We start from the raw sequence: 54,891 nt of genomic DNA on the forward strand, positions 1-54,891 counted from the left end.
CCGCCGGCATTTTCGGCGGCCTGGTGGCGCTGCTTGGCGCCGGCGCCATCCAATATGCGGGTTACCTCCCGGGCTCCTCCGCGCCGCAGACGACCTCGCCGGAAACGGCCGATCTTGCCGGCGAGATCGACGGCCTGAAACAGGCCGTCGCCAACCTTGCCGCCAATCCGGCGAGTGCGGATAATGGTGAGCTTGAGAAGCGCGTCGCTGCGCTGGAAACGGCTGCGAAGGCCCCCGCGGTCGCCGCACCGGCCGATTCTGTTAACGTCGAGGCACTCAACCAGAAGATTGCGGAGCTGACCGGTCAGGTCGACCAGCTGCGCTCGACGCTTGCCCAGTCATCCGAGCAGCAGACGACGAACGGCGCCGATATCGCCAAGCGCCTCGAAGTGGCCGAAAAGAAGCTGAACGAACCGCGCGAGGACGTTGCCGTTGCCCGGGCGATCGCCGCTGCCGCCCTGAAGGCGGCGATCGATCGTGGTGGCCCCTTCCTGGCCGAACTCGACACCTTCGCCGGCGTCGCACCCGACGATCCGGCCGTCGCCGATCTCCGAGCCTTTGCCGAGACCGGCATTCCCTCACGCGCCGAGCTGGTGGGCGAGGTTCCCGATGTCGCCACCGCGATCGTCGAAGCCGTCAACCAGCCGGATCCGAACCAGAGCTGGTCGGACCGGTTGATGTCGAGCGCCAAATCGCTGGTGAGCGTCCGTCCCGTCGGCAATATCGAGGGCGAAAGCGTCGAAGCCATCGCCGCCCGCATGGAGGACAAGGTGAAAAGCGGCGACCTGCCCGGCGCATCCGCCGAATGGAACAATCTGCCGGCCCTCGGCAAGCAGGCGTCCACCGCCTTCAAGCAATCGCTCGAAGCGCGCATCCGCGTCGAGGAACTGGTCGGCGGGGCGCTGTCGAAAGCGGTTTCCGGCACCGGCAAGGAAGGATGAGACCATGCTGATCCGCCTTGTCGTCTTCGCCCTCTTCGTGCTGCTTCTCGCCTATGGCTTCTCCTGGCTTGCCGATCGTCCCGGTGACCTCTCGCTGATCTGGGAGGGCCAGATCTACCAGACGAGGCTGATCGTCGCCGCCAGCGCGATCATCGCCCTCATCGCCGCCGTGATGATCGCCTGGTGGTTCGTCCGTCTCATCTGGACCTCACCGTATTCGGTGACGCGTTATTTCCGCGCCCGCAAGCGGGACCGCGGTTATCAGGCACTGTCGACCGGCCTCATCGCCGCCGGCGCCGGCAATGCGTTGCTTGCCCGCAAGATGGCCGCCCGCTCGCGTGGCCTCATCCGCGCCGATCAGGAACCACTGATCAACCTGCTCGAGGCCCAGGCCGCCCTGATCGAAGGCCGCCATGATGAGGCGCGCGCCAAGTTCGAGGCGATGGCCAACGATCCAGAGACGCGCGAACTCGGCCTGCGCGGCCTCTATCTGGAAGCCCGCCGTCTCGGGGCCAACGAGGCGGCCCGCCAATATGCCGAAAAGGCTGCCGACAACGCGCCATATCTGCCCTGGGCCGCACAGGCGACCCTCGAATATCGCAGCCAGGCCGGCCGCTGGGATGATGCGATCCGCCTGCTCGAACAGCAAAAGGCCGCCCGCGTCGTCGAAAAGGCCGAAGCCAACCGTTTGCACGCCGTCCTCCTGACCGCGCGCGCCGCCGAGAAGCTGGAAAGCAACCCGACAGGTGCCCGCGACGACGCCCTGCAGGCGCTGAAGCTTGCCGCCGATTTCATTCCGGCCGCTCTCATTGCCGCAAAGGCGCTGTTCCGCGAAGGCGGCGTGCGCAAGGCCGCCTCGATCCTCGAACAGGCATGGAAATCGGCGCCGCATCCTGAGATCGGCCAAGCCTATGTCCGGGCCCGCAGCGGCGATTCCACGCTCGACCGGCTGAAGCGTGCCGAACGGCTGGAAGGGCAGCGCCCGAACAACGTCGAATCCCTTCTCGTCGTCGCCCAGGCAGCCCTCGACGCGCAGGAATTCGCCAAGGCTCGCGCCAAGGCGGAAGCAGCGGCGCGCATGCAGCCGCGTGAAGCCGCCTACCTGCTCTTGGCCGACATCGAAGAAGCCGAGACCGGAGACCAGGGTCGCGTACGCCATTGGCTGGCCCAGGCGCTCAAGGCGCCGCGCGATCCGGCCTGGGTGGCAGACGGCTTCGTGTCCGACAAATGGCTGCCGGTATCGCCCGTGACCGGCCGTCTCGACGCCTTCGAATGGAAGGCGCCCTTCGGCCAGATCGAGGGTCCGCTCGAAGACGGTTCGGCACCGGCCTCGATCGAAACGGCTTTGAAGACATTGCCGCCGCTGCGTGACGTCAGGCCGGAAAGCCCGGTTAACGACCATCGCATCATTGAGCTGGAACGCGCCGCGACGATTGCCGAGGCTGTGCGCCCCACGCCGGCACCGGCACCGACATTGGCAAAACCGAAACCCGCCGACCCGGCCGCGGGCGATAAAGCGCCCGCGCCGAGCGAGGCAAAACCTTTCTTTGGCGGACTGCCGGATGATCCCGGCGTTCGCGATCCCAGGGTGGAACCGGAACCCAAGACACGGCTCCGCCTTTTCTGAAATGGAACGAAAACCGCATGTTCGAACGCTTTCAGGCATTCTTCCAGAATCTCACCGCCGACCACCCGAAGAAAGGTTTTGCCCCTGATGATCCCCGCATCGCAGTGGCAGCGCTCTGCATGCAGGTCATGGAGGCAGACGGTCAGATCAAAGCCAGCGAGAAGAAGCGGCTGCGCAAGCTCCTGAAGGAGCAGTATGCACTGGACGGCAAGCAGCTCGATGCTCTGATAGCCGCCGGCCTTGAGGCCGAAAGCTCCGCCGTCGACTATTATCGCTTCACCGCCGACCTGAAACGTCATCTCAATACCGAGCAACGCCTCGAGCTGATCGGCGTCCTCTGGGACATCGTCTATGCCGATGGCGAACGCAGCGAGATGGAAGACCATGTGATCTGGCGTATCGCCGATCTGCTCGGCGTCTCCTCGCGCGAGCGCATCCAGAAGCGGCAGGAGGCCGCCGCCAGGGTGACGGATGTCCAGGTTGCGCAAGATGATACCGACTGAGCAAAACCAGAACCGCGACGGGCGCCCGATCCTCATCGTCCTGCATCAGGAGCGGTCGAGCCCCGGCCGCGTCGGCCAATTGCTGGTCGAAAAGGGCTATCGCCTCGATATCCGTCGCCCGGTTCTGGGCCAGCCGCTTCCGACAACACTTAAAGACCATGCCGGCGCCGTCGTCTTCGGCGGGCCGATGAGCGCCAATGATCCCGATGACTTCATCAAGAAGGAAATCGACTGGATCGACGTTCCCCTGCGGGAAAGACGCCCCTACCTCGGCATCTGCCTCGGCGCGCAGATGCTCGTGCATCATCTTGGCGGCAAGGTACAGTCGAATGCTGACGGCTCGACGGAGATCGGCTGGTATCCGCTGCACCCAACCGAGAAGGGCCGACTGCTGATGCACTGGCCGAGAATGGTCTATCATTTCCACCGCGAGGGCTTCGAGCTGCCGCGCGGCGCCGACCTCCTGGCCGAAGGCGATGCCTATCCGAACCAGGCCTTCCGCTACGACGGCAATGCCTGGGGCCTGCAGTTCCACGCCGAACTGACCCGGGTGATGATGCATCGCTGGGTCGTGCATGGCGCCCATCGCTTCATCCTGCCGAATGCCCAGCAGGGCCGCGAACATCTCGAAGGCCGCATGCTGTTCGACGCGCCGCTGAAAACCTGGTTGACCGAATTTCTCGACATCGTGTTCGAGGGAAAGACGGCGAAGGCGACGTCCTCTATCGCCATCCGCGCATAGTCGATTCCGACTATGGAGTGGGCGCGTCCAGCGTATCGATCCTGCGCAGCTTGGGGAAACTCGAAGCCCAAATCGCCGCCACGACAAGCGTTCCGATCCCGCCGATGACGACCGCCGGCACCGCGCCGAAAATCGCCGCCATCGTACCCGCCCTGAATTCACCAAGCTCGTTCGAAGCGCCGACGAAAACCATGTTGACCGCATTGACGCGGCCGCGCAGCTGATCCGGCGTCCAGAGCGCAATCAGGCTCTCGCGGACATAGACCGACACCATGTCGGCCGCCCCCATCAGCGCCAGCGCCGCGATCGAGACTTCGGTGTTGGTCGAGACGCCGAAGATGATCGTTCCGACGCCGAACAGGGCGACGCCGATGAACATGTAGATGCCGGCGCGATGTTTGAGCGGATAGGCGGCAAGCAAGACCGCCATGACGATGGCGCCAAGGCCGGGTGCGGCGCGCAGCAGTCCGAGACCCCAGGGACCGAGAGTGAGGATATCGCGTGCAAAAATCGGCATCAGTGCCGTCGCGCCGCCGAGCAGCACAGCGAAGAGATCGAGCGAGATCGCGCCGAGCACCACCTTTTCGGCGCGGATGAAACTGAAGCCGCCAAGGATCATCGCCCAGCTCTTGGTCTCGCCGGTCGTCTTCTGCACCGGTTTCGGGATCATGTAGAGAAGGGCGGCGCCAAGCACGGAAAAGATCACCGCCACCGTATAGGCGGTCGTTGCGCTGACGCCGTAGAGCAGACCGCCGAGCACCGGGCCGGTGATTGCCGCGAGCTGCCAGGACGACGAATTCCAGGCGATGGCATTGGAGAGCGCCTCCTCCGGCACGAGATTGGGTGCCAGCGACTGCACCGCCGGGGACATGAAGGCGCGCTCGATGCCGAAGATCAAAAGCACCGCGAAAACAGGCAAGGGCGTGAATGTCCCCATGACAGTCATAACCAGCAGCGCCAGCGTGCAGAGCGCGCTCACCAACGAGCAGAGTGCGGCAATCGCCCGGCGATTGTACCGGTCGGCCACCGAACCGGTGACGAGGATGAGCAGCAGCGACGGCAGGAACTGCACGAGACCGATCAAGCCGAGATAGATCGCGCTGCCCGTCTGATCGTACATCTGCCAGCCGACGGCGACGCTGACGATCTGCTGCGAGAAGGAAAGCAGGAAGCGCGCGAAGAAGAACCGCGTGTAGGACGAATGCCGGAACGCGGCAAAACGGTCTCCGGTGGGCGAAAACGACATGGAGGTTTTCCGAGGAGACGGGCGCCGGAATAGCGGCAAAGCCGCCCGTTAAACATGATTCACCGTGCGTTTCCACACGGCACTTGCTCGTTTAGTCGCCAATGTCTACATGTCTGTCAACAACGAATTGGAGACGACGATGTTTGCGCTGTTTCAAACCATTGATTTGGCTTTGAATATTTACACCTGGATCCTGATTGCCAGTGCGATTTTTTCCTGGCTCTATGCCTTCAATGTTATCAATTCCAGCAATCAGTTCGTCAATTCGGTCGGCACATTCCTCTATAATGTCACCGAACCGGTGCTGAAGCCGATCCGTCGCCTGCTGCCGAACCTTGGCGGCATCGACATTTCGCCGATCATCCTGCTGCTGATCATCTTCTTCCTGCGCACCTTGCTTTGGACCACGCTGTACCCGCTGGTCGCTTGAGCCGTCCCTGGAGCCTTTTCGATGGCCATCTGCGCCTCGCCGTCCGGCTGACGCCGAATGGCGGGCGGGACGCGATCGATGGCATCGAGGCCAACGGCGAGGGTGAAGCGTTCCTGAAGGCACGCGTCACTGCCGTGCCCGAGAAAGGCAAGGCCAACAAGGCACTCATCCTTTTGATCGCAAAATCCCTGCGCATTCCCAAATCCAGCGTCAGCCTCGTCTCGGGTGAGACCGCGCGCAAAAAAATCCTCCGGATCGAGGGCGACCCGGAGGATTTGGTAAAAAAGCTCGAGATATTTTTAGGCTGAACAATCAGCCTTTCTTCTTGGCGCGCTCGACGGCTTCAAGGATGAGTTCTCCGGCTTCCTTGGAGTCACCCCAGCCGAAGATCTTCACCCACTTGCCGGGCTCCAGATCCTTGTAGTGCTCGAAGAAGTGCTCGATCTGCTTCAGCGTGATCTCGGGAAGATCGGTGTAGTCCTTTACCTTCTCATAGCGCAGCGTCAGCTTCGGCGACGGCACGGCAATGATCTTCTCGTCCTTGCCGGAATTGTCTTCCATCTTCAGGACGCCGATCGGGCGCACATTGATGACGCAGCCTGGAACCAGCGGGCGGGTGCTGGCGATCAGTACGTCGATCGGGTCGCCATCTTCCGACAGCGTGTGCGGCACGAAACCATAATTGCCCGGATAGGTCATCGGCGTATAGAGGAAACGATCGACCACCAGCGTGCCGGCTTCCTTGTCCATCTCATACTTGATGGGATGACCGCCGACCGGAACCTCGACGATAACGTTGACGTCCTCAGGTGGATTGTTGCCGATTGAAATGGCGTCGATGCGCATAAGAAACTCCCGCGAGGTTGAATTTGCTGGCAGCCAGATAATCAGTTTCATGTGGCAACGCAACATGGCACAGCGTCAATGCTTAACTGCACCGGCGCACATTCACATCAAAAGTTTCTAATAGGAGATAGTCGTAGGCTGACTCCAGCGCCGCGCACTTTTCAGAAGCGCAAAGGCCGCTGCAGCGTTTGAAGTGCTGCCTAATATAGGGAATGACGCAGCCGCTCAGCTCCAGATGAAGCCGATCTTCTTCAATTGCCTGTGGTCGAAACTTTCCATGCCTTCGCAGAAATCGACGCCGCCATGATTGCGGTAGAAGTCGCTGGCGTTCTCGTTTTCCTCGAGGCACCAGACAACCAGCCCGTTGCAGCCGAGCGACTTCAAGAGCCGGCGCGCCTCGCCGAACAGCATCCTGCCGAGGCCGATGCCCTGATACTCAGGCCGAAGATAAAGCTCGTAAATCTCGCCTTCCTGCGGCAAGGCGCGGGCGCGGTTGAGGCCGAGCGTCGCGTAGCCGGCGACTGTCCCGGCAACATCGAGAACCAGCAGCGTTGCCGGGCCGCGCGTTGCCTTGCGCCACCAGCTTTCGCCGCGACGCTCGATCATCTGCGTCAGCGCGCGATGGGGAATGATGCCCGCATAGGTGTGTTGCCAGGCAAGCCTGTGTGTTTCCGATATGGCTCGGGCATCTTGCGGCTCGGCCCGCCGGACATCGATCGACAACGTCTTCATAACGTTTACTCTGGTCCCGCCGAGGGCAATTAACCATATGCACAGCGGCATTGTGATCGATTGCCCACAGACTTGATATGTGGACGACGATCAAAAGTTAACGCTTTTTTAACGATTGTCACAAGATGGAATCGACGCGGCGCACAATAAAAAACCCCGGCGTGAAGGCCGGGGTTTCTAAGGATTTCTGAAAGAGTGCGACGCGCTCCAGGCTCTCAGAGAGCGGCCTTCGACTTTTCGAAACGCTTGCGATCGTTTGCGTCGAGATACATCTTGCGCAGACGAATATTCTTCGGTGTCACTTCCATCAGCTCGTCATCCTGGATCCAGGAGAGAGCGCGATCAAGCGTCATGCGGATCGGCGGCGTCAGCTTCACCGCTTCGTCCTTGCCGGCGGCGCGGATGTTGGTGAGCTGCTTGCCCTTCAGGACGTTGACTTCAAGGTCGTTGTCGCGCGAATGGATGCCGATGATCATGCCGGCATAGACCTTTTCGCCCGGCTCGATAATCATCGGGCCGCGATCTTCCAGGTTGAACATCGCATAGGCGACGGCTTCGCCGGGAGCGTTGGCGAGCAGCACGCCGTTGATGCGGCCACCGATCACACCCTTGTAGGGCTGGTAGTCGTGGAACAGGCGGTTCATGATCGCCGTGCCGCGCGTATCCGTCAGCAGTTCCGACTGGTAGCCAATCAGGCCACGGGTCGGTGCGTAGAAACGCAGGCGCAGACGGTTGCCGCCCGACGGACGCAGCTCGACCATTTCGGCCTTGCGCTCGGACATCTTCTGCACGACGACACCGGAATGTTCTTCGTCGACGTCGATGACGACTTCCTCGACCGGCTCAAGAAGCTGGCCGCTTTCATCCTTGTGCATCACGACACGCGGACGCGACACGGCAAGCTCGAAGCCTTCGCGACGCATGGTTTCGATCAGAACGGCGAGCTGAAGTTCGCCGCGGCCGGACACGTAGAACGAATCCTTGCCTTCGGCTTCTTCGATCTTCAGGGCGACGTTGCCTTCTGCTTCCTTGAAGAGACGGTCGCGGATGACGCGTGAGGTCACCTTGTCGCCTTCGGTGCCCGCCAGCGGGCTATCGTTGACGATGAAGGACATGGTGACGGTCGGCGGATCGATTGGCTGCGCCGGCAGCGGTATTGTGATCGAAGGATCGCAGAAGGTGTCGGCGACCGTGCCCTTGGAAAGGCCGGCGATCGCGATGATATCGCCCTGATGCGCTTCGTCGATTGCCGTGCGCTCGATGCCGCGGAAGGCGAGGATCTTGGAAATACGGCCGGTTTCGATCGTCTTGCCGTCGGCGTGGAGAACCTTCACGGCCTGGTTCGGCTTGATGGAACCGGAATTGATACGACCGGTGATGATGCGGCCGAGGAAGGGGTTGGCTTCGAGGATCGTACCGATCATCGTAAACGGACCTTCGTGGACGGTCGGCTCCGGAACATGCTTGAGCACCAGGTCGAGAAGCGGCGTAAGACCCTGATCCTTCGGACCTTCCGGATTGACGTTCATCCAGCCGTCGCGGCCCGAACCGTAGAGGATCGGGAAGTCGAGCTGCTCGTCGGTCGCGTCGAGGTTTGCAAAGAGGTCGAAGACTTCGTTGATGACTTCTTCGTGGCGGCCATCCGGACGGTCGATCTTGTTGATCGCGACGATCGGGCGAAGGCCAACCTTCAGCGCCTTGCCGACCACGAACTTGGTCTGCGGCATCGGGCCTTCGGACGCATCGACGAGAACGATCGCGCCATCCACCATCGAGAGAATGCGCTCGACTTCACCACCGAAGTCGGCGTGGCCGGGGGTGTCGACGATGTTGATGCGGACACCCTTCCATTCCACCGAGGTCGCCTTGGCGAGAATGGTGATGCCGCGTTCTTTTTCGAGATCGTTCGAGTCCATCACGCGCTCAGCGACACGCTGATTTTCGCGGAACGAGCCGGACTGCTTGAGAAGCTCATCCACCAGGGTCGTTTTGCCATGGTCAACGTGCGCGATGATCGCGATATTGCGAAGTGCCATATGTGAAATCTCTGAAGCTGGGGCGCACGCTCTAGAGGGCGCGCCTATTAGTTTGGGGCGTCCATACAGTTTTTTTTGCGTTTGCGAAAGGGGGGAACGCGCAAAAGCTGCGGCAAGGCTGTCGCCCCGCCGCATCATCGCATGTCATCAAATTGTCTTAGGCGTCGCTGCCTGTCAATTCCTCGAAGGTCGAAAGTCCTTTTTTGACGAGCATCGCATCCGGGCTCGGCAGTTTGCCGCGGAAGGCCTTGTAGGCGTCCTCCGGATCGACCGAACCGCCGACGGAATAGATATTGTCCTTGAGCTTGCGCGCCATCTCACCGTTGAAGGCGTCTCCCGTCTCCTCGAAGGCGGCGAAGGCGTCGGCGTCGAGCACCTCCGACCACATGTAGGAGTAATAGCCGGCCGAATACCCGCCGGAAAAGATGTGCTGGAAGTGCGGCGTCGCATGGCGCATGACGATCGACTTCGGCATGCCGATCTCGGCCAGCACCTCACCTTGCACCGCCATCGGGTCCTCGACGGTCGTTCTCGTGTGAAACGCCATGTCGACCAGCGCCGACGAGGTGAACTCGACCGTATTGAAGCCGGCATTGAAGGTGCGGGCTGCAAGCACCTTGTCGAGCAGGGCCTGCGGCATCGGCTCGCCGGTTTCAACATGTACGGCATAACGCTTCAGAATATCGGGCACCGTCAGCCAGTGCTCGTAGAGCTGCGACGGCAGCTCGACGAAATCGCGCGAAACGCCGGTGCCCGCTACCGAGGGATAGGTGACGTTCGAAAGCATGCCATGCAGCGCATGGCCGAATTCATGAAACAGGGTGCGGGCATCATCGAGCGACAGCAGCGCCGGCTTGCCTTCCGCCGGCTTGGCGAAGTTGCAGACATTATAGATGATCGGCAATTCGCCGTGGCGGCCGTCCTTCAGCTCCAGCCTGTGTTGCGATTGCAGTGAGCTCATCCAGGCGCCTGAGCGTTTCGAACTGCGGGCGAAATAATCGCCGAGGAAGAGAGCGACGAGCTTGTCCTCGCGGTCCCTGATTTCGAACACCCTGACATCAGGGTGATAGGCGGCCACGCCCTTCTTCTCGACGGCCCGGATGCCGAACAGCCGGCCGGCCACGTCGAAGCAGGCTTCGATGATCTTCTCGAGCTGCAGATAGGGCTTGAGCTCGGCTTCGGAGAAATCGAACTTCCGTGCGCGGATCTTTTCGGCATAGTGGCGCCAGTCCCAGGGCATCACCTCGTGGTTCCGGCCCTCTTCGGCGATCAGTGCCGCGATATCGGTCTCCTCCTCGCCGGCGCGTTTCACCGCCCGCGCCCAGACAGCCCTCAGCAGGCCGTTCACCGCATCCGCCGTCTTCGCCATCGTGTTGTCGAGCTTCAGCTCGGCGAAATTGCCGTAGCCAAGCAGCGTCGCTACCTGATGGCGCAGCGCCAGCGTTTCCCTGATGACGGCGCGGTTATCCGTCTCCCCGTCATTTTCGCCGCGCGCCACCCACGCCTTGAAAGCCTGCTCGCGCAGATCGCGGCGCTCCGAAAAGGTGAGGAAGGGCTCGATGATCGAGCGTGACAGCGTCACCGCATATTTGCCCTCTTCGCCGCGTTCGCGCGCTGCCGCCGCCATCGCGTCACGAAGGAATTCCGGCAGGCCCTCGAGCTCGGCGCTGTCCGAAAGGACCAGTGCCCAGGCTTTCTCGTCGGCCAGCACGTTCTGGCCGAATTGCGTTCCGAGGCCGGCAAGCTTTTCATTGATCGCGGCGAGTTTTTCCTGCTCGGCCTTGTCAAGCTTGGCGCCCGATTTGACGAAACCTTTCCAGTGGCGTTCCAGCACGCGTGTCTGTTCGAGCGTCAGGCCAAGCGTCTCGCGATTCTCCCAGAGCGTGTCGATGCGGGCAAAAAGTGCTGCATTCATCCCGATCTTCGAATAGTGGCGCGACATCTTCGGCGAGATCTCCCGCTCCAGCGCCTGGATCACATCATTGGTATGTGCACCTGCCTTGTTCCAGAACAGCGCCGAGACACGCGAGAGTGCGTCGCCGGCAATCTCCAGCGCCACGACCGTATTGGCGAATGTCGGCGCATCGCCGTTTCCGGCAATTTCGTCGATTTCCCTTTCATGCGCGGCAAGTGCGGCCTCGAAGGCGGCGGCAAAATCACCGTCATCCAGGGCATCGAAACGCGGCAGGCCGTGAAGACCGTCCCAGGTCACCAGCGCCGGATTGAAATCATGTGGAGAAGGCATCGGAGAATTCCTTTTGGCATGCAGATGGATCGTCAATATAGGAGAGCCGTCGTGAAATTGGTATGTTGCCGGGTAGGGCCTTTTGCCCCGTCTGCCAATCTGATGGACGTCCGTCAAATCTGGTGGACAACAATTGATACGTGAAAATTAACCAATCGTTAACGATTGACGCGAATCACGCGCAGGCGCTAGTTTTCCGATGTTCTTCTTGTAAGGGGACATGCGCCATGGAAATTTTTTCTGTGCGGTCTTCTCAGAGTTTGCTTTTTAAAAACAATCCGAATAACGCAAAAAGTTCGAAGACCTCTGATATTGAAATCGAGACCAGAGCTGCCGCCCCGGCCTCGTTCCAGATCGAAGACGAAGTTGGCGAAGGCCCGGATTTCACCGCGGTCAGCCCCGGAGAGCTGCGCAATTACGCACGCCAGAGTTTCGACAGCGGCCTGATCGATCAGAATACCTACGCGGCGATCTCCGAACCGCTACCCATGCACGCGATCGATCCGCTCGGCAACGTCATCGATCTCTCCAGCGTCACCGACGGCACCAGCTTCAATTTCCTCGATTATTACAAAAACCAGTTGCAAGTCGCCATGTCGATCGGCGATGCTGACGAGGTCCAGACGCTGAAATCGATCGTCAATTTCTTGGATGGCTGATCGGAGCATGACGCCGAAAAGTGTGAGCGGATTTCGGATAACGACATAGATAAATCAAAGACAAGCGCGTCGCATGTTTCAAATTTGGCGCGACGCGCTTTAATCAGGCCTTGCGCCAGCCGAGCAGGCCGGGCGTTGCGTGCCAGAGCGCCTGGGCGGCAAACCCCATGAAAAGCACGCCGGAGCAGCGCACGATCAACCGCTCATGGGCGCGATAGAAGCGCCGCACCGTACCGGCGCCGATGATGCCGATCAGGATGATGTCGGCAGTCACGAAACCGACGAACGACACGCCGAGAAGCACCGGCAACGCCTCGAAATCAAGCGCGCCGGCCGAGCCTGCAACCAGCGCGGTGAAAGTGGCGAGCGCCACCGGATAACCCTTCGGATTGGTGACGCCGAAGATCAGACCACGACGAAACGGCCGCTCGACCACAACAAGCGCCTGCCCTTCCGCTTTCGGCTTGGCATTGACCGCGCTCCAGCCGATCCAGGCGAGGTAGAAACCGCAGGCAAGGCCGAGCAAGTCGAAGACGAAGGTTCCGATCGTCTTTGCGCCGACGATCGCGATCAGCGCCAGCGACGACCAGATAAGATCCCCGACCAGATGCCCCATCATGAAGAAAGCGCCGGCCTTGCGGCCCTGCCCGGCGCCGATGCCGAGGAGCTGCAGGAAGGCAGGTCCTGGAATGAGCACGTAGAAGAGCGCCGCCAGGAAGGCGCCGAAGAGCAAAGACTGCGTCATGGAAATGCTCCGGAGGATGAAGACAGCAGACTAAGCGATCACGGCCATCCGTCAAGGGTGGCTACGTGGCCACGAAAGGAGATGCCATAGCGGCAACGTCTCTCCCACAGCGGATGCTTCGCCGTGCAGTCCGCCACTCATTCGATTAGAACGGGGCAGCCGATGCACTCAAATTCTTCGATCGAACACAGCAACTGGCGTCTTCAACCGATAGAGTGTCGTCGGTCGCCGGGCCCGCTCGGTCTGCCGCTTTTCGCCCTCGACCGTTTCGAGAAGATCGAGATCGTTGATCTTGCGGCGAAAGGCACTTTGATCCAGCCGTTCACCCATGACCATTTCATAGATTGCCTGCAGTTCCGACATTGTGAAGACCTCTGGAAGCAGCCTCGCGGGAATGGTCGAGTATGCGCCCTTGCCGCGCAACCGCTCCAGCGCGGCGGTGACGATCCCATTGTGGTCGAAGGGCAGTTCGCCTGCCGCCTCGGCCGGCCGCAATTCGAGAGGGCTTGTGCCGCCAGCCAGTGCTCCCTGTGGGACCAATGCAAAATACGCAATCGATACCGACCAGTCGCGGGGGTCGCGCCGCGCCGAAGCGAAGGTTCCGAGCTGTTCGAAGAATATGCCCTCGAGCCCTGCCTTGGCCTTGAGGATGCGCCGCACGGCTGCCTCCGCATCGACATCCTCGTCCGTATGCACATAGCCGCCAATCAGCGCCGGAACGCCGGCAAACGGCTCGGCGGACCGCGGCAGCAACGCGACACACAATCGTCCTTCGTGCAGCGTCAGCAAAACGATGTCGACTGTCACGATCGGCCGTGCAAATTCATCCTCTGCCATCAGCATCCTCCCGGCCAGTGTTGTCCTGGCCCTCATAGCGGCCGACCGCAAAAATAACAATTTGCAAATAGCAACTTGCAAAATGCACTTTGCAAGTTTATATCATGATCAACGAAAGGCGGCGGGTGACACCGGAGCCGATCGCCAGGCACTAAGCAAAGGAGTGATGCCATGGGTATGGGACGTTTCAGCACGGCCGACTGGGCCGCCTACAATGCGCGCCATGTGGATGGCCGCAGCCGGTCCGAGGTATTCGGTGCCACCGGCATCGATCCGCAGTTCGATCCGGCGCGTTTTTCCACCCGCGAGAGCCGCGACAGCGCCTACAATCCGCAATCGACCCCGATTATTCTAGCCTCGGATGTAACTGGCTCGATGGGCATGATCGCTCACGAGCTCATGCGCGGCGGGCTCATCACCCTGACATCGGAGATCTACGACCGCCGCCCGGTGTCCGATCCGCATATCATGGTGGCAGCGGTCGGAGATGCGTTTACCGATGTGGCACCTCTGCAGGCCACCCAGTTCGAGGCCGATATCTCGCTTGCCAGCCAGATCCGTGCCTTGTGGTTGGAAGGCAACGGCGGTGGCAATGATGGCGAGAGCTACAGCGCCGCCCACCTTCTGGCGGCCCTCAAGACCTCGACCGATGCCTTCGAAAAGCGCGGCCGCAAGGGCTATCTCTTCACCATTGGCGACGAACCGGTTCACAACGGCCTGGCCGCCCACCAGATCGCGCGCATCTTCGGCATCGAACCGCCGCGCGGTCTAAGCGCCCGGGAATGCCTTGCGATGGCGCAGAGGTCCTACGAGGTCTTCCACATCGTCATCCGCGAGGGCTATGCGGCCACCAGGCTCGACCGGGTGCTCGAGAGCTGGCAGCCATTGCTACCCGGCCGCACTTTCGTGCTCGATGATCACAGACGCATCGCCGAACTGGTGGTTTCGATCATCGAGATCACCGAGGGTCGGGATCCGGGCGACGTGGCCGCCAGCTGGCCCGGTGCGGCAGCGGCAGCCGTCGCCAAGGCCATCGGCATTCGTCCGAAGCGGCGCCTGCTGCCCTTCTTCTAAGCCAGACCTTCCAAAGCCCGGGGCGATGGCTCTGGGCGCCATCTTGAGGAGCAGCATGATGAGTACCCAAGCACAGGCCGTGATCGGCGCGCTTTATGGCGATGAAGGCAAAGGACTGATGGTCGATTGCCTTGCCGCGGCCACGCAGGGGGCCGTGGTGGTTCGCAGCAATGGCGGCGCCCAAGCCGGCCACACCGTGGTTGGTGCCGCGGGCGCCCGCCATGTCTTTCATCATGTCGGCTCCGGCAGCTTTGCCGGGGCGGCCACACATTTCAGCCGTTTCTTCGTCGCCCATCCGATGCTGCTGCTCGACGAGCTGGCGGCCCTCGGCCAGCTTGGTGTGACGCCGAAGATCAGCAGCGATCCACGTGCCTTGGTAACGACGCCGTTCGACGTCATCATCAACCAGGCCTTGGAGCTGGCACGCGGCACCGCCCGCCACGGCAGTTGCGGCCTCGGCTTCGGCGAGACCATCGAGCGCAATCTGCGCCCGGATTTCGCCCTCTCGACGAAGGATCTGTTCCGCCCCGATCTGCGCGCCCGCCTTGTCTCCATCCGCGACGCCTGGGTACCAGTCCGGCTTGCCGCGCTGGGCATCACCGCCTTGCCCGCGGAACTCGCCACCGCGCTGGCCGACGACATCACCATCGGCCACTTCGAGGCCGATTGCGCCGCCTATCTCGACCGCGTCACGCTCTGGCCCGACCGACGGCTGTGCGAACGCGGCACCATCATCTTCGAGGCCGCCCAAGGTTTGCTGCTCGATCAGGATAGTGGCGCCTTTCCACACGTCACCCGTTCGAATACCGGGCTCGCGAACATGCTCGCTATCGCCGTCGAGGCCGGTATCACAGAGCTGGACGCAACATATGCGACGCGCTGCTACACCACCCGGCATGGCGCAGGGCCCCTCAAGGGCGAAGTTTCCGCGCTCCCCGGCATCAATGTCGCAGATCCCACCAATGCGCCAAACGAGTGGCAGGGTACCTTAAGGCTCGCCCCGCTCGATCTCGGCGTGTTGCGCGAGGCCATTGCACACGATCTGGCATTGGACCGCGGCGGTATCGCCGTCAAAGCCGGGCTGGCAGTGACTTGTCTCGATCAGGCGGACGATGGCTTTGCCGTGACGGATAACGGAGAGGGAATGCGGCTAGACCCTGCCAAAGCGGCATCGCGCATAGCCAATCTTGTCGGCTTGCCGCTCTGGGCCGAAAGCTGGGGACCGCGTCGCGGTGATGTCAGGCTGCATGTGGATGCAGTCGCCGCGTGAATCGCGGAGCAATAAAAGAGCCCGCGCGGCAATGCCGGCGGGCTGATATCCGGTTCGAAGGTGAACCGTGATTATTTCACGAGGTTGCGCTTGGCGAGCGTGCGCAGGCGCAGCGCATTGAGCTTGATGAAGCCGGCCGCATCCTTCTGGTCGTAGGCGCCCTGATCGTCCTCGAAGGTGACGAGCTTGTCGGAATAGAGCGACTTTTCGCTTTCGCGGCCGATGACCATGACATTGCCCTTGTAGAGCTTCAGGGTCACTTCGCCTTCGACATGCTCCTGGCTCTTGTCGATCAGCGCCTGCAGCATCTCGCGCTCCGGCGAGAACCAGAAGCCGTAATAGATCAGCTCGGCGTAGCGCGGCATGATCTCGTCCTTGAGATGGGCGGCACCGCGATCGAGGGTGATCGATTCGATGGCGCGATGCGCCGAGAGCAGGATCGTGCCGCCTGGTGTCTCGTAGACGCCGCGCGACTTCATGCCGACAAAGCGGTTCTCGACCAGGTCGAGACGGCCGATGCCGTTGTCACGGCCGTAATTGTTGAGCGTCGCGAGCAGCGTCGCCGGGCTCATGCGCACGCCATTGATCGAAACCGCGTCACCTCTCTCGAAGCCGACCTTGATGGTCGTCGCCTTGTCGGGTGCGGCCTCAGGCGAAATGGTGCGCATATGCACATATTCAGGCGCTTCCTGAGAGGGGTCCTCGAGAACCTTGCCCTCGGAAGAGGAATGCAGAAGGTTGGCGTCGACGGAGAACGGCGCCTCACCCTTCTTGTCCTTGGCAACCGGGATCTGATGCTGTTCGGCGAAGGCCAGCAGGTCGGTGCGGCTCTTGAACGCCCAGTCGCGCCACGGCGCGATGATCTTGATGTCGGGGTTCAGGGCATAGGCCGACAGTTCGAAACGGACCTGGTCGTTGCCCTTGCCGGTCGCGCCATGGGCAATCGCATCCGCACCCGTCTTGCGGGCAATATCGATCAGGTGCTTGGAAATCAGAGGCCGGGCGATCGAGGTGCCGAGCAGGTAGACGCCCTCGTAAACGGCATTGGCGCGGAACATCGGGAAGACGAAATCGCGCACGAATTCCTCGCGCACATCCTCGATATAGATCTCCTTGATACCGAGCATCTCGGCCTTCTTGCGCGCCGGCTCCAGCTCTTCGCCCTGGCCGAGATCGGCGGTGAAGGTGACGACTTCGGCGCCGAGTTCCGTCTGCAGCCACTTCAGGATGATCGAGGTGTCGAGGCCGCCGGAATAGGCGAGAACGACTTTCTTCACGTCTTTGTATGATGCCATGATGATGAGGTCCGTTGCATAAAAGGCCGGCGAAAACCCGGTGTCGCGGCACTTTTAGCGAGATTGGCGCGTGACGCAAGGCCAAGTGCGACGCTGATAGTGCCGATACCGTTTGACAGCGCGAAAGCGGAGCCCATATTCGCCAGCGTCCGCAAATGCTCGAGGAGAGGCTGCCCCGTGACGAATATTCAAGACATTTTCAAGAAGTCCAATGTTGCCGTCATCACCGGCGGCGCCTCCGGCATCGGTCTTGCCGCGGCGAAATATTTCGCCGGACGCGGCATGAGCGTCGCCATCGCCGATCTCGGCGGCGATCGGCTGGCCGACGCCGCCAACGAACTCAAGGCCATTGCCGGCGAGGAAAATGTGATGGCGGTCGAGACCGACGTCGCAGTCAAAGAATCCCTGGAGGCGCTCGAGCGCGCCGTGCTCCAGCGTTTCGGCCGTGTGCACGTGCTGATGAACAATGCCGGCATCGGCCCGGAAACCTCGATCTTCAGCCCGCAGGCGAACTGGGACCATATCTTCGCCGTCAACCTGATGGGTGTGATCAACGGCACACGCACCTTCGGCCCGAAGATGCTGTCGCACGGCGAGCCAGGCCTGATCATCAACACCGGCTCCAAGCAGGGCATCACCACACCGCCCGGCAACCCCGCCTACAACATCTCCAAGGCTGGTGTGAAAGTCTTCACCGAAGCGTTGCAGCATGAGCTTCGCAACACCGAAGGCGGAAAGATCTCCGCCCATCTTCTGATCCCCGGCTTCGTCTTCACCGGCCTCACCAAGGGCGACCGCGCGGAAAAACCGGCTGCCGCCTGGACGCCGGAACAGACCATCGATTTCATGGTCGAAAGCCTCGAACGCGGCGATTTCTATATTCTCTGCCCCGACAATGACGTGGCGCGTCCGGTCGACGAACGCCGAATGGCCTGGGCGGCCGGCGATATCATCGAGAATCGTCCGCCGCTGTCACGCTGGCACAAGGACTTCGCCGACAAGTTCAAGGCCTTCCTCGACCAGAAGTAATCGGCACCATCAGAAGGTTTGATTGGTAATTTTCTGAAAGCCGGGTAAGAGATCCCAGATCCTTTCCGGCTTTCAGAGTGTGTCATGGATTTCCTGCCCAGCCTGCCGACCCTTCTCGCCTTTGCCGCCGCGACGCTGCTGCTTGCGGCGACCCCAGGCCCCGACATGACGCTGTCGATCAGCCGCGCGCTGGCCCAGGGCAAGAAGGCGGCCCTCTTCGTTGTCGTCGGCACCAGCCTCGGCATCGTCGTCCACACCATGCTGGTCGCTTTCGGCATTTCGGCGCTGATCACCGCCTCGCCGACCGCCTTCCTGATCCTGAAGACCGGCGGTGCCGCCTATCTGCTCTGGCTGGCGGTGCAGGCGATCCGCTTCGGTTCGAAGCTCACCGTCGCCAAGGTCGAGGAGCAGAAGGGCACGCCACTTTCGAACATCTCGTCGGGCTTCTGGGTCAATCTTCTGAACCCCAAGGTCATCATCTTCTTCATGACCTTCCTGCCGCAGTTCGTCAGCGCCGGCGATCCAGCCGTCACCCAAAAGCTGCTCTTTCTCGGCTTCTGCTTCATCCTGATCGGCATGCCGGTCAACGCCAGCGTCGTCTTTGCCGCCGACTGGCTGGCCTCCTGGCTGCAGAATAACAAGAAAGTGCTGCGCGGCATGGACTATACCTTCGCCGGCGTCTTCTCGGTCTTCGCCGCGAAGATCCTGCTCACCCAAGCGAAATAGCCCGCAGACATTTAGTCGGTCCGCCCGCCGTCGGCCTTAGCCGATCGGCACGCTGTCGGTTTACCCGATCAGCCCGCTGTCGGCCTAGCCGATCAGCACGCTGTCGGCGTCAACCGATCAGCAGGGCGTCATCATCCAGCGTCTGCCCGCGCATCTTGCGGAACATCGCGATCAGATCCTCGACCTGCAATGTCTTGCGGCTGTCGCCGGCGACATCGAGCACGATCTCGCCGCCATGCAGCATCACCGTCCGGTGGCCATAATCGAGCGCCTGGCGCATCGAATGCGTCACCATCAGCGTCGTCAGCTTGCGCTCGGAAACGATTTTCTGGGTCAGGCCCATGATGAATTCTGCCATGCCGGGGTCAAGCGCCGCCGTATGTTCGTCGAGCAGCAGCACTTCCGAGCCCGCCAGCGTCGCCATGACAAGCGAGACCGCCTGCCGCTGGCCGCCGGAAAGCAGGTCCATGCGGTCCTTCATGCGGTTCTCCAGCCCGAGATTGAGCTCGGCGATCCTCTCGCGAAAATGCTCGCGCCGTTTTGCGCCAAGCGCCGAAACAAGCCCGCGCCGCTCGCCGCGCCGCGCCGCAAGCGCCAGGTTCTCCTCGATCGACAAGGCACCGCAGCTTCCGGTCAGCGGGTCCTGAAAGACACGGGCGACAAGCCCGGCGCGCGCCGCCGTCGTCTTGCGGGTCACGTCGGCATTGCCGATCAGCACCTGTCCCTCGCTTGCCAGCACATCGCCGGCGAGCACGCCGAGCAGCGTCGATTTGCCGGCGCCGTTCGAGCCGATGACGGTGACGAAGGAGCCTTCCTCGATCGTCAGGCTGACACCCGAGAGCGCCTGCTTCTGCAGCGGCGTGCCGCGCCCGAAGACGACCTTGATGTTCTTGAGGTTGATCACGACGCGGCACCTCCACGCAAACGGGGAAGGATGAGCGCCACGGTCACCAGCACGGCGGTGACGAAATTGAGGTCGGACGCCTGCAGACCGATAACGTCGCTCGAAAGCGCCAGCTGGATCGCGATGCGATAGAGGATCGAGCCGAGCACACAGCCGACCAACGCGATCAGCAGACCGCGCCGCCCGAGCAGCGTCTCGCCGATGATAACGGCAGCGAGGCCGACGACGATCGTGCCGACGCCTGAGGTGACGTCGGCAAAGCCGTTCGTCTGGGCAAACAGGGCGCCGCCGAGCGCCACCAGCGCATTCGAGATCGCCATGCCGAGATAGATCTGCCGGCTGGTATCGACGCCCTGGGCCCGCGCCATCCTTGCATTGGCGCCGGTCGCCCGCATTGCCAGCCCCGCATCGCTTTCCAGGAAACGCCAGACCAGGATGAGCGCGATGACGACCAGAACACCGACGAAGAGCGGCCGCACGTAGAAATCGCGAAGGCCATGGCCGAAGAACGGGCTGATCATCGTGTCGGCATTGATGAGGGCGACATTGGGTTTGCCCATCACGCGCAGATTGACGGAAAACAGCGCGATCATCGTCAGGATCGAGGCGAGCAAATTGAGGATCTTGAAGCGCACGTTGAGCAGCGCCGTCACCATGCCCGCAGCGGCACCTGCCGCCATGGCGATCAGAGCCGCGAGCCAGGCGTTGACGCCGGCAATGATCAGCACGGCCGTCACCGCCGCACCAAGCGGAAAGGAGCCATCGACCGTCAGGTCGGGAAAGTCCAGAACTCGAAAGGCGAGATAGACGCCGAGAGCGACGAAAGAATAGACTAGGCCGAGCTCGACGGCCCCCCAGAATGCGATTTGGCTCAAGGCTTTCAGCCCCTTTTTATGTCCGTTCCGCCCGTCGCGAAACGGAGCCTATTAATACAAACAACCGCTCCCGTGCAAACGAGAGCGGCTGAATACGACGAAGTCGCTAGACGTACCGGCCGACTATTCGATGACCTTGTTGGCGCGGGAAAGCACGCTCTGCGGCAGCGTGACCCCCATTTTCTCGGCCGCCGCCTTGTTGACGACGAGGTCGCTGCCGGCGGCGGTCTTGACCGCGATGTCGCCCGGGTTCTCACCCTTCAGCACGCGCACGACGATGTCGCCGGTCTGCTTGCCGACATCATAATAGTTGAAGCCGAGGGCGGCGATCGAACCGCGCGAAACCGAATCCGTGTCAGCGGTAAAGAGTGGCAGCTTGCTCTCCTCGGCAACCGCGACGGCGCCTTCGAGCGCGGAGATGATCGTGTTGTCGGTTGGAATGTAGATCGCATCGGCGCGGCCGACGAGCGCGCGTGCCGCACCCTGGACCTCGGCCGACTTGGTGGCGGCCGATTCGACCACCTTCAGGCCAGCCTTTTCGGCTTCAGCCTTCAGCACGGCGAGCAGCGAAACGGAATTCGCCTCGCCGGAATTGTAGAGATAGCCGATGGTTTTCACATCAGGCAGGATTTCCTTGATCAGCGCTATGTGCTCGGCGACCGGCGACATATCGGAGAGGCCGGTGACATTGCCGCCGGGCTTGTCCATGTTCTTGACGAGTTGGGCGCCAAGCGGATCGGAGACGGCCGTGAAGACGACGGGAATGTCACGCGTCGAGGAGACGACGGCCTGGGCCGAGGGCGTCGAAATCGGCACGATGACATTGGGCTCGTCGCCGGCGAACTGGCGGGCAATCTGGGCTGCCGTCGCCGGATTGCCCTGCGCCGACTCGAAGACGAATTTCAGGTTCTCGCCCTCTTTATAGCCGGCGGCCGTCAGCGCATCGAGAACGCCCTTGCGCGCCGCATCCAGCGCCGGATGTTCGACGATCGCCGTCACGGCGACGGTGACGTCATCGGCCTTTGCGGGCAGGGAAAGGGCCAAACTGGCGGCAAGAGCGAGCAAAATCGGGCGCATGGGGATCCTCCTGAATGATTTTGGCGCCACTTTTAGGAAAAGCACCCCCTGAAATCAATCGCGGAGAATTGTAGCGAGGATCAAACTTGCTGATCAGTCGTCGGCGCCGTGATTGGCGATCATCATCGCCTCGAAGGCCAGACGTTCGGTCTTGCGCATGCGTTCGGATTCCGATTTCAGCTGGCCGCAGGCGGCAAGAATGTCGCGGCCGCGCGGCGTGCGGATCGGCGAGGCATAACCCGCCGAATTGATGAAATCGGCGAACTTCTCGATCTGCTCCCAGTCGGAACACTGGTAATTGGTGCCGGGCCAGGGATTGAACGGAATGAGGTTGATCTTCGCCGGCACCCCCTTCAGGAGCTTGATCAGCCCCTTGGCGTCTTCCAGGCTGTCATTGACATCTTTCAGCATCACATATTCGAAGGTGATGCGCCGCGCGTTCGAAAGGCCCGGATAGGTCCGGCAGGCCTCGATCAGTTCCTTCAGCGGGTACTTCTTGTTGATCGGCACGAGAATGTCGCGCAGATCGTCGCGCACCGCATGCAGCGAAATCGCCAGCATGACGCCGATTTCCTCGCCGGTGCGGAAGATCTCCGGCACGACACCGGAGGTGGAAAGCGTCACGCGGCGCCGGGACAGCGACAGGCCGTCACCATCCGTGGCGATCAGCAATGCCTGCTTGACGGCATCGAAGTTATAAAGCGGCTCACCCATGCCCATCATGACGATGTTGCTGACCTTGCGGCCCTCGGCAGGCATGATCGTACCCTGCGGCGCTTCGCGGTCCGGGAAATCGCCAAGCCGGTCGCGGGCAAGCAGCAGCTGCGAAAGAATTTCCTCCGCCGTCAGGTTGCGCACCAGACGCTGCGTCCCGGTATGACAGAAGGAACAGGTGAGCGTGCAGCCGACCTGGCTTGAGATACAGAGCGTGCCGCGGCCCTCTTCCGGAATGTAGACGGCCTCGATCTCGACGGGACGCCCGGCGCCCCGCGGCGGGAAGCGCAGCAGCCATTTGCGCGTGCCGTCGTTGGAGACCTGCTCCTCGACGATCTCGGGACGTGCGATGGTGAAATGCTGCTTCAGCATCTCCCGCATGTCCTTGGCGACATTCGTCATATGGTCGAAGTCGGAGACGCCGCGCACATAGATCCAGTTCCAGAGCTGCGAGACGCGCATCTTGATCTGCTTCTCGGCCACACCCTTTTCCCGGAGTGCCGCCCCCATCTCCTCACGCGACAGGCCGATCAACGAGGGTTTCTCGATGTTGGCGGACGTGCGCGCCTGCGGCTTGGTGACAACGATCGCATCCATGACGGACATAGGCATTTATCCCGAATTCGAACATGTGCCGGCTCTGCGAGCCCGCGCGCTTCAGGGGGTAAGCCGGAAGACTTGCGGGCGCATGACGGCACATCGGCAGAAATTGAATGGCGGAACGGCGACTGGTATCGCGATCTGTCCGCTGTTGGCGTCGGCTTTACCATCATTTTGCCCGCGCGTCACTATCAAGCATGTCGCGCAAAAACACGCGGCGGTTTTGCAATTACGGCACGCTCAAACCAAACTCCTAAAGCGCGGCAGGCGGATCTGAAAGACCGCCTCGCGCCTTAGATGGAAACGACAAGAGCCGGCGCAAGGCCGGCCCTTGAAATTCTGCGGCCGGAAGGACCGCCTACTTGCAGGTTTCGATCTGCTTCAGGGCAGCCGAGATGCCCGAGAGCGAATAGCTGTAGGAGGTGCCCGTGCCCTTGCGCGAAACGGCATTTACCGTCATCGAATGACCGGTCTTCATCGCCGCGACGAGGGCCGGCTCCTGGGCAGCATTCTCGACCCAGCCAGCCTTGTCCTTGGTGAACATCACGAAGGTCTTGTTGTCGATGACGACGTTGATCTTCGAATTTTCCTTGACCGTGTAACCCATCATCGCCTGCGGCTCGTAGGAAATGTTCTGGCCCGGACGCTGCGAGACGATGAAGAAATTGTCGCCGTGGTCGACGCTTGCCGGCTGCTTTGCCGTCGGAACGGACAGCACGTAGCAGACGGTGCTGCTGCCCGACTTGTAGGAGTAGGCGCCCCATGCCTGGAACTGCTGGATGCGGTTCGGCGCGGCCTGCTGCGCTTCCGCAACTCCGGCCATAACAAGGGTGAGTGCGAGAGCGGATACGATACTTTTTACAAACATGGATTCCTGCCGGTTCTTGCGATTCAAGGCCCGAAGCGATCATAGCGGGCGCCGCATAATCACGATCTGCTTTATTTTGACTTAATTCAGGTTACCAAATGGTCAACAATAGCTGCGATTTGTATCTGCCTGTGTCATTTCAGCTCGAGTGTCAATTTTCGCCCCTTTGACGGTATCGACCGCGACACCGTGCCCCAATGGCACTGATCGTCCGTTCGGCTGAATTTAAGACACAAAGATTCAGGCAAGAGTTTGACCTTTCCCAAATCCGTTGTACCTCATTAAGACTTGGAAATCCGGGACGAAATTGTTGCCGCAGGGGGCTGGTGAGGGGATATGGATGCCGAGGAAAGACAGCGTTTCGCTGCCCTCGCGAAGGCCGTCGCGAACGATCGCGACCAGCAGGCCTTTTCCATCCTGTTCGACTATTTCGCACCCCGCCTGAAGGCCTGGCTGATGCGCCAGAGGATGACATCAGGCGAGGCCGAGGAACTGGTCCAGGAGATCATGATCGTGCTCTGGCACAAGGCAGACCTCTATGATGCCACGCGATCTTCACTTTCGACCTGGCTTTTCCGCATTGCCCGCAATCGCCGCATCGACATGCAACGCCGCGCCAATACCCGCATCTTCGATGAGACTGATCCGGCCCTGCAGCCGCCGGCCGATATCGGCGCGGAAGAACTCATCGCCAATGACGATCGCGACGCCAAGATACGCGCCGCCGTCGGTCAACTGCCGGAGGAACAGCGCGACATGCTGCGCGCCGCCTTCTTCCTCGGTCAATCGCATTCGGAGATCGCCGAATCGACCGGGCTGCCGCTCGGCACGGTGAAGTCGCGCATCCGGCTTGCCTTCGGCAAGCTCCGCAAGGTGCTGGAACGCGAAATCGCCTGATGCAATGTCGCCCAGACGGGCGCAGCGGTTTTGAGATGACGACACGCATGAAACAAGCGTGTCACATCCCGGCTCGATTCGACGCGCTTTAAATCGTCTTCATCGCTTCTTCCGGCCGGTCGGCGAGAACGCGGTCGGCTGCTTCGTAGTGGCCCGGCCGGATATGGCCGCGCACCATGGCGAAGGCGGCCGAGAGCACGGCAATGTCGTCGGAAAAGCCGATGACGGCGAAAATATCCGGGATCATGTCGATCGGCATGACAAAATAGGCGAGTGCCGCGAGCAGCACGCCGCGCACCTTTGTCGGCGTCTGCGGATCGAGCGCGCAATAGAAACCGGCGACCACATCGCGCGAGAACGGGATCTGTCGCACCGCCCGTCGGAACGTCGGCCAGAATTTCTGCCTGACGGTCTTCTCGCGCCGGCTTTGGGTGTCCTCGTCGCCCGGCAAGAGGATTTCGCCGAATTTGACCTCGTCCATCCCTGCATCCCTTTTGTCCATGCGAACATATGGTGACGGCGCCCAGTCTTTCAATCGGCCCCTTTCAATCGGCCCCATATTCAAACGACACGTCGCGCCGCAGCCTTCTCCATTGCTTTGGCGAGCTTGAAATCCAGTTCCGTCAGCCCGCCGGCATCATGCGTGTTCAGCGTCACATCTACCCTGGAATAGACGTTGAACCATTCGGGATGGTGGTTGAGCTTCTCGGCCGCAAGTGCTGCCTGCGCCATGAAGCCGAAAGCCTCGACGAAATTTGCGAACTTGAACGTCTTCGATATCGAAGAAGCCGCATCATTGAGCACCCAGCCCGAAAGCTCGGTCAGTTGCGCCTCGGCCGCCGTCCGTTCCAGTTTTTCCATTTTCATGCCATGGTCCTCTCATCTGTCAAACAGGTTACCGATGAAACGCATCAGCATCCTCTTCGTTTGCATGGGCAATATATGCCGTTCTCCGCTCGCGGAGGGAATTTTTGGCCATCTCGTCGCCGAGGCGGGGTTGACCGGCGATTTTACGATCGATTCCGCCGGCACCGGTGGCTGGCATGAAGGCGAGCCGCCCGACCGGCGTTCGATCGCCATCGCGAAAGGCCACGGCATCGACATATCGAGACAGCGCGCCCGCCGCGTCCAACCGAGGGATTTCAAGGATTTCGATCTGATCCTCGCCATGGACCGCGACAACCTGGCGGCGCTCGAAAAGAGCGCGCCGCATGGGGCGAATATCCACCTTTTCGGTGACACGGCGCTGGGAACGGGAGAGGATATTCCCGATCCCTATTATGGCGGCCCGGGCGGTTTCGAACTGGTCTACACCAGGCTCTTGACCGGCTGCTGCAGCCTGCTCGAAACGCTAGGCGTCGAGCGCGCCTCGTGCAGCGGGAACACTTCCTCGGTCAGGTAAGGCCCACCACCAACCGATTCGCGCGACGAAAGCAGCACGAAGCGCGGTGCGGTGAAGGTTGTGGTGTGGAAGTTGCCGCGCCCCGCCAGATATTGCACGACATCGTCGAGCCGCGAGGATTTGAGCCGCGCCAGCGTCACATGCGGCATGAATTTGCGGGGATCCGGCGGCAGGCCGATACGCTGGCAGATGCGCTCGATCTCGCCTTGCAGGGCATACATTTCTGGCGATTGCGAGACGCCGGCCCAGACCGAATGCGGTTTCTTCGATCCGAAGGAACCGATGCCTTCGAGCCGGAACTGGAATTCCGGCCGGTCGATCCGGTCGAGGCGTTCAACGATTTCATCGGCCGTGCGGCCGTCGACATCACCGATGAAGCGCAGGGTGATGTGGTAATTCTCCACATCGATCCATCGTGCTCCGGGGAGGCCACCGCGCAGCAATGAAAGACTCATCGCCGCATTGCGCGGAATTTCGAGGGCGGTAAACAGTCTCGGCATCACGAGCACTCCCCGAATCTTTTGCAGGTGCTCACACGGAATCACGCAATCAACAACCGCGCAAGCCCCTATTTCTTCACAGAAGAAATCGTTTCGACGAAATTTGTGACAGCAGGCTCCATCTTTTCGACCATGACGTCGACACCTCTCGCATTTGGATGCATGCCGTCTTCGAGCTTCAAGTCCGCCTCCAGCGCGACGCCGTCGAGGAAGAAGGCATAGAGTGGAAGCTTATGTTTTTCCGAGAGTTTCTGATAGATCGGGTTGAATCGTGCGGCATAATCCGCCCCCATGTTTGGCGGCGCTATGATACCGGCGAGCAGCACGCCAATCCCACGCTCCTTTAGCCGGGTAATCATTTGATCGAGATTCTTCTCGCTCTCCTCTGGCGGGATGCCGCGCAACGCATCATTGGCGCCAAGCTCGAGAATGACCCCATCGGTGCCGTCGGGCACCGACCAGTCGATGCGCGCAAGGCCTGCTGTCGTCGTGTCGCCGGAGACCCCGGCATTGGCAATGGTGACGTCGAGCCCCTTCGCCTTCAGGGCCGCCTGCAGCTTTTCCGGAAAGCCATCGCCGGGCGGCAGCTGATAGCCCGCCATCAAACTGTCCCCGAAACCGACGAGATTGATCGTCCGGGCATCGGCTGCAGTGGCAAAGATCAGCGAGACGGCAATGACGGTGAATTGAAGGGCGGCAACTTTAAATCTCATGCTGGCTTCCCTAGATTGGCGAGGTGCCGTTATGCGGCCATTCGATTACGGACTTATATAGGGCGATTTCTGTTGGCAAAAACCATTATCGAGTTGAAGGGCGCCGATCTGACCCTTGGCAGCGCAGCCGCCTCCGTCCATGTGCTGAAGGGCATCGATCTCGATATTGCTGCCGGTGAATCCGTCGGCATCGTCGGCCCTTCCGGTTCCGGCAAATCCACCCTGCTGATGGTGCTTGCCGGGCTGGAGAAACTCGACAGCGGTGAGATCAACATCAACGATACGCCGCTCCATAGCCTCAGTGAGGACCAGGTCGCCGATTTCCGCGGCCGCAACATCGGCATCGTCTTCCAGTCCTTCCACCTGATCGCCAACATGACGGCGCTGGAAAACGTCGCCGTGCCGCTCGAGCTCGCCAATGTCAGCAACGCCTTCGAGATCGCTCATCGCGAGCTGAAATCGGTCGGCCTCGGCGAACGGCTGAGCCACTATCCCGGTCAGCTTTCCGGCGGTGAACAGCAGCGCGTGGCCATCGCCAGAGCGCTCGCCCCGTCGCCGGCCCTGCTGATCGCCGATGAGCCGACCGGCAATCTCGATACCGAGACCGGCCGCCAGATCGCCGACCTTCTGTTCTCCAAGCAGGCCGAACGCGGCATGACCCTGCTTCTCGTCACCCACGACGTCTCGCTTGCAAACCGATGCTCGCGCCAAATTCGCGTCCGCTCCGGCAGGATCGAAGGTGACAGTGCCGCCCACCGCAGCGAAGCGGCGATCGCATGAGGATCATCACGCCACGCGTCTCGCTCGCTTTTCGCCTGGCGCTGCGCGAGCTGCGCGGCGGCATCCGCGGCTTCTACATCTTTCTTGCCTGCATCGCGCTCGGCACGGGCGCCATCGCCGCCGTCAATTCCGTTTCGCAGTCGATCACCGACACGATCGCCTCGCAGGGGCAGGAACTGCTGGCCGGCGACGTCCGTTTCGAACTCAACAACCGCGAAGCCACACCTCAGGAAAAAGCTTTCCTCGAAGGCCTCGGCACCGTTTCGGTGTCAACAGGCCTGCGCTCGATGGCCCGCAAGCCCGACGGTTCCGATCAGGCACTGGTCGAGGTCAAGGCCGTCGATGACGCCTACCCGCTCTACGGCAAGTTCGTGGCCGAACCGGACTATCCGCTTGCAGCACTGCTTTCGGGCCAAGGCGGCACCTATGGTGCGGTCGCAGCCCCGCTGCTTCTCGATCGGCTCGGGCTTGCGGTCGGCGACGAATTGCTGCTCGGCAACGTCAAGCTCAGCATCACCGGCACGGTGAAAACCGAACCGGATGCGCTGTCGGAAGGTTTTGGCTTTGCGCCGCGTCTGCTCGTCAGCCGCCAGGCGCTTCTAGCCTCCGGGCTGATCCAGACGGGAAGCCTGGTCGAACACGCCTACAAGATCCGGCTGGAAGACAAGGCCGCGATGTCGGGCATCCAGGCGCGCGCCTCGAAGGAATTCCCCTCCGCCGGCTGGGCGATCCGCACCAGCGACCGCGCCGCGCCCTCGCTCACCGAAAACATCACCCGCTTCTCGCAGTTCCTGACGCTGGTCGGCCTCACCGCGCTGATCGTCGGCGGTGTCGGTGTCGCCAATGCGGTGCGCGCCTTCCTCGATTCCAAACGCACCACCATCGCCACTTTCAAATGTCTCGGTGCACCGGCGCAGGTCGTCGTTCTGATCTATCTCTTCCAGATCGCCATCATCGCTCTCGGCGGCATCCTGATCGGCCTCGTCATCGGCGCCCTGTCGCCGATGTTTGCCGCGCAATTCCTGGCGCAATTCCTGCCGGTCTCCACGACGCCGACCCTCTACCCCGGCGCCCTGCTGCTCGCCACGCTCTTCGGCATCCTGACGACGCTCGCCTTCGCCATCCTGCCGCTCGGCCACGCCCGCGAAGTGCCGGCGACGGCCCTTTTTCGCGAACAGGGCTTCGAGGCCCGCCACCTGCCCTCCTGGCCCTACATCCTGCTTGCCGCCCTGTTCATGGCCGCCCTTGCCGGGCTTGCCATCCTCACCGCCTATGACCGCTTCATCGCCGTCGTCTTCGTCGGCGCGATCGTTTTTGCCTTCGTCGTCCTGCGCCTGGTCGCCGCCCTGATTGCCTGGCTCGCGCGCCGCAGCCCGCGCGTCAATTCGCCGGCACTGCGGCTTGCGATCGGCAACATCCACCGCCCCGGCGCACTGACCCCCTCGGTCGTGCTCTCGCTCGGCCTTGGCCTGGCATTGCTGGTGACGCTCACCCTGATCGACGGGAACCTGCGCCAGCAGCTAACCGGCCGTATGAACGAGGGTGCGCCGAACTTCTTCTTCGTCGATATCCAGAGCGCCGAGGTCGATGCATTCCGCGATCTCGTCCAGGGCCAAGCGCCGCAGGGCAAGCTCGTCGAAGTGCCGATGCTGCGCGGCCGGATCATCGCCTTCAACGGCGAGGATGTCACCAAGATGAACGTGCCGGCGGCCGGCCGCTGGGTGCTGAACGGCGATCGCGGCATCACCTATGCCGAAACCCTGCCGGAGAACGCCGCCCTCACCGAAGGCAAATGGTGGGACAAGGATTACAGCGGCGAGCCACTCGTCTCCTTCTCCTCGGAAGAGGCGCATGAGCTCGGCCTCAAGATAGGCGATAAGGTCACCGTCAACGTGCTCGGCCGCAACATTACGGCGAAGATAGCCAATCTGCGCCGCGTCGAGTGGGAATCGCTGTCGATCAATTTCGTCATGGTCTTCTCGCCGAATACCTTCCGCGGCGCCCCGCATGCGTGGCTCGCGACGCTGACCGATCCCTCTTCGACACCGGCCGAAGATGCGGCGATCCTGAAATCCGTCACCAACACCTATCCGACGATCACCAGTGTGCGCGTCAAGGACGCGATCGATATCGTCAACCAGCTGGTCGCACAGCTTGCGACCGCGATCCGCGCCGCAGCCTCCGTCGCCCTCATCGCCTCGATCCTCGTCCTTGCCGGCGCGCTTGCCGCCGGAAACCGGGCGCGCACCCACGACGCGGTGGTGCTGAAGACGCTCGGAGCCACGCGCGCCATGCTGATCCGCGCCTTCAGCTACGAATATCTGATCCTCGGGCTTGCGACCGCAATCTTCGCGCTGATCGCCGGCGGCGTTGCCGCCTGGTTCATCGTCGCCCGCATCATGCGTCTGCCCTCGACATTTCTGCCCGACGTGGCGGGACTGACGCTTGTGACCGCGCTCGTCCTCACCGTCGGCATCGGCCTTATCGGCACCTGGCGCATCCTTGGGCAGAAGGCGGCCCCCGTTTTGCGCGAGCTCTGACCGGGCAGCGGCACTCAAACCCTTCACCTTACGGCGATTTAACCGGCCGAGGCTTTGCAAGCCTCTTGTTTGCAATGGGCGAAAGCCTCATATTGTTCGCAGGCATGCTGGAGCTCCGCAGCGGCGCCCGGGTCGAAAACCCCGACACCGTATATCCATCGGAGCTTGTAAGAGGAAACTATGGCTGATCTTCGTAACTATCAAAGCCGCGCTCAGACCGGCGAGATGATTGATCAAGGCCTGCGCGCTTATATGCTCAAGGTCTACAACCTGATGGCGCTGGGTCTGGCGATCACCGGTGTGGCCGCATATCTGTCGTTCCAATTCGCCTTCGCCAATGGCGAACTGACCGCTTTCGGTCAGGCGATCTATGTAAGCCCGCTGAAGTGGGTGGTCATTCTGGCGCCGCTGGCTCTGGTGTTCTTCCTGAGCTTCCGGATCAATACCATGACGGTGGCCGCCGCCCAGACGACCTTTGCGGTCTACGCTGCGCTCGTCGGTCTGTCGCTCTCGTCGATCTTCCTGATCTACACGGGCCAGAGCGTCGTTCAGACCTTCTTCGTCACCGCCGCCTCCTTTGGCGCGCTGTCGCTGTACGGCTACACGACGAAGCGTAACCTGTCGGCGATGGGCTCGTTCCTGATGATGGGTCTCTTCGGCCTGATCATCGCTTCGCTGGTCAACATCTTCCTGGCGTCGTCCGCCGTCCAGTTCGCGATCTCGGTGCTCGGCGTCCTGATCTTCGCAGGCCTGACCGCCTACGATACGCAGCGGATCAAGGAATTGTACCTGGAAGCCGATGACGTCGCCGTGGCCGGTCGCAAGGCGATCATGGGTGCGCTGACGCTCTATCTCGACTTCATCAACCTCTTCATGTTCCTGCTGCAGTTCATGGGCAACCGTAAATAAGCAGGGCAGACTGAGATCGAAAAGGCGGCTTCGGCCGCCTTTATTGTTGTGGGTGAATGCCGGAGGGGGTAGGGGCATGCTACTGCAAGGATTTGTTTTCATCCCGTGCATTGTCGTTGCAGTACTATTGGCGAAGCGACTGCCTGATAGCCTGCTCTATTCGATCTTTGCTTGGCTCAGCGCCGCCATTGCCGCCTTGGCCGGCGCAATTTCAGGGGTTCTGGCTATCGACTACTGGCACCTGATACCTATCGACTTGAATAGAGGAAGTGACCTGGTGCTCTCTGCTGTAGTGCACGTCGCCATGGCTTTCGTCTTCTCGCCGTTGCTGGTCCTGTATGTGAGGCGCCAGGCGCGCAAGCAAGCCGAAAGGTTGAGGATCCAAATTCTAGAGTAGCTGCGGCAGGGCATGTCGTTGATGATCATCTGCAAACGGGCTTGCACCGGCTTTTTTTGTTGCGCCGGCTTTGCAGGAATGGTTTTAGAGGAGCCCTGCCCTCCCGCTGGACCAGCCGCCGATGTCCTTCCTCCTGCGCAAAGCCTCGCAAGCCGATATTCCCGCCATCGCCGATATCTACCGCGAATCCGTCCTGAACGGCGTTGCGAGCTATGAGATCGTACCGCCGTCCGAGGCCGAGCTGGCGCAACGTTTTGCGGCCATTGTCAGCCAGCAATATCCCTATATCGCCGCCGTCGATGCGGGCGGAGTGCTGCTCGGCTACGCCTATGCCTCGGCGTTTCGCACGCGTCCTGCCTATCGCTGGCTGGTCGAGGATTCGATCTATCTCGCGCCTGAGGCCCGCGGCCGGGGCATCGGCAAGGCGCTGCTCGCCGAACTGATCACCCGCTGCACCGGACTCGGTTTCCGTCAGATGGCCGCCGTCATCGGCGGCGCCAGCCCCGCCTCGATCGCGCTTCATCGCGCAGCCGGCTTCGAGGAGGTCGGTCTGATGAAGGGCACTGGCTACAAGCACGGCCGCTGGCTGGATACGATGTTCATGCAGCGCGTCCTCGGTGAGGGTACGAGCACCGATCCGGACCCATCAGCCTATCCCGGCACGCTGTTTAACGGCTAAAGCATGTCGCGCAAAAGTGTGCGCGGTTTTGCGATAACGACATGCGTAAAAACAAAGACCTAAAGCGCGAGGGGCGAATCTGAAAGATCGCGACGCGCTTTAGATTCAAAGTGTTACAGCATCCTTTGCGCGTCTGAAAAGACGCGCAAAGGATGCTGTAATGCGGCTTACTTGTCGACGAGCTTCAGGGCCTTGTCGAACACCTTCAGCACCTGGTTCAGCTCGTGACCGCGCTTCAGGATCGTACCGTTGGTGTTGATGACGGAATAGGCGCCCTGCTTGGCGGCGAGCTTAGGATTTTTCTCGATGCGGAAGAGCGGCATTTCGCCGGAACGCTTGAAGACGGAAAAGACTGCCCTGTCCTTGAGGTGATCGATGGCGTAGTCGCGCCATTCACCGTCACCGACCATACGGCCGTAGATCCAGAGGATGGCGTCCAGTTCGCGCCGGTGGAAGGTCACCGGAAGCGGGTCCTTGCTTTGCTTGTATTCCCTGAGATCGACGACGACTGAGGAACTGTGGTCGACGGAACGGCTTTCGCCGTGTCGCAAATCCGGCTGATCTGTCATCAGTCTCACAAGGCCTCCACATGTGACAGGAGAGTGACAGTTTGCCCGAGCCGCCGCAAATTGCAAGAGTGCCAGCCGCCACATTCGGCCGCACCACAGCGCCGCGCGTCTCTCGCGCACGGACGCTGTAGCACTTTAAGTCTGCGCATCATGCCTTCCGAAAGTTGGGTCCGATTTTCGGAAGGCATGATGCGCTGGGCAGGCCAACGCTTTCTCGACAGCGCCGCATTTCAGTCAAAACAGCGCCTCATTTGCAGGAGATTTATGAATTCCAGTTTGGCGCCAGCGCGCCAAAGGGCCCGGCGGAGCGTATCGACCTTAACCCCAGCCCCGAATACGCTCGGCCGGGCCGCCCCAGCATTTCATCCGTAACCGGATGAAATTTCAGATATTTTTTCCAGCCATCACCACGGTTGCGCCAAGGATGGCAGCCGGATCGCCGTCTGCGGTCGCCGATTGCAGCAGAATCGCGCAGCCTTCGAGCTGCGGCCGCTGCAGGACGCTGGCCGGCAGCGTCAGACTGGTCGCCTTGCCGTCCCACATGCCGACGGTTTCGACATTGGTGACGCTGTGCAGATAAGAGATCTTCTGGCCGCTGTTCTCACCCTTTTCGACGTCGATTGTCTTTTCCTTGTCGAAATAGACCATCACGACATTGGCTTTGCCCTGTCCGGCGCCGATCTTGATCTCCAATTCGTCGCCGCGCATCGCGGCGTTGATGGGAACGGTCAGACCGTTGCCTTCGCTGCTAAAGGTGTCGATCTTGCTGTTGATTCCGTTGAGATCGGCGCCGGCCAGATGGCCGCGTCCGTTGACGATGGCCTGCGGCGTGTAGACGTTGCTTCGGCCCATCGTCCTGGCATAGCCGTACTGCCGCTCGGTGTTTTCCTTGGAGCTCAGCGTATCGGCCCAGCCGAGATAGTTCCAGTAATCGACATGATAGGCGAGCGCGATGACATCGCCCTGGTTCACCAGCTTGCGGAAAGCGGCGTCAGCGGGAGGACAGGAGGAGCAGCCCTGCGCCGTGAAGAGTTCGACGACACCTTTCGGCGTGCCGTCCTCGGCCTGCAACGGGCCTGAGAAAACAACGCTAGCGATCAGCGGAATCAAAAAACGGGGGGACATTCACCTGCACCTCTTTTTCAGCGCCGACGGCGTGTTCGAACCGGAGGCCCTGACATATGAACGTACGAATAATCCTTCCGGGTCCAAACGAAAAGTCACGAACGGGTGAGACGTAGCTCGACGGGAACTTGCGCAAAACAAATCATCGTGAGCCCCGCTTAAATGGCGTCGCCGCAAAGAAAAGCCGCCGGAAACTGCTCTCCGGCGGCCATTATCATGTGAGTTTCTTAAAAATCAGGCAGCGAGATCGCGCAGAACCGTCTGCAGGATGCCGCCATTGTTGAGGTAGATCACCTCGTCGAGCGTATCGACGCGCGACAGCAGCGGAACCTCTTTCACGGTGCCGTCGCCATAGGTGATCCTGGCGATCTTTTTCTCGCGTGGCTTGATCTTTTCCAGACCTTCGATGGTGACGAGTTCATCGCCCTTGAGGCCGAGGCTCTGCCAGGTCGTGCCCTCTTCGAAGACGAAGGGAATGATGCCCATGCCGACCAGGTTCGAGCGATGGATGCGCTCGAAGGACTGGGCGACCACCGCCTTGACACCGAGCAGGTTGGTGCCCTTGGCAGCCCAGTCACGCGAGGAGCCGTTGCCGTATTCGACACCGGCGAAGATGACGAGCGGCACGCCTTCCTGCTTGTACTGCATGGCGGCGTCGTAGATCGAGGTCTCTTCCTTCGACGGGTAGTGGATGGTGTAGCCACCTTCCTTGCCGTTCGGGCCGAGCATGTGGTTGCGGATGCGGATATTGGCGAAGGTGCCGCGCATCATCACTTCATGGTTGCCGCGGCGCGTGCCGTACTGGTTGAAGTCGGCAACGGCGACGTCGTGGCCGATGAGGTAGGCGCCGGCCGGCGATGCAGCCTTGATCGAACCGGCAGGCGAGATGTGGTCGGTGGTGATCTTGTCGCCGAACAGGCCGAGAACGCGGGCGCCCTTGATGTCGGAAACGCCGGTGCCCTTCTTGCCCATGCCGACGAAGTAGGGCGGGTTCTGCACGTAGGTCGAATTGTCGTCCCAGGCATAGGTCTGGCCCGGCGGAACCTGAACGGCCTGCCAGTTGACGTCGCCCTTGAAGACATCGGCATATTTGCTTTCGTAGAGCTCGCGGGTCACGTATTTCAGGATGAATTCCTGGACTTCCTTCGAGGTCGGCCAGATGTCCTTGAGATAGACCGGGTTGCCGCTCTGGTCCTCGCCAATCGGCTCCTTGGTCAGATCCTTCTGCACCGTGCCGGCAAGCGCATAGGCGACGACGAGCGGCGGCGATGCGAGGTAGTTCGCCTGCACGTCGGGCGAGATGCGGCCTTCGAAGTTACGGTTGCCGGAAAGAACGCCGGAAACGATAAGGCCCTTGTCGTTGATCGTCTTCGAGATCGGCGCCGGCAGCGGGCCGGAATTGCCGATGCAGGTGGTGCAGCCGAAGCCGACGAGGTTGAAGCCGAGCTTGTCGAGGTCGGCCTGCAAGCCCGACTTGGCGAGATATTCGCCGACGACCTGCGATCCCGGTGCCAGCGAGGTCTTCACCCACGGCTTCGTCTTCAGTCCCTTGGCAACGGCGTTGCGGGCAAGAAGACCGGCAGCGATCAAGACTGACGGATTGGAGGTGTTGGTGCACGACGTGATGGCGGCGATCGCCACGTCGCCATGGCCGAGATCGAAATCCGTGCCTTCGACGGCATAGCGGTTGTTCAGCTGGCCGGGCTTCTTGTAATCCGTGTCCATCGAGCCGGCAAAACCGGTCGCGATGTTCTCGAGCGATATGCGGCCTTCCGGACGCTTCGGGCCGGCCATCGACGGCACGACATCGCTGAGATCGAGTTCCAGCGTATCGGTGAAGACGAGCTCGGAGCCGTCGCCGTCACGCCACATGCCCTGCGCCTTCGAATAGGCTTCGACGAGCGCGATACGGTCCTTGGTGCGGCCGGACATGTTGAGATAGTTGATGGTTTCGCCGTCTACGGGGAAGAAGCCGCAGGTGGCACCGTATTCCGGGCCCATATTGCCGATCGTCGCGCGGTCGGCGAGCGGCATGTTGTCCATGCCAGGACCGAAGAATTCGACGAACTTCGAAACGACGCCTTTCTTTCGCAGCATCTGCACGACGGTGAGAACGAGGTCGGTCGCCGTGACGCCTTCCTTGAGCTTGCCGGTCAGCTTGAAGCCGATGACTTCGGGCAGCAGCATAGAGACCGGCTGGCCGAGCATCGCAGCTTCCGCTTCAATACCGCCCACGCCCCAACCGAGAACGCCGAGACCGTTGATCATCGTCGTGTGGCTGTCGGTGCCGACGCAGGTATCAGGATAGGCGATCGTCTCGCCGTCCTCTTCCTTGGTCCAGACGGTCTGGCCGAGATATTCGAGATTGACCTGATGACAGATACCGGTGCCGGGAGGCACGACGCGGAAATTCTTGAATGCCTGCTGGCCCCACTTCAGGAAGCGGTAGCGCTCGCCGTTGCGCTGGTATTCCAGCTCGACGTTACGGGCGAAGGCCTGCGGCGTGCCGAATTCGTCGACGATGACGGAGTGGTCGATGACGAGATCGACGGGAACGAGCGGGTTGATCTTCTCGGGATCGCCGCCGAGCGACACCATCGCGTCGCGCATCGCGGCAAGATCGACGACGGCGGGAACGCCGGTGAAGTCCTGCATCAGCACGCGCGCCGGGCGATAGGCGATTTCGTTTTCGACCGCACCCTTATTGTTCAGCCATTCGGCAACGGCCAGGATATGCTCCTTGGTGACCGACTGGCCGTCTTCGAAGCGCAGCAGGTTTTCAAGCAGCACTTTCATCGAATAGGGAAGCTTCGACACGCCGGCCAGACCGTTTGCCTCAGCCTTGGGCAGGCTGTAATAGACATAGTCCTTCCCGTTGACGGAAAGCGTGGAACGACAATTGAAACTGTCAAGAGATTTAGACACGAGATACCCCGTTTCTGATAGCCAACACAGTCGTGCGAACGCCTATGCACTTAATGCACATCAGGATGCGGGTACGGCCATTTCCGCTGTCCGCACGTGGAACAGACGCTCCAAGTTCGGCGCAAGGATGAAATTCACGCCGACCGCTGGCGTGGTTGCAGGTCTTATAGATAATTTCCTAAAAACTTGCCATACCCGAGGACAGTCAAAATCGGACATTTTTTGACCCCGCCGGAAGCCGAAACCAAGAAAGAGCCGACGCATGCATCTCACCGCCGAAAATCTGGCTGCAAGGCGCGGTGAGGATCTCATTTTCGTTAACATTTCCTTTCACTTGGCGGCCGGCGAGGCGCTTGTTCTCACGGGTAGAAATGGATCGGGAAAGTCCACTTTGTTGCGTGTGGCCGCCGGACTGCTGAGGCCGGAAAAAGGCACTGTCATCTTCCGCGACGAAGAGGGCCGGGAAGGCAGGCATCCCGGCGAGGTCAGCCACTACCTCGGCCATAGAAATGCGATGAAGAATGAACTTACGGTTGCAGAAAACCTCGATTTCTGGCGTACCTTTCTCGGCAGTACAGGCGGCGACGCCGGCCTCGCCGTCGAGGACGCCGCCGAGGCGGTCGGTCTTTCGGGAATCACTCACCTTCCCTTCGCTTATCTCTCCGCCGGCCAGCAGCGCCGATTCGCCTTCGCCAAACTACTCGTCGCTTACCGCCCCATCTGGATCCTCGATGAACCCACAGCCGCACTCGATGCCAGCGCCGACCGGCTGCTTGCCGATTTGATCTCGGCCCATCTGGCAAAGGGCGGCATCGTGCTGGCGGCAACCCATCAGCCCCTGGGGCTGCAGAATACACAGGAATTGAAGATGACGGGCTTTGCCGGCGTGGATCATGGGGTATGGGGTTGATGTTTCTCGATGTGGCTACCCCGTCCACCGCTGACGCAAAGAGCCGCCGCGCATGACCGCCCTCTTTTTCCGCGACCTTAAACTCTCGATTCGCGCCGGCGGCGGCGCGCTGATCGGCGTACTGTTCTTCCTGACCATCGTCGCCGTCATCCCCTTCGGCGTCGGTCCCGATCTCAAGCTGCTTTCGCGCATCGGCCCCGCCATCGTCTGGATCGGAGCCCTGCTTGCCGCCCTTCTCGGCCTCGACCGCCTGTTCCAGGCCGAGCGCGACGACGGATCGCTCGACTTGATGCTGATGCAGGAAACGCCGCTCGTCCTGACGGTGCTGGTCAAATGCTTCGCCCATTGGACGGCCACCAGCCTGCCGCTGGTCATCGCCTCGCCGCTGCTCGGCCTCTTCATGAACATGGACGAGACGGCGATCGGCGCGACCATGTTGACGCTGCTCGTCGGCTCGCCCGCTATCACCTTCATCGGCGCTGTCGGCGCCGCCGTTGCTGTGGCACTGCCTCGCGGCGGTCTGCTGGTCTCGATCCTCGTGCTGCCTCTGACCATCCCGGTGCTGATCTTCGGCGTCAGCGCCACCTATGCCGCGGTCGAGGATCCGGCCCCGTTCCTGCCGCCCTTTCTGATCCTCATCGCTCTGACACTCTTCTTCGCGGTCATCGGCCCGGCAGCAGCCGCCCTTGCGCTGCGAAACACGGCGGATTGATTGGTCATTCGATTGCAGGAAAAACCGGATCAAGGTATGGAAGCGTCATGAGCGAAACGAGCCTTGCCATCAGCAAATTCAGCGATCTCGCCAACCCGACGCGATTTCTGGCGCTGGCGGCGCGCGCCATTCCGTGGCTGGCCGGCATCACCGCCCTCTGTTTTACCGTCGGTCTCTATCTGAGCTTCGCCACCGAAGGCGACTATCAGCAGGGCGAGACCGTGCGCATCATGTATATCCACGTCCCCTCCGCCTGGCTTTCGATGATGTGCTATACGATCATGAGCGTCTCGGCGATCGGCACGCTGGTCTGGCGCCATCCGCTGGCCGATGTCTCCGCCAAGGCCGCAGCCCCGCTCGGCGCCGCCTTCACCCTGCTCGCGCTCGTCACCGGCTCGCTCTGGGGCAAGCCGATGTGGGGCACCTGGTGGGTCTGGGATGCACGACTGACCTCCGTCTTCATCCTCTTCCTGATGTATCTCGGCCTGATTGCGCTCAGCCGCGCCATCGATGATCCGTCGAAGGCCGCGCGCGTCAGCGCCGTGCTCATTCTCGTCGGCTTCGTCAATATCCCGATCATCAAATTCTCGGTCGAGTGGTGGAACACGTTGCACCAGTCGGCGAGCGTGCTGCGCCTCGACGGCCCGGCGATCGATTCGGAATTCCTGCGCCCGCTGTTCATCATGGCGATCGCCTTCACCCTGCTTTTCTTCACGCTGCACATCATGGCGATGAGGAACGAGATCTGGCGCCGCCGCATTGCCGCCCAGCGCCGTCTTGCCGCCCGCATGGCGAGCCGGGAGGAATAGCCGTGACGCATGCCTTCTACGTCTACGCTTCCTATGGCTTTGCAGCCCTGGTGACGATTGCCGTCACCGCCTGGACCTGGGCCGACGGCCGCGCCCGCCGCAGGGAACTTGCAGCCCTTGAGGCTGCGGGCATCCGCCGCCGTTCGGCGCGCCCCAAGGACAGTGTGGGGAATGGCGAATGAACGACACACCGGAAAACACCGCTGCCAAGCCGCGCGGGCTGAGCCGTTACGCATTGGCGCTGCTGCCGCTCGTCGTCTTCGGCGGCATTGCGGCCACGGCCGCGAAGATGCTCTACGACCAGGATTTCCATGGCAAGAACATTGCCGAAATTCCCTCCGCCCTGATCGGCACCAAGGCGCCGACGCTGAACCTGCCGCCGCTCGACGGCGCCAACCTGCCGGCGCTGACCGATGCGGCAATCAAGGGCAAGCTGACCCTCGTCAACGTCTTCGCCTCATGGTGCCTCCCCTGCCGGGACGAACATCCGGTGCTGAAGGAACTGGCGAAAGACGGACGGCTGAATATCGTCGCCATCAATTACAAGGACCAGAGCGACAACGCCCTGCGTTTCCTCGGCGAACTCGGCAACCCCTATCAGGCGATCGGCATCGACCCGAACGGCAAGGCGGCAATCGACTGGGGCGTCTACGGCATTCCGGAAAGCTATCTGGTCGGGCCAGACGGCACGATCCTCTACAAGCGCGTCGGCCCCTTCGACGATATCAGCCTGAAGGAAGGGCTGTTTCCAGCGATGGAAAAGGCGCTCGGCAAGCCGGTTTCGTAGCGATTACTCCACAAAGACCCCTCCCCAACCCCTCCCCACAAGGGGGATGGACTAACTCGTGGCCCGCATCGAGCAAATATCAGACTCTCTGCGGATGAAACGATGAAATGAAAAGCGTCGGAGCGGCATCTAAACCCCTCCCCTTGTGAGAGGGGTCGGGGAGGGTTTATCGGGACAAAGAAGCGCTAAAGCCCGCTCTGCCAGACCTTGATCGCCTCCACCGGCCAGATCAGCATGACAACGTTGAGCGTCAGGTTGTCGCGGATCATATAGCCGGTGAAAATCTCGAAGAAGATGGCAATCGCCACCGTCGGTGCCACCGGCGCGCGCCGCGCGAAGAAGAAGCCGATGCACATGAAGACGGTGTCCATCGCCGAATTCAGGATGCTGTCGCCGTAATAATCGAGCGCGATCGTCGCCGTGCGGTAGCGGTCGATGATCAGAGGTGAATTCTCGAGCAGCTCCCAGCCGGATTCGATGACGAGCGCCAGCAGCAGCCTTGCCGCCAACGGCTTGCCGCGCAGGATAAGATGCGCGAGCCCGTAGAACAGGAAGCCGTGGATGATGTGCGACGGCGTATACCAATCCGACAGATGCTGCGAATTGCCGCTGGTATTGACCCCGCCCTCCCACAGCTTGACATAACCGCAGGCGCAGATCGGCACGCGGCCCATCATATATTCGGCGGCAATCTGAATGATCAGAACCGCAAGGCAGGCGGCGAACCAAAAGGTCTGGTGTCTTACCCGGTATTCGGCCTCTGCAGCGCTCACTTCTCGCCGTCCGTTTCCAGATTGATGCTATGCTTCAACACCAGCGGCATCTGCGCCAGCGTGAAGATGATGGTGATGGGCATCGTGCCCCAGACCTTGAAGGCGACCCAGGTACCGTCGGAAAAATTGCGCCAGACGACTTCGTTCAGCACGGCGAGGAAGAGAAAGAAGATGCCCCAGCGGATGGTGAGCTTGCGCCAGCCCTCGGCATCGAGCTGAAAGGCCGCATTGAAGACATAGCCGAGCAGCGACCTGCCGAAGGCCAGTCCGCCGAGAAGCGTCACCCCGAAGAGTGCATTGACGATGGTCGGCTTCATCTTGATGAAGGTTTCGTTCTGCAGCCAGATCGACAGCGAGCCGAAGATGAGCACGACGATGCCGGATACAAAGGGCATGATCGGCAGATGGCCGAGCACGATCTTCGACACGACCAGCGAGATGATCGTCGCCGCCATGAAGAGGCCGGTCGCGACGAACAGCGGTCCGCCCAATTCGGAAAGAGCAGGAAACGTCTCCACCAGCCACTGGCCACGCAGATTGGCGAAGAAGAAGATCATCAGCGGCCCAAGTTCCAGCGCCAGTTTCAGCAGCGGGTGATGCCGGTCGGCTGCGGTCGGGGTGATATCGCTTTCGGTACTCATGCGTTCTTCAAACCTGTTTTCCTGGAAACCTGTTTCCGGCCGTGCCTTGCAGGCTTTCGGCGGCATATCTGTGGCATCATTGCGGAAGTCCGGCAATGGCATGGGCAAAATCCTCGGCCTCGAACGGCTCCAGATCCTCGACGCCCTCGCCGACGCCGATGAAATAGACCGGCAGCTTGTGCTTGGCGGAGATGGCAACAAGAATGCCGCCGCGCGCCGTGCCGTCGAGCTTGGTCATGATCAGCCCGTTGACGCCGGCGACGTTGCGGAAGATCTCGACCTGGCTGAGCGCGTTCTGCCCCGTCGTGGCATCGAGCGTCTGCAGCACGGTGTGCGGCGCATCGGGATCGAGTTTGCCGAGCACGCGCACGATCTTCTCGAGTTCGGCCATCAGCTCGGCCTTGTTCTGCAGGCGGCCGGCAGTATCGACGATCAGCACATCGCATTTTTTCGCCTTCGCCTGTTCGAAGGCATCATAGGCAAGGCCGGCGGCATCGGCGCCAAGCTTGGTGCCGATGAATTCGGATTTCGTCCGCTCGGCCCAGATTTTCAACTGCTCGATCGCGGCCGCACGGAAAGTATCGCCGGCGGCCAGCATCACCTTCAGCCCGGCGCCGGAAAGCTTCGCCGCAAGCTTGCCGATCGTCGTCGTCTTGCCCGTGCCATTGACGCCGACGACGAGGATGACATGCGGCTTGTGCGAGAGGTCGAGCTGCAGCGGCTTGGCGACCGGCTTCAGGACCTTGGCGATTTCGGACGCCATGATCCGGCTGACATCCTCGCCGGTGACATCCTTGCCGTAGCGTTCGGAAGCAAGCGTGTCGGTGACGCGCATGGCGGTCTCGACGCCGAGATCGGCCTGGATCAGCAGATCTTCGAGATCCTGCAGCGTCTCGTCATCGAGCTTGCGCTTGGTGAAGAGCGCGGTGATCTGGCTGGTCAGCTGCGAAGAGGTGCGTGCAAGGCCGTTGCGCAGGCGCTGGAACCAGCTGAGCCTCGGTTGCAGGGCAACCGGCTCCGGCTCGACGACCTTCGGGCCGGTGGCGAAGCCTTTGGGGAGGATGGGAGAGCCAATCTCCGGTTCTGCCGCGGGGCTACCCCCCTCTGCCCTGCCGGGCATCTCCCCCAGAGGTGGGGAGATTGGCTGGGAGGGCGAATCCGGTCCTGCATCATCCTCAGTCGGAATCTCTTCCGGTTCAGTTGGAATCTCTTCCGGAAGCTTTTCGACGATCTCTTCGAGGTCAGCCGGCTGTTCTAGCGCTCCGGTCTCCACATGATCTCCCGCCTCGTGGGGGAGATGTCCCAAAGGGACAGAAGGGGGTATTTCCGCAACGGTTTCGGTAACCGCCTGGATTTCAGTCTCCACCTCCGCTGCTGCCTCGGCTTCCAGCAATGAAAGCGGCACGACACCCATGTCGCTCAATTGGTCGGCGGCGGGCAGGATTGCGGATTCGACATCATCTTCAGCAACCGGCGCCTCGACCCCGCCCTCGTCAATATCTGAAGCGGGCCCGCCGGCAGTATCCATTTCCTCGGCCAGCACTGGATCGTCAGCAACCGGCAGATCTTCGACGCGCGAACGCGGCTCCAACTCCTTTTCCACGGCCGCAGGCACAGGTTCTTCAACCGGCTTGCCGAAGGTGAAGACCTTTTTGATGAAACTGAGCGCCATGGGGATTCCGTGAAAGTCAGGCCGCGGCTGCGGCCGTCAATTGCATGTCGAGATGCTTGCCATTGTGGCCGGTGATCGTGACCGGCACAAGTTCGCCGGGACGAAGGCCGGGCGCGGCGACCAGCGTGAAATTCTCCGTATGCGCCAGGCCGTTGTTTTCAACAAGCAGCCATTGCCGGGTTCCGATCATCCCATCGAGATGGGATTGATGCAGCCTATGTCCAGTGGCGCGCAGCCTTGCGGCGCGATCCTTGACCAGCGACCGGTCGAGCTGCGGCATGCGCGCTGCCGGCGTGCCGGGACGCGGACTGTAGGGGAAGACATGCAGATGGGCGATCCCAGCCTCTTCGGCCAGCCGCACGGCATTGTCGAACATCTCTTCGGTTTCCGTGGGAAAGCCGGCGATCATATCGGCGCCGAAGCTCATCTCCGGGCGAAGGCGACGCGCATCCTCGATGAAACGCAGCGCATCGGCGCGCAAATGCCGGCGCTTCATGCGCTTCAGGATCATGTCGTCGCCATGCTGCAGCGAGAGATGCAGATGCGGCATGAAGCGTGGCTCGTCGGCGATGAGATCCATCAGGTGGGCATCGGCCTCGATGCTGTCGATCGAGGAAAGCCGCAGGCGGCGGATATCGGGGATCTGCTTCAGAAGGGTCTTCGCCAAAAGCCCGAGCGTCGGGGCGCCCGGCAGATCGCCGCCGTAACTGGTGGCATCGACGCCGGTCAGCACGATCTCGCGGTAACCGCCATCGACGAGATTGCGGGCCTGGTCGACGACAGCTCCCATCGGCACGGAGCGGGAATTGCCGCGGCCATAGGGAATGATGCAGAAGGTGCAACGATGGTCGCAGCCGTTCTGCACCTGGATGAAGGCGCGCACATGGCCATCAATGTGCCTGACCATCTGCGGCGCCGTCGCCTTGACGCTCATGATGTCGTTGACGCGATGTTTCTCTTCGGCCGAAACGCCGAAGTCCGGCAGGCCGCGATAGGAGGCGCTCGTCAGCTTCTCCTCGTTGCCGAGCACGGCATCGACCTCCGCCATCGCAGCGAAGGTCTGCTTTTCCGTCTGCGCGGCACAGCCGGTGACGATGATGCGGGCATGCGGATTGTCACGCCGGGCCCGGCGGATCGCCTGGCGGGCCTGGCGCACCGCTTCGCCGGTTACGGCACAGGTATTGACCAGGACGGCATTGTTGAGCCCGGCCTTTTCAGCCTGCGCCTTCATCACTTCGGATTCATATGTGTTGAGGCGGCAGCCGAAGGTAATGACCTCGATGCCGCTCACTGCGCCTCCGCCTCTCGGTCAGCCTCGCGCGACCAGAGACCGGTCGAAGGATCGAGCCTGCCCGACCATTCCCATTCGGCCGGGCCGGTCATGATCACATGATCGTCGCGCTCGCGCCATTCGATCGAAAGCGTGGCCGGCGGCTTGGCGCTGGCCACATTGATCGTCACCTTGCGGCCGGTACGGCCGGTGCGCGCAGCACTGACGGCAGCAGAACAGGCGGCCGAGCCGCAGGCGAGCGTCAGTCCAGCGCCGCGCTCCCAGGTGCGCGTCGTCACCGATGTCGGCGACGTCACTTGCGCCAGCGTGATATTGGCGCGCTCGGGAAACATCGGATGGTTTTCGAGCAGCGGTCCGAAGCGGGCGAGATCATAGGACATCACGTCCCTGTCCACCCAGAAGATCGCATGCGGATTGCCCATCGACATCGCCGACGGCGAATGCAGCACCGGCTTGTCGATCGGGCCGATCTGCAGTTCGATGCGGCTGGTGTCGTGGAATTCTTCCGCCAGCGGGATCCTGTCCCAATCGAACACCGGCCGGCCCATATCGACCGAAATCGTCCCGTCCTCGTGCTCGACGGCGTTGAGGATGCCAGCGACCGTCTGGAAGGTGAAGACTTTCCTGCCGGTCTCGGCGGCAAGCGCCTGCACGACGCAACGCGTGCCGTTGCCGCAGGCCTGCGCCTTCGAGCCATCAGAATTCAGGATATCGATGAAGGCATCGGTGCCTTCGACCTTCGGATCATGGATTGCCATGATCTGATCGAACTCAGTCTGCGGATCGGCATTGAGCGCGACCGCCGCCGCAGACGTCACCTTGTCCGGCCGGCCGCGCATGTCGACGACCAGGATCTTGTTGCCAAGCCCGTTCATCCTCGCGAATTCGACCGTTGCGCTCATGGGATCATTCCGTCTGTCTTTCCGGTGTATATGGCGGAAATGCGAAGGAATTACCAGTGGGTGAGTGCCGGACAGGCGTAGCGGCCTGCTGACCCCTTCGAGGCAGCAGTTCGGCTTTTACCGCTGCGCACCGTCGGGATCGAAGGACGCAGCATGGGCTTCGACAATGGCTGCGGTGATGACCTTTCTCAGCTCGTAGACCAGCGAGCGGGACCGTTTGCGATCCAGATCCTGTGCCGCCTTCGCAAGATTCAAGCCTTCGTTCAGAACAATATGATGGGCCCGCGCCAGCGCCCAACTCTCAATATCAAGATTTATCATTCGATATCTCCGCCGATTCATTCGGCATCAAGGATATTCACGAATCATTTTACAGGACGCACTTAAGTAGAAAGTAGAATCATAAGCAGAATAATTTGCAACTGGCCCCTCCAGCGAATTCGGGTCGCCAATCGGAATTTTTGCCAGCAAAAATCGGAAAAATCAGGCGGAGTGCGGAAGCCAATACAGAGGTCGGCTTGAACACGTACTTTCGTGCGTGTCCAGCGGCACATTCCGGTCGCGCCCATGTCACGCCGGCTTTGAAAAGTCGCCATGCGGTCATTTGCCCGCATTCACCTTGACTTTCGCCCGACTTTCCTGTTTATCGCGCCCAATCCGCGACGAGCCACACGACTCCGAGCCGCCGACCGGGACCTGAGATCCCGGAGGTCAACACCCGACAGCGCGATGCGCCCTCGGGTGCTTTTTGGCTTTGCGTCTTGTTTTCGTCAAGGAAAAGCACGACGTTTCCGGGCATGTAAAAACCCGCCCGAAACGTATCAAGGAAGAGCCGATGTTTGAGAACCTCCAGGACCGTCTTGGATCCATTCTGAATGGACTGACAGGCCGTGGCGCGCTTTCGGAAGCCGATGTTTCCGCAGCGCTGCGCGAGGTTCGCCGTGCGTTGCTGGAGGCCGACGTCGCGCTCGACGTCGTGCGTTCCTTCACCGACCGCGTGCGTGAAAAGGCCGTCGGCGCCGAGATCCTGAAGTCGATCAAGCCCGGCCAGATGGTCGTCAAGATCGTGCATGATGAACTGATCGAGATGCTGGGTGGCGAAGGCGTCGGCATCGACCTGCATGCGGCCGCCCCGGTCGTCGTCATGATGGTGGGTCTGCAGGGCTCCGGCAAGACGACGACGACGGCGAAGATCGCCCATCGCCTGTCGACGCGCGAGAAGAAGAAGGTGCTGATGGCATCGCTCGACACGCGCCGTCCGGCAGCCCAGGAGCAGCTTCGCCAGCTCGGCGCGCAGGCCAACATCGACACGCTGCCCATCATATCAGGCCAGTCGCCGACGGATATCGCCACCCGCGCCGTGCAGGCGGCTAAGCTCGGCGGCCACGACGTCGTCATCCTCGATACCGCCGGCCGCACGCATATCGACGAGCCCTTGATGGTCGAAATGGCCGACATCAAGAAGCGCTCGAACCCGCATGAAATCCTGCTGGTCGCCGACAGCCTCACCGGTCAGGACGCCGTCAACCTCGCCCGCAGTTTCGACGAACGTGTCGGCATCACCGGTCTGGTGCTGACCCGCATGGATGGCGATGGCCGCGGCGGTGCCGCCCTTTCGATGCGCGCCGTCACCGGCAAGCCGATCAAGCTGATCGGCGTCGGCGAGAAGATGAGCGAGCTGGAGGAGTTCCATCCCCGCCGCATCGCCGACCGCATCCTCGGCATGGGCGACATCGTTTCGCTCGTCGAGCGCGCGGCTGAAAACATCGACGCCGAGAAGGCGGCCGCCATGGCCGCCAAGATGGCCAAGGGCAAGTTCGACCTCGACGACCTCGCCGACCAGCTGCGCCAGATGCAGAAAATGGGCGGCATGGGCGGCATCATGGGCATGATGCCCGGCATGGCGGGCATGAAGGACAAGATGGCCGCAGCCGGCCTCGACGACAGACTTTTCGGCCGCCAGATCGCCATCATCCAGTCGATGACCAGGGCCGAGCGCGCCAATCCCGACCTGCTCAAGCATTCGCGCAAGAAGCGCATCGCCGCCGGCTCCGGTACCGATGCCGCCGCCATCAACAAGCTTCTGAAGATGCACCGCCAGATGGCGGACATGATGAAGATGATGGGCGGCAAGGGCAAAGGCGGCATGATGAAGCAGATGATGGGCGGCCTTGCCGGCAAGATGGGGCTCGGCGGCATGGGCGGTATGGGTGGCGGCATGCCCGATCTCTCGAATATCGATCCCCGACAGCTCGAGGCCCTGCAGAAGCAGGCCGAAGCGGCGGGGCTTGGAAAGCCGGGTGGGGGTATGCCCGGTCTCGGCGGTCTGCCGGGTGGTTTGTCGGGCCTCGGCGGCGCCAAGCTGCCGGGCCTTGGCGGTGGTTTCCCGGGATTGCCCGGATTGCCGAAGAAGAAGTGAAAGGATCGCTTGCCCCATGAATGATCCAAACGTCAAAGCCCAGCTCGCGAGCTATCGTCAGTCGATCGACAATATCGATGCCGCTCTCGTGCACATGCTGGCCGAACGCTTCCGCTGCACCAAAGAGGTCGGCGTGCTGAAGGCCAAATACAATCTGCCGCCGGCCGACCCGGCGCGCGAGGAATACCAGATCGAACGCCTTCGCCAACTGGCGAAAGCCGCCAATCTGGATCCGGATTTCGCTGAGAAGTTTCTGAACTTCGTCATCAAGGAAGTCATCCGGCATCATGAGCAGATCGCTGCGGATCACGCTGAACAAAGCGCCGCGGCCCGATAACCGTACCGCTCAAGAAAGCGGTCAAGAAAAGCCCAAGGAGTAAAGAACATGGCACTGAAAATTCGTCTCGCCCGCGGTGGCTCCAAGAAGCGCCCGTACTACCACGTCGTTCTCGCCGATGCGCGCAGCCCGCGTGACGGCCGCTTCCTCGAAAACCTCGGTTCCTGGAACCCGATGCTTGCCAAGGACGATGAGAAGCGCGTTCAGCTGAACGCCGAGCGCATCAAGCACTGGATCGAAAACGGCGCTCAGCCGACCGACCGCGTTCTGCGCTTCCTCGATGAGGCCGGCGTTGCCAAGCGCGAAGTCAAGAACAACCCGGTCAAGGCAAAGCCTGGCAAGCGCGCCCAGGAGCGCGCCGCCGAAAAGGCTCAGAAGGTCGCTGACGCCGCCGCTGCTGCCGCCGACGCCGCGGAATAATCGGGACATTCCCTTCGAGCGGGCGGCATGGCGACATGCCGCCCGTTTTCGTTTCCAATCGCCCGCACTTCGTTTATGAGAAACCTGTCTTTCGGCTTCACATGAAGGAACCCATGACAAAGCTTGAAAACCCCGTTCTGATGGCGACGATCGGTGGCGCGCAAGGCCTCCGGGGCGAGGTGCGCGCCAAGGCCTATACGGCCGATCCCAGCGCGCTTGGCGACTACGGCCATCTCCACAGCATGGACGGCCGCAGCTTCGAAGTCCTCGAGATCCGCGAGATGAAGAATGTCGTCGTCGTTCGTTTCCGCGGCGTCAACGACCGCAATGCCGCCGAGGCTCTGAACGGACTTGAACTCTATATCGAGCGGGACAACCTGCCGGACGAGGAGCTGGAGGACGACGAGTTCTACTATGCCGATCTCGAAGGGCTCGAGGCGCGGGACGACAAGGGTGTCAGTTATGGCACGGTCACCGGCGTTTTCGATTTCGGCGCCGGCGACCTGCTGGAACTCAAAGGTCCGGGCAAACGCCCGGTGCTGATCCCCTTCTCCGAAGCCTCGGTGCTGGAGATCGACCTTGAGGCCGGCACGCTGCTGATCGATCCGCTGGCGGCGGGTCTGGTCGACGATCCGGAAGAGCTTTCGAAATTCACCCCGGACAAGCCGAAAAAGAAGAAGTGACGCCATGGTTTTCCGGGCGAGCGTGCTGACACTTTATCCGGAAATGTTTCCGGGGCATCTGGGCTTCTCGCTCGCCGGCAAGGCGATGGAGCGGGGGCAATGGTCGCTGGAGGCGGTGCAGATCCGCGATTTTGCCACCGACAAACACCGCACCGTCGACGACACCCCGGCAGGCGGCGGCGCCGGCATGGTGCTGAAACCAGACGTTCTCGCCCGCGCGATCGATAGCGCCTCAGAAAACGATCCCCGCCCACGGCTGCTGATGAGCCCGCGCGGCCGGCCGCTGACGCAGCAGCGTGTGCGCGAGCTCGCGGCCGGCGACGGCGTCATCATCGTCTGCGGCCGCTTCGAGGGCGTCGACCAGCGGGTGATCGAGGCACGCGGACTGGAAGAGGTCTCGATCGGCGACTACGTACTGTCAGGCGGCGAGCCGGCGGCGCTGATCGTGCTCGATGCGATCGTCCGCATCCTGCCTGGTGTCATGGGCAACGATCTTTCCGGCCTGCACGAAAGCTTCGAAGGCGGACTGCTGGAACATCCGCATTATACCCGGCCGCAGGAGTGGGAAGGCCGGGAAATCCCCGCAATCCTCACCTCCGGCAACCACGGCGCCATCGAGAAATGGCGGCATCAGGAAGCGGTGCGGCTGACCCGGGAGCGGCGGCCGGATCTGCTCGAAAAGGGCTAGCCTATCGGCTCGAAAATCGGATCGATTTTCCGAAGGCACGACGTGTAGATTCAAAACGGTACAGCGTCCTTTGCGTGTCAGAAAAAGACGCGCGGCGCTGTAAAGTGAGAAAAACGGCTGATTTCGCAGCCCTTTTCACAAAAATGCCGCCCAAGGGATGACAAGCCCTGGCCTTTCGTGTATTGGCGCACGCGGAAATGGGGTTTATCCCCGTCTGCCAGCAAACAAAGAATGGCGAATCCGCTCCCGCCCTTGATGGGCAAAGTCCTGAGGCCAGTTCCGAAGGATCAGTGTTGAGCGCTCTGGCTGTTTCAGAAGAACCAAAGGTTAAGACGATGAACATCATTCAGCAGCTTGAGGCCGAACAGGCCGCCAAGATCGAAGCCAAGCGCACGCTTCCCGAATTTTCCCCGGGCGACACCGTCCGTGTCAACGTGAAGGTCACGGAAGGCAGCCGTACCCGCGTTCAGGCCTATGAAGGCGTCTGCATCGCCCGCTCCGGCGGCGGCCTGCAGGAAAACTTCACGGTCCGCAAGATCTCCTACGGCGAAGGCGTCGAGCGCGTATTCCCGGTCTACTCGCCGATGATCGAAAGCGTCGACGTCGTTCGCCGCGGTAAGGTCCGTCGCGCCAAGCTCTATTACCTCAGAGATCGTCGCGGCAAGTCTGCCCGTATCGTTGAAGACACCGGCGTCCGCGCCCGCAAGCTCAACGACGCCGAGCGCGCCGCTATTGCCGAGGAAAAGGCACGCATCGAAGCTGAAAAGGTCGCAGCAGCTCAGGCGCTCGCCGCCGAGAAGGCAGCAGCCGAAGCTGCGGAAGCCAAGGCCGCTGCTGAAGCAGCAGCAGCCGCTGCCGCCGCAGCGGAACCGGCAGCAGAATAAGTTCTGCGCTACGCAAAATTCTTTGCTTGGAAAGGCGGCCTTCGGGTCGCCTTTTCTAATTTTTGTTTCGGCACGCAGCCGGCGGCCTTGCCTCGGGCCTATCTTCCGTGACAGTTTTTGCCGTTCAATTTAGGGGAACCGTTCAATGTTCTTTCGCCGTACCGTTCTTGCGAGCTTCGCCGCCCTTGCTCTTCTGCCCCTGGCCGCATCGGCCGCCGAACTGCCTGATCTTGGCGGCAAGAGCGTCGTCGTCGTCACCGAGAATGCCTATCCGCCGCTGCAGTTCGTCGATCCGAAATCCGGCAAGGCGATCGGCTGGGAATATGATGCGATGAACGAGATCGCCAAGCGGCTGAACGTCAAGGTCGAATTCCAGAACACCAGCTGGGACGCGATGATCCAGGCGGTTTCCGACGGCCAGTACAACATCGGCATGACCGGCATCACCATCAAGGAAGACCGCAAACAGAAAGTGGATTTCTCCGACCCCTACATGCGCTCGCAGCAGTTCATGCTGGTGCGCGGCGACGAGAAGCGCTTCACTGACGCCAAGTCCTTCGGCGAATTCAAGGACGGTCTGGTGGGCGCGCAGCCCGGCACCACGCCCTTCTACACCGCGGTCTACGAAGTGCTTGATGGCAACGAGCAGAACCCGCGCATCAAACTCTTCGAAACCTTCGGCGCCACCGTCCAGGCCCTGAAGGCCGGCGACGTCGACGTTGTGCTGACCGACGGCACAGCCGGCAAGGGCTATGTCGATGCCTCGAACGGCGCCCTGAAGCTGATAGGCGAACCGCTCGGCACGGAGGATTTCGGCTTCATCTTCCCGAAAGGGTCCGATCTTGTCGCCCCGGTCAATGCCGCCATCACCGCACTCAAGGCCGACGGTACGCTGGATGCGCTGAACAAGAAGTGGTTCCTCGACTACAAGATGGGCGAATGACGCCGAGCTGCAGCTGATGGCCTTGCGACCATCTCCCGACAGATACGTCAAGGATGACTATCCCTGGTGGCTGGTCGCGCTTGTCGCGATCGGCCTCGTCCTTGCCGCCGTCATCGTCACCAACGATATCTATGCCCAGGTCTTCCGCACCGTCGTCAACGGTGTCGGCATCACCGTCTTCGTCACGCTGGTCGCCTTCGTGCTCGCAACCGTGCTCGGCCTCGGCATCTGCCTGCTCGGCATGGCCGACAGCCAGGTATTGCGTCAGATTGCGCGATTCTACATCGAGATCATCCGCGGCATCCCGATTCTCGTACTGTTGTTCTACGTCGCCTTCGTCGGCGCGCCGGCCCTGGTCGCAGCCTATAATTTCCTGATTTCGCCGCTGGTGACATCAGGCATGGCCGAGCCCATCCTGGTGCGCGACCTCTCGCTGATGTGGCGAGCGATCATCGCCCTGACGGTCGGCTATTCCTCCTTCATCGCCGAAATCTTCCGGGCCGGTTTCCAGTCGGTCGATCTCGGCCAGATCGAGGCGGCCAAGGCCCTCGGCCTCTCGCGCTACCGGCGCTTCCGCTCGGTCGTCTTCCCGCAGGCGATCCGGGTGATCTTCCCACCCCTCTCCAATGATTTCGTCTCGATGGTGAAGGACAGCTCGCTCGTCTCCGTGCTCGGCGTCGCCGACATCACCCAGATGGGCAAGGTCTATGCCGCCGGCTCCTTCCGCTTCTTCGAAACCTATTCGATCGTCACCTATATCTATCTGATCCTGACGATCGGCCTGTCGCTGGCGCTGCGGCGGACGGAGAAATGGATGAAGTCGCGGTGACTGCGCCAATGGCCGCATCACCGAGGGGTCTCAGAAGGCCGCCTGATGATTCAAATTGAAGCCGCCGCGAAAAATCGCTATATGCAGGGCCATGGAATCCAAGTTCAGATGCATTGGTGCGCATATTTTCGTGCTGCAGGACCATCATCGCCTGCCGGCGCGGTTTTTTGCGTGCGTGTCCGGTGCGCTCAACAGCCGACTTCGTTGATCGAATGACGGCCGGCGGAGCCTGATCTGCCATTTCTCGATTTTCCAAAAGCTTTAGAAAAACGGACTTAACGCCATGAGCGCACCGCGTACCCTCTACGACAAGATCTGGGACGATCATCTGGTCGACGAACAGGCAGACGGCACCTGTCTTCTCTACATCGACCGTCATCTGGTCCACGAAGTCACCTCGCCGCAGGCTTTCGAAGGCCTGCGCATGACCGGCCGCAAGGTTCGCGCGCCGGAAAAGACGCTCGCCGTCGTCGACCATAACGTCCCCACCTCGCCCGACCGCCATCTCGGCATCAAGAACGAGGAAAGCCGCATCCAGGTGGAAGCGCTGGCCACCAATGCCGCCGAATTCGGCGTCGAATATTATTCGGCAAGCGACAAGCGCCAAGGTATTGTTCACATTGTCGGCCCGGAACAGGGCTTCACCCTGCCCGGCATGACCATCGTCTGCGGCGACAGCCATACCTCGACGCATGGCGCCTTCGGCGCCCTGGCGCACGGCATCGGCACCTCAGAGGTCGAGCATGTGCTGGCGACCCAGACGCTGATCCAGAAGAAGGCAAAGAACATGCTCGTGCGGGTCGACGGCGTGCTTCCGCCGCACGTCACCGCCAAGGACATCATCCTTGCCATCATCGGCGAGATCGGCACGGCCGGCGGCACCGGCCACGTCATCGAATTTGCCGGCGAAGCGATCCGCGCGCTGTCGATGGAAGGCCGCATGACCATCTGCAACATGACGATCGAAGGCGGCGCCCGCGCCGGCCTGATCGCCCCGGACGAAAAGACCTTCGAATATATCAAGGGCAAGCCGCGCGCGCCGAAGGGCGAGGCGCTGGAACAGGCGATCGCCTACTGGAAGACGCTGCAGACCGACGAGGGCGCTCATTACGATCGCGTCGTCGTACTCGATGCCGCCAGCCTGCCGCCGATCGTTTCCTGGGGCTCTTCGCCCGAGGATGTCATCTCCGTCCAGGGCATCGTTCCGAACCCCGACGACATCCAGGACGAAACCAAGCGCACCTCCAAGTGGCGCGCGCTCGATTATATGGGCCTGAAGCCGGGCACGAAGATGACCGACATCACGCTCGACCGCGTCTTCATCGGCTCCTGCACCAACGGCCGCATCGAGGATCTGCGGGAAGTCGCCAAGGTCGTCGAAGGCAAGACGGTTGCCCCAACCGTCGACGCGATGATCGTGCCGGGCTCCGGCCTCGTCAAGGAACAGGCGGAAGCCGAGGGCCTCGACAAGATCTTCAAGGCCGCCGGTTTCGACTGGCGCGAGCCGGGCTGCTCCATGTGTCTTGCCATGAACGACGACCGCCTGAAGCCGGGCGAACGCTGCGCTTCGACCTCGAACCGCAACTTCGAAGGTCGTCAGGGCTTCAAGGGCCGCACGCACCTCGTCTCGCCGGCAATGGCAGCCGCAGCCGCGATCGCCGGGCACTTCGTCGATATCCGCGAGTGGAACTGATCTGATCCGGCCAACGGATGAGATTGAAAGCCGCCCGATAC

58 protein-coding genes (1 of these 58 cut by a window edge) are annotated in these 54,891 nt (G+C 61.5%); 32 read left to right on the forward strand and 26 right to left on the reverse strand.

Annotated features, from left to right (window positions below; genetic code table 11):
• The 4 genes in view from AB8B31_RS20425 to AB8B31_RS20440 are tightly spaced (at most 17 nt apart) and all read left to right on the forward strand, a layout consistent with a single transcriptional unit that may run on beyond the window.
• Positions 1 to 941, forward strand: the 3' portion of a protein-coding gene (locus AB8B31_RS20425) for a COG4223 family protein (protein ID WP_028733539.1). Its footprint begins 331 nt before the window's first position; only the last 941 of its 1,272 coding nucleotides appear in the window; the start codon falls outside the window, past its left edge; the stop codon is at positions 939 to 941.
• Positions 942 to 945: 4 nt separating this feature from the next.
• Positions 946 to 2,568: a heme biosynthesis protein HemY gene (locus tag AB8B31_RS20430; protein WP_028733540.1), complete on the forward strand. Its 1,623-nt coding sequence runs from the start codon at positions 946 to 948 to the stop codon at positions 2,566 to 2,568.
• A 17-nt stretch (positions 2,569 to 2,585) separates the two neighbouring features.
• Complete coding sequence (locus AB8B31_RS20435) at positions 2,586 to 3,071, forward strand: TerB family tellurite resistance protein (protein ID WP_012759325.1); 486 nt, start codon at positions 2,586 to 2,588, stop codon at positions 3,069 to 3,071.
• Positions 3,040 to 3,813 (forward strand): glutamine amidotransferase, encoded by a 774-nt coding sequence (locus AB8B31_RS20440; RefSeq protein ID WP_032998501.1) that lies wholly within the window; start codon positions 3,040 to 3,042, stop codon positions 3,811 to 3,813. The genes AB8B31_RS20435 and AB8B31_RS20440 overlap by 32 nt, the downstream gene beginning before the upstream one ends.
• A 10-nt stretch (positions 3,814 to 3,823) precedes the next feature.
• Here the strand turns inward: AB8B31_RS20440 and AB8B31_RS20445 are convergent, their stop codons facing one another.
• The gene (locus AB8B31_RS20445; RefSeq protein ID WP_018243934.1) at positions 3,824 to 5,059 is read right to left on the reverse strand and encodes an MFS transporter; all 1,236 of its coding nucleotides are present in this window, start codon (positions 5,057 to 5,059) and stop codon (positions 3,824 to 3,826) included.
• A 139-nt stretch (positions 5,060 to 5,198) separates the two neighbouring features.
• Between AB8B31_RS20445 and AB8B31_RS20450 the strand changes: the two genes are divergently transcribed.
• Positions 5,199 to 5,489, forward strand: coding sequence for a YggT family protein (locus AB8B31_RS20450; protein WP_018448228.1), 291 nt, complete (start codon positions 5,199 to 5,201; stop codon positions 5,487 to 5,489).
• Entirely contained in the window at positions 5,486 to 5,797 is a 312-nt protein-coding gene (locus AB8B31_RS20455) for a DUF167 domain-containing protein (protein WP_439007500.1), read from the forward strand. Before AB8B31_RS20450 ends, AB8B31_RS20455 begins: the two co-directional genes overlap by 4 nt.
• Positions 5,798 to 5,801: 4 nt before the next feature.
• On the opposite strand, the gene ppa is transcribed toward AB8B31_RS20455, so the two are convergent.
• From ppa to AB8B31_RS20475, 4 genes are all read right to left on the reverse strand, one after another.
• Positions 5,802 to 6,335 (reverse strand): inorganic diphosphatase, encoded by a 534-nt coding sequence (ppa, locus tag AB8B31_RS20460; RefSeq protein WP_011653868.1) that lies wholly within the window; start codon positions 6,333 to 6,335, stop codon positions 5,802 to 5,804.
• A 225-nt stretch (positions 6,336 to 6,560) separates the two neighbouring features.
• Entirely contained in the window at positions 6,561 to 7,067 is a 507-nt protein-coding gene (locus tag AB8B31_RS20465) for a GNAT family N-acetyltransferase (RefSeq protein ID WP_018243937.1), read from the reverse strand.
• Between the two features lie 215 nt (positions 7,068 to 7,282).
• Positions 7,283 to 9,103: a translational GTPase TypA gene (gene typA, locus AB8B31_RS20470; protein WP_028733543.1), complete on the reverse strand. Its 1,821-nt coding sequence runs from the start codon at positions 9,101 to 9,103 to the stop codon at positions 7,283 to 7,285.
• A 157-nt stretch (positions 9,104 to 9,260) separates the two neighbouring features.
• Positions 9,261 to 11,348 carry a M3 family metallopeptidase gene (locus AB8B31_RS20475; RefSeq protein WP_028733544.1) on the reverse strand — a complete coding sequence of 696 codons (2,088 nt, stop codon included), beginning with the start codon at positions 11,346 to 11,348 and terminating at the stop codon, positions 9,261 to 9,263.
• 227 nt (positions 11,349 to 11,575) lie between these two features.
• On the opposite strand from AB8B31_RS20475, the gene AB8B31_RS20480 reads away from it, so the two are divergent.
• On the forward strand, positions 11,576 to 12,007 hold the full coding sequence (locus AB8B31_RS20480; protein ID WP_028733545.1) for a hypothetical protein: 432 nt from the start codon (positions 11,576 to 11,578) through the stop codon (positions 12,005 to 12,007).
• Positions 12,008 to 12,110: 103 nt separating this feature from the next.
• Here AB8B31_RS20480 and AB8B31_RS20485 read toward each other — a convergent pair whose 3' ends face one another.
• Positions 12,111 to 12,752, reverse strand: coding sequence for a LysE family translocator (locus AB8B31_RS20485; protein WP_024320406.1), 642 nt, complete (start codon positions 12,750 to 12,752; stop codon positions 12,111 to 12,113).
• Positions 12,753 to 12,920: 168 nt separating this feature from the next.
• A complete protein-coding gene (locus AB8B31_RS20490; RefSeq protein ID WP_028733546.1) occupies positions 12,921 to 13,589 on the reverse strand; it encodes an NUDIX hydrolase in 669 nt (222 codons plus the stop codon).
• A 171-nt stretch (positions 13,590 to 13,760) separates the two neighbouring features.
• Here AB8B31_RS20490 and AB8B31_RS20495 point away from each other — a divergent pair, with 171 nt between their 5' ends.
• Together AB8B31_RS20495 and AB8B31_RS20500 are read left to right on the forward strand one after the other, a co-directional pair.
• The gene (locus AB8B31_RS20495; RefSeq protein ID WP_028733547.1) at positions 13,761 to 14,663 is read left to right on the forward strand and encodes a VWA domain-containing protein; all 903 of its coding nucleotides are present in this window, start codon (positions 13,761 to 13,763) and stop codon (positions 14,661 to 14,663) included.
• A 58-nt stretch (positions 14,664 to 14,721) separates the two neighbouring features.
• Positions 14,722 to 15,933 (forward strand): adenylosuccinate synthetase, encoded by a 1,212-nt coding sequence (locus tag AB8B31_RS20500; RefSeq protein WP_028733548.1) that lies wholly within the window; start codon positions 14,722 to 14,724, stop codon positions 15,931 to 15,933.
• A 71-nt stretch (positions 15,934 to 16,004) separates the two neighbouring features.
• Here the strand turns inward: AB8B31_RS20500 and AB8B31_RS20505 are convergent, their stop codons facing one another.
• Positions 16,005 to 17,228 (reverse strand): argininosuccinate synthase, encoded by a 1,224-nt coding sequence (locus tag AB8B31_RS20505; protein ID WP_028733549.1) that lies wholly within the window; start codon positions 17,226 to 17,228, stop codon positions 16,005 to 16,007.
• 177 nt (positions 17,229 to 17,405) lie between these two features.
• Between AB8B31_RS20505 and AB8B31_RS20510 the strand changes: the two genes are divergently transcribed.
• Both AB8B31_RS20510 and AB8B31_RS20515 read left to right on the forward strand, forming a co-directional pair.
• Positions 17,406 to 18,257 (forward strand): SDR family NAD(P)-dependent oxidoreductase, encoded by an 852-nt coding sequence (locus tag AB8B31_RS20510; RefSeq protein ID WP_018448238.1) that lies wholly within the window; start codon positions 17,406 to 17,408, stop codon positions 18,255 to 18,257.
• 84 nt (positions 18,258 to 18,341) lie between these two features.
• A complete protein-coding gene (locus tag AB8B31_RS20515) occupies positions 18,342 to 18,983 on the forward strand; it encodes a LysE family translocator (protein ID WP_017995428.1) in 642 nt (213 codons plus the stop codon).
• Positions 18,984 to 19,092: 109 nt separating this feature from the next.
• On the opposite strand, the gene AB8B31_RS20520 is transcribed toward AB8B31_RS20515, so the two are convergent.
• The 5 genes from AB8B31_RS20520 to AB8B31_RS20540 form a co-directional block, all read right to left on the reverse strand.
• A complete protein-coding gene (locus AB8B31_RS20520) occupies positions 19,093 to 19,887 on the reverse strand; it encodes an ABC transporter ATP-binding protein (protein ID WP_018448239.1) in 795 nt (264 codons plus the stop codon).
• On the reverse strand, positions 19,884 to 20,762 hold the full coding sequence (locus AB8B31_RS20525) for an ABC transporter permease (RefSeq protein WP_017989717.1): 879 nt from the start codon (positions 20,760 to 20,762) through the stop codon (positions 19,884 to 19,886). Before AB8B31_RS20525 ends, AB8B31_RS20520 begins: the two co-directional genes overlap by 4 nt.
• A 123-nt stretch (positions 20,763 to 20,885) precedes the next feature.
• Entirely contained in the window at positions 20,886 to 21,839 is a 954-nt protein-coding gene (locus tag AB8B31_RS20530) for an ABC transporter substrate-binding protein (RefSeq protein WP_018243954.1), read from the reverse strand.
• Positions 21,840 to 21,932: 93 nt separating this feature from the next.
• On the reverse strand, positions 21,933 to 23,159 hold the full coding sequence (gene rlmN / locus AB8B31_RS20535) for a 23S rRNA (adenine(2503)-C(2))-methyltransferase RlmN (protein WP_018243955.1): 1,227 nt from the start codon (positions 23,157 to 23,159) through the stop codon (positions 21,933 to 21,935).
• Between the two features lie 352 nt (positions 23,160 to 23,511).
• The gene (locus tag AB8B31_RS20540) at positions 23,512 to 24,021 is read right to left on the reverse strand and encodes an invasion associated locus B family protein (RefSeq protein ID WP_018243956.1); all 510 of its coding nucleotides are present in this window, start codon (positions 24,019 to 24,021) and stop codon (positions 23,512 to 23,514) included.
• A 336-nt stretch (positions 24,022 to 24,357) separates the two neighbouring features.
• Here AB8B31_RS20540 and AB8B31_RS20545 point away from each other — a divergent pair, with 336 nt between their 5' ends.
• Complete coding sequence (locus AB8B31_RS20545; protein WP_028733550.1) at positions 24,358 to 24,918, forward strand: sigma-70 family RNA polymerase sigma factor; 561 nt, start codon at positions 24,358 to 24,360, stop codon at positions 24,916 to 24,918.
• Positions 24,919 to 25,006: 88 nt separating this feature from the next.
• Here AB8B31_RS20545 and AB8B31_RS20550 read toward each other — a convergent pair whose 3' ends face one another.
• Positions 25,007 to 25,399, reverse strand: a complete 393-nt coding sequence (locus AB8B31_RS20550) for a YkvA family protein (RefSeq protein WP_012759347.1) — start codon at positions 25,397 to 25,399, stop codon at positions 25,007 to 25,009.
• Between the two features lie 80 nt (positions 25,400 to 25,479).
• Positions 25,480 to 25,785, reverse strand: a complete 306-nt coding sequence (locus AB8B31_RS20555) for a 4a-hydroxytetrahydrobiopterin dehydratase (protein WP_028733551.1) — start codon at positions 25,783 to 25,785, stop codon at positions 25,480 to 25,482.
• Positions 25,786 to 25,819: 34 nt separating this feature from the next.
• Here AB8B31_RS20555 and AB8B31_RS20560 point away from each other — a divergent pair, with 34 nt between their 5' ends.
• The gene (locus AB8B31_RS20560; protein WP_028733552.1) at positions 25,820 to 26,320 is read left to right on the forward strand and encodes a low molecular weight protein-tyrosine-phosphatase; all 501 of its coding nucleotides are present in this window, start codon (positions 25,820 to 25,822) and stop codon (positions 26,318 to 26,320) included.
• On the opposite strand, the gene thpR is transcribed toward AB8B31_RS20560, so the two are convergent.
• Positions 26,227 to 26,820, reverse strand: a complete 594-nt coding sequence (thpR, locus tag AB8B31_RS20565; protein ID WP_018448244.1) for an RNA 2',3'-cyclic phosphodiesterase — start codon at positions 26,818 to 26,820, stop codon at positions 26,227 to 26,229. The genes AB8B31_RS20560 and thpR overlap by 94 nt on opposite strands.
• Positions 26,821 to 26,888: 68 nt before the next feature.
• Complete coding sequence (locus AB8B31_RS20570) at positions 26,889 to 27,533, reverse strand: arylesterase (RefSeq protein WP_018243961.1); 645 nt, start codon at positions 27,531 to 27,533, stop codon at positions 26,889 to 26,891.
• 72 nt (positions 27,534 to 27,605) lie between these two features.
• On the opposite strand from AB8B31_RS20570, the gene AB8B31_RS20575 reads away from it, so the two are divergent.
• The 5 genes from AB8B31_RS20575 (at position 27,606) to AB8B31_RS20595 (ending at position 32,838) form a co-directional block, all read left to right on the forward strand.
• Positions 27,606 to 28,313 carry an ABC transporter ATP-binding protein gene (locus tag AB8B31_RS20575; RefSeq protein WP_018243962.1) on the forward strand — a complete coding sequence of 236 codons (708 nt, stop codon included), beginning with the start codon at positions 27,606 to 27,608 and terminating at the stop codon, positions 28,311 to 28,313.
• Positions 28,310 to 30,853, forward strand: coding sequence for an ABC transporter permease (locus tag AB8B31_RS20580; protein ID WP_028733553.1), 2,544 nt, complete (start codon positions 28,310 to 28,312; stop codon positions 30,851 to 30,853). The genes AB8B31_RS20575 and AB8B31_RS20580 overlap by 4 nt, the downstream gene beginning before the upstream one ends.
• Positions 30,854 to 31,033: 180 nt before the next feature.
• Positions 31,034 to 31,762, forward strand: coding sequence for a Bax inhibitor-1/YccA family protein (locus AB8B31_RS20585; protein ID WP_011653891.1), 729 nt, complete (start codon positions 31,034 to 31,036; stop codon positions 31,760 to 31,762).
• Between the two features lie 76 nt (positions 31,763 to 31,838).
• Positions 31,839 to 32,159, forward strand: coding sequence for a hypothetical protein (locus tag AB8B31_RS20590; RefSeq protein ID WP_028733555.1), 321 nt, complete (start codon positions 31,839 to 31,841; stop codon positions 32,157 to 32,159).
• Positions 32,160 to 32,280: 121 nt separating this feature from the next.
• The gene (locus AB8B31_RS20595; protein ID WP_028733556.1) at positions 32,281 to 32,838 is read left to right on the forward strand and encodes a GNAT family N-acetyltransferase; all 558 of its coding nucleotides are present in this window, start codon (positions 32,281 to 32,283) and stop codon (positions 32,836 to 32,838) included.
• A gap of 167 nt (positions 32,839 to 33,005) precedes the next feature.
• Here the strand turns inward: AB8B31_RS20595 and AB8B31_RS20600 are convergent, their stop codons facing one another.
• The 3 genes from AB8B31_RS20600 to acnA form a co-directional block, all read right to left on the reverse strand.
• On the reverse strand, positions 33,006 to 33,407 hold the full coding sequence (locus AB8B31_RS20600) for a DUF2794 domain-containing protein (protein ID WP_018448249.1): 402 nt from the start codon (positions 33,405 to 33,407) through the stop codon (positions 33,006 to 33,008).
• A 384-nt stretch (positions 33,408 to 33,791) separates the two neighbouring features.
• Positions 33,792 to 34,532 (reverse strand): DUF1223 domain-containing protein, encoded by a 741-nt coding sequence (locus AB8B31_RS20605; protein WP_018243966.1) that lies wholly within the window; start codon positions 34,530 to 34,532, stop codon positions 33,792 to 33,794.
• Between the two features lie 234 nt (positions 34,533 to 34,766).
• Positions 34,767 to 37,457, reverse strand: coding sequence for an aconitate hydratase AcnA (gene acnA / locus AB8B31_RS20610; protein WP_028733557.1), 2,691 nt, complete (start codon positions 37,455 to 37,457; stop codon positions 34,767 to 34,769).
• Between the two features lie 262 nt (positions 37,458 to 37,719).
• Here acnA and ccmA point away from each other — a divergent pair, with 262 nt between their 5' ends.
• The 5 genes from ccmA to AB8B31_RS20635 are packed head-to-tail and all read left to right on the forward strand — an operon-like array spanning position 37,720 to position 40,675.
• Entirely contained in the window at positions 37,720 to 38,367 is a 648-nt protein-coding gene (gene ccmA / locus AB8B31_RS20615; RefSeq protein WP_028733558.1) for a heme ABC exporter ATP-binding protein CcmA, read from the forward strand.
• 52 nt (positions 38,368 to 38,419) lie between these two features.
• The gene (gene ccmB, locus AB8B31_RS20620; protein ID WP_018243969.1) at positions 38,420 to 39,079 is read left to right on the forward strand and encodes a heme exporter protein CcmB; all 660 of its coding nucleotides are present in this window, start codon (positions 38,420 to 38,422) and stop codon (positions 39,077 to 39,079) included.
• Between the two features lie 47 nt (positions 39,080 to 39,126).
• Positions 39,127 to 39,888, forward strand: a complete 762-nt coding sequence (locus AB8B31_RS20625) for a heme ABC transporter permease (protein WP_028733559.1) — start codon at positions 39,127 to 39,129, stop codon at positions 39,886 to 39,888.
• 2 nt (positions 39,889 to 39,890) lie between these two features.
• Positions 39,891 to 40,070 carry a heme exporter protein CcmD gene (ccmD, locus tag AB8B31_RS20630; RefSeq protein ID WP_028733560.1) on the forward strand — a complete coding sequence of 60 codons (180 nt, stop codon included), beginning with the start codon at positions 39,891 to 39,893 and terminating at the stop codon, positions 40,068 to 40,070.
• Positions 40,067 to 40,675: a DsbE family thiol:disulfide interchange protein gene (locus tag AB8B31_RS20635; RefSeq protein ID WP_028733561.1), complete on the forward strand. Its 609-nt coding sequence runs from the start codon at positions 40,067 to 40,069 to the stop codon at positions 40,673 to 40,675. Before ccmD ends, AB8B31_RS20635 begins: the two co-directional genes overlap by 4 nt.
• Positions 40,676 to 40,860: 185 nt before the next feature.
• Here the strand turns inward: AB8B31_RS20635 and AB8B31_RS20640 are convergent, their stop codons facing one another.
• The 6 genes from AB8B31_RS20640 to AB8B31_RS20665 all read right to left on the reverse strand — a co-directional run bounded on the left by AB8B31_RS20640 (position 40,861) and on the right by AB8B31_RS20665 (position 46,296).
• Positions 40,861 to 41,448 carry a DUF2585 domain-containing protein gene (locus AB8B31_RS20640; RefSeq protein WP_028733562.1) on the reverse strand — a complete coding sequence of 196 codons (588 nt, stop codon included), beginning with the start codon at positions 41,446 to 41,448 and terminating at the stop codon, positions 40,861 to 40,863.
• Positions 41,445 to 42,089, reverse strand: coding sequence for a septation protein A (locus AB8B31_RS20645; RefSeq protein ID WP_028733563.1), 645 nt, complete (start codon positions 42,087 to 42,089; stop codon positions 41,445 to 41,447). Before AB8B31_RS20645 ends, AB8B31_RS20640 begins: the two co-directional genes overlap by 4 nt.
• 76 nt (positions 42,090 to 42,165) lie before the next feature.
• Complete coding sequence (gene ftsY, locus AB8B31_RS20650; protein ID WP_018448257.1) at positions 42,166 to 43,761, reverse strand: signal recognition particle-docking protein FtsY; 1,596 nt, start codon at positions 43,759 to 43,761, stop codon at positions 42,166 to 42,168.
• Between the two features lie 16 nt (positions 43,762 to 43,777).
• Complete coding sequence (mtaB, locus tag AB8B31_RS20655) at positions 43,778 to 45,052, reverse strand: tRNA (N(6)-L-threonylcarbamoyladenosine(37)-C(2))-methylthiotransferase MtaB (protein ID WP_018448258.1); 1,275 nt, start codon at positions 45,050 to 45,052, stop codon at positions 43,778 to 43,780.
• The gene (gene dapF / locus AB8B31_RS20660; RefSeq protein WP_439007501.1) at positions 45,049 to 45,954 is read right to left on the reverse strand and encodes a diaminopimelate epimerase; all 906 of its coding nucleotides are present in this window, start codon (positions 45,952 to 45,954) and stop codon (positions 45,049 to 45,051) included. Before dapF ends, mtaB begins: the two co-directional genes overlap by 4 nt.
• 117 nt (positions 45,955 to 46,071) lie before the next feature.
• A complete protein-coding gene (locus tag AB8B31_RS20665) occupies positions 46,072 to 46,296 on the reverse strand; it encodes a hypothetical protein (RefSeq protein WP_018243978.1) in 225 nt (74 codons plus the stop codon).
• Positions 46,297 to 46,789: 493 nt separating this feature from the next.
• Between AB8B31_RS20665 and ffh the strand changes: the two genes are divergently transcribed.
• The 9 genes from ffh to leuC all read left to right on the forward strand — a co-directional run bounded on the left by ffh (position 46,790) and on the right by leuC (position 54,850).
• On the forward strand, positions 46,790 to 48,373 hold the full coding sequence (ffh, locus tag AB8B31_RS20670) for a signal recognition particle protein (protein WP_018243979.1): 1,584 nt from the start codon (positions 46,790 to 46,792) through the stop codon (positions 48,371 to 48,373).
• A gap of 16 nt (positions 48,374 to 48,389) precedes the next feature.
• Complete coding sequence (locus AB8B31_RS20675; protein ID WP_018243980.1) at positions 48,390 to 48,710, forward strand: chorismate mutase; 321 nt, start codon at positions 48,390 to 48,392, stop codon at positions 48,708 to 48,710.
• 48 nt (positions 48,711 to 48,758) lie between these two features.
• The gene (gene rpsP / locus AB8B31_RS20680; RefSeq protein ID WP_018243981.1) at positions 48,759 to 49,130 is read left to right on the forward strand and encodes a 30S ribosomal protein S16; all 372 of its coding nucleotides are present in this window, start codon (positions 48,759 to 48,761) and stop codon (positions 49,128 to 49,130) included.
• A 113-nt stretch (positions 49,131 to 49,243) separates the two neighbouring features.
• Positions 49,244 to 49,813, forward strand: coding sequence for a ribosome maturation factor RimM (gene rimM, locus AB8B31_RS20685; RefSeq protein WP_026188551.1), 570 nt, complete (start codon positions 49,244 to 49,246; stop codon positions 49,811 to 49,813).
• A 4-nt stretch (positions 49,814 to 49,817) separates the two neighbouring features.
• Complete coding sequence (gene trmD / locus AB8B31_RS20690) at positions 49,818 to 50,501, forward strand: tRNA (guanosine(37)-N1)-methyltransferase TrmD (protein ID WP_018448261.1); 684 nt, start codon at positions 49,818 to 49,820, stop codon at positions 50,499 to 50,501.
• 335 nt (positions 50,502 to 50,836) lie between these two features.
• Complete coding sequence (gene rplS / locus AB8B31_RS20695; protein WP_018448262.1) at positions 50,837 to 51,385, forward strand: 50S ribosomal protein L19; 549 nt, start codon at positions 50,837 to 50,839, stop codon at positions 51,383 to 51,385.
• Between the two features lie 145 nt (positions 51,386 to 51,530).
• Positions 51,531 to 52,328 carry a basic amino acid ABC transporter substrate-binding protein gene (locus tag AB8B31_RS20700; protein ID WP_018448263.1) on the forward strand — a complete coding sequence of 266 codons (798 nt, stop codon included), beginning with the start codon at positions 51,531 to 51,533 and terminating at the stop codon, positions 52,326 to 52,328.
• A 16-nt stretch (positions 52,329 to 52,344) separates the two neighbouring features.
• Positions 52,345 to 53,157: an amino acid ABC transporter permease gene (locus AB8B31_RS20705; RefSeq protein WP_047620271.1), complete on the forward strand. Its 813-nt coding sequence runs from the start codon at positions 52,345 to 52,347 to the stop codon at positions 53,155 to 53,157.
• A gap of 283 nt (positions 53,158 to 53,440) precedes the next feature.
• Positions 53,441 to 54,850: a 3-isopropylmalate dehydratase large subunit gene (gene leuC / locus AB8B31_RS20710; protein WP_018243987.1), complete on the forward strand. Its 1,410-nt coding sequence runs from the start codon at positions 53,441 to 53,443 to the stop codon at positions 54,848 to 54,850.
• Positions 54,851 to 54,891 lie beyond the last annotated feature (41 nt).

Origin of the sequence: Rhizobium sp. 62_C5_N11_2 (assembly GCF_051811185.1) — a bacterium.
Lineage (GTDB): Bacteria > Pseudomonadota > Alphaproteobacteria > Rhizobiales > Rhizobiaceae > Rhizobium > Rhizobium leguminosarum.

Bases quoted from the DNA above. Each gene is read 5' to 3' on its own strand.
- AB8B31_RS20700 (WP_018448263.1), top strand. From the start codon at position 51,531: ATGTTCTTTCGCCGTACCGTTCTTGCGAGCTTCGCCGCCCTTGCTCTT.
- ccmA (WP_028733558.1), top strand. From the start codon at position 37,720: ATGCATCTCACCGCCGAAAATCTGGCTGCAAGGCGCGGTGAGGATCTC.
- ccmB (WP_018243969.1), top strand. From the start codon at position 38,420: ATGACCGCCCTCTTTTTCCGCGACCTTAAACTCTCGATTCGCGCCGGC.
- AB8B31_RS20450 (WP_018448228.1), top strand. From the start codon at position 5,199: ATGTTTGCGCTGTTTCAAACCATTGATTTGGCTTTGAATATTTACACC.
- AB8B31_RS20435 (WP_012759325.1), top strand. From the start codon at position 2,586: ATGTTCGAACGCTTTCAGGCATTCTTCCAGAATCTCACCGCCGACCAC.
- AB8B31_RS20495 (WP_028733547.1), top strand. From the start codon at position 13,761: ATGGGTATGGGACGTTTCAGCACGGCCGACTGGGCCGCCTACAATGCG.
- AB8B31_RS20595 (WP_028733556.1), top strand. From the start codon at position 32,281: ATGTCCTTCCTCCTGCGCAAAGCCTCGCAAGCCGATATTCCCGCCATC.
- AB8B31_RS20665 (WP_018243978.1), bottom strand. From the start codon at position 46,296: ATGAATCGGCGGAGATATCGAATGATAAATCTTGATATTGAGAGTTGG.
- AB8B31_RS20550 (WP_012759347.1), bottom strand. From the start codon at position 25,399: ATGGACGAGGTCAAATTCGGCGAAATCCTCTTGCCGGGCGACGAGGAC.
- AB8B31_RS20645 (WP_028733563.1), bottom strand. From the start codon at position 42,089: ATGAGTACCGAAAGCGATATCACCCCGACCGCAGCCGACCGGCATCAC.
- AB8B31_RS20490 (WP_028733546.1), bottom strand. From the start codon at position 13,589: ATGGCAGAGGATGAATTTGCACGGCCGATCGTGACAGTCGACATCGTT.
- thpR (WP_018448244.1), bottom strand. From the start codon at position 26,820: ATGCCGAGACTGTTTACCGCCCTCGAAATTCCGCGCAATGCGGCGATG.
- AB8B31_RS20605 (WP_018243966.1), bottom strand. From the start codon at position 34,532: ATGTCCCCCCGTTTTTTGATTCCGCTGATCGCTAGCGTTGTTTTCTCA.
- typA (WP_028733543.1), bottom strand. From the start codon at position 9,103: ATGGCACTTCGCAATATCGCGATCATCGCGCACGTTGACCATGGCAAA.
- dapF (WP_439007501.1), bottom strand. From the start codon at position 45,954: ATGAGCGCAACGGTCGAATTCGCGAGGATGAACGGGCTTGGCAACAAG.
- AB8B31_RS20500 (WP_028733548.1), top strand. From the start codon at position 14,722: ATGAGTACCCAAGCACAGGCCGTGATCGGCGCGCTTTATGGCGATGAA.
- AB8B31_RS20430 (WP_028733540.1), top strand. From the start codon at position 946: ATGCTGATCCGCCTTGTCGTCTTCGCCCTCTTCGTGCTGCTTCTCGCC.
- ffh (WP_018243979.1), top strand. From the start codon at position 46,790: ATGTTTGAGAACCTCCAGGACCGTCTTGGATCCATTCTGAATGGACTG.
- leuC (WP_018243987.1), top strand. From the start codon at position 53,441: ATGAGCGCACCGCGTACCCTCTACGACAAGATCTGGGACGATCATCTG.
- AB8B31_RS20675 (WP_018243980.1), top strand. From the start codon at position 48,390: ATGAATGATCCAAACGTCAAAGCCCAGCTCGCGAGCTATCGTCAGTCG.
- ppa (WP_011653868.1), bottom strand. From the start codon at position 6,335: ATGCGCATCGACGCCATTTCAATCGGCAACAATCCACCTGAGGACGTC.
- AB8B31_RS20465 (WP_018243937.1), bottom strand. From the start codon at position 7,067: ATGAAGACGTTGTCGATCGATGTCCGGCGGGCCGAGCCGCAAGATGCC.
- AB8B31_RS20480 (WP_028733545.1), top strand. From the start codon at position 11,576: ATGGAAATTTTTTCTGTGCGGTCTTCTCAGAGTTTGCTTTTTAAAAAC.
- AB8B31_RS20635 (WP_028733561.1), top strand. From the start codon at position 40,067: ATGAACGACACACCGGAAAACACCGCTGCCAAGCCGCGCGGGCTGAGC.
- AB8B31_RS20590 (WP_028733555.1), top strand. From the start codon at position 31,839: ATGCTACTGCAAGGATTTGTTTTCATCCCGTGCATTGTCGTTGCAGTA.
- AB8B31_RS20600 (WP_018448249.1), bottom strand. From the start codon at position 33,407: ATGACAGATCAGCCGGATTTGCGACACGGCGAAAGCCGTTCCGTCGAC.
- AB8B31_RS20515 (WP_017995428.1), top strand. From the start codon at position 18,342: ATGGATTTCCTGCCCAGCCTGCCGACCCTTCTCGCCTTTGCCGCCGCG.
- AB8B31_RS20560 (WP_028733552.1), top strand. From the start codon at position 25,820: ATGAAACGCATCAGCATCCTCTTCGTTTGCATGGGCAATATATGCCGT.
- trmD (WP_018448261.1), top strand. From the start codon at position 49,818: ATGGTTTTCCGGGCGAGCGTGCTGACACTTTATCCGGAAATGTTTCCG.
- rimM (WP_026188551.1), top strand. From the start codon at position 49,244: ATGACAAAGCTTGAAAACCCCGTTCTGATGGCGACGATCGGTGGCGCG.
- ftsY (WP_018448257.1), bottom strand. From the start codon at position 43,761: ATGGCGCTCAGTTTCATCAAAAAGGTCTTCACCTTCGGCAAGCCGGTT.
- AB8B31_RS20485 (WP_024320406.1), bottom strand. From the start codon at position 12,752: ATGACGCAGTCTTTGCTCTTCGGCGCCTTCCTGGCGGCGCTCTTCTAC.
- AB8B31_RS20625 (WP_028733559.1), top strand. From the start codon at position 39,127: ATGAGCGAAACGAGCCTTGCCATCAGCAAATTCAGCGATCTCGCCAAC.
- AB8B31_RS20540 (WP_018243956.1), bottom strand. From the start codon at position 24,021: ATGTTTGTAAAAAGTATCGTATCCGCTCTCGCACTCACCCTTGTTATG.
- AB8B31_RS20555 (WP_028733551.1), bottom strand. From the start codon at position 25,785: ATGAAAATGGAAAAACTGGAACGGACGGCGGCCGAGGCGCAACTGACC.
- rpsP (WP_018243981.1), top strand. From the start codon at position 48,759: ATGGCACTGAAAATTCGTCTCGCCCGCGGTGGCTCCAAGAAGCGCCCG.
- AB8B31_RS20545 (WP_028733550.1), top strand. From the start codon at position 24,358: ATGGATGCCGAGGAAAGACAGCGTTTCGCTGCCCTCGCGAAGGCCGTC.
- AB8B31_RS20475 (WP_028733544.1), bottom strand. From the start codon at position 11,348: ATGCCTTCTCCACATGATTTCAATCCGGCGCTGGTGACCTGGGACGGT.
- AB8B31_RS20570 (WP_018243961.1), bottom strand. From the start codon at position 27,533: ATGAGATTTAAAGTTGCCGCCCTTCAATTCACCGTCATTGCCGTCTCG.
- AB8B31_RS20585 (WP_011653891.1), top strand. From the start codon at position 31,034: ATGGCTGATCTTCGTAACTATCAAAGCCGCGCTCAGACCGGCGAGATG.
- AB8B31_RS20505 (WP_028733549.1), bottom strand. From the start codon at position 17,228: ATGGCATCATACAAAGACGTGAAGAAAGTCGTTCTCGCCTATTCCGGC.
- AB8B31_RS20580 (WP_028733553.1), top strand. From the start codon at position 28,310: ATGAGGATCATCACGCCACGCGTCTCGCTCGCTTTTCGCCTGGCGCTG.
- rlmN (WP_018243955.1), bottom strand. From the start codon at position 23,159: ATGTCCGTCATGGATGCGATCGTTGTCACCAAGCCGCAGGCGCGCACG.
- AB8B31_RS20705 (WP_047620271.1), top strand. From the start codon at position 52,345: ATGGCCTTGCGACCATCTCCCGACAGATACGTCAAGGATGACTATCCC.
- rplS (WP_018448262.1), top strand. From the start codon at position 50,837: ATGAACATCATTCAGCAGCTTGAGGCCGAACAGGCCGCCAAGATCGAA.
- AB8B31_RS20445 (WP_018243934.1), bottom strand. From the start codon at position 5,059: ATGTCGTTTTCGCCCACCGGAGACCGTTTTGCCGCGTTCCGGCATTCG.
- AB8B31_RS20530 (WP_018243954.1), bottom strand. From the start codon at position 21,839: ATGCGCCCGATTTTGCTCGCTCTTGCCGCCAGTTTGGCCCTTTCCCTG.
- AB8B31_RS20440 (WP_032998501.1), top strand. From the start codon at position 3,040: ATGTCCAGGTTGCGCAAGATGATACCGACTGAGCAAAACCAGAACCGC.